This is a genomic window from Longibaculum muris (assembly GCF_004343035.1).
Taxonomy (GTDB): domain Bacteria; phylum Bacillota_I; class Bacilli_A; order Erysipelotrichales; family Coprobacillaceae; genus Longibaculum; species Longibaculum muris.
In genome coordinates this window covers 1-54,655 of the sequence record NZ_SMCQ01000020.1, presented here as the reverse complement: position 1 = coordinate 54,655, position 54,655 = coordinate 1, and the positions used below count along the sequence as shown (strand labels likewise).

The 54,655-nt window shown below is 52.2% G+C and carries 59 protein-coding genes; 57 read left to right on the top strand and 2 right to left on the bottom strand.

All coding sequences use genetic code 11. From position 1 onward, the window contains the following. The first annotated feature begins 263 nt into the window (after nucleotides 1-263). From EDD60_RS12140 to EDD60_RS12010, 27 genes are all read left to right on the top strand, one after another. On the top strand, nucleotides 264-785 hold the full coding sequence (locus EDD60_RS12140) for a DUF5720 family protein (RefSeq protein ID WP_016220415.1): 522 nt from the start codon (nucleotides 264-266) through the stop codon (nucleotides 783-785). Between the two features lie 29 nt (nucleotides 786-814). Continuing rightward, nucleotides 815-1,687: a DUF6017 domain-containing protein gene (locus EDD60_RS12135; RefSeq protein WP_016220416.1), complete on the top strand. Its 873-nt coding sequence runs from the start codon at nucleotides 815-817 to the stop codon at nucleotides 1,685-1,687. 72 nt (nucleotides 1,688-1,759) lie between these two features. Beyond that, nucleotides 1,760-2,743: a DUF3991 domain-containing protein gene (locus EDD60_RS12130; protein WP_132226460.1), complete on the top strand. Its 984-nt coding sequence runs from the start codon at nucleotides 1,760-1,762 to the stop codon at nucleotides 2,741-2,743. A gap of 18 nt (nucleotides 2,744-2,761) precedes the next feature. Further along, the gene (locus EDD60_RS12125) at nucleotides 2,762-3,046 is read left to right on the top strand and encodes a helix-turn-helix domain-containing protein (RefSeq protein ID WP_132226459.1); all 285 of its coding nucleotides are present in this window, start codon (nucleotides 2,762-2,764) and stop codon (nucleotides 3,044-3,046) included. Continuing rightward, on the top strand, nucleotides 3,047-3,838 hold the full coding sequence (locus EDD60_RS12120) for a DUF6674 family protein (RefSeq protein ID WP_132226458.1): 792 nt from the start codon (nucleotides 3,047-3,049) through the stop codon (nucleotides 3,836-3,838). It abuts the gene before it with no gap. 29 nt (nucleotides 3,839-3,867) lie between these two features. Then, complete coding sequence (locus EDD60_RS12115; RefSeq protein ID WP_016316656.1) at nucleotides 3,868-4,764, top strand: hypothetical protein; 897 nt, start codon at nucleotides 3,868-3,870, stop codon at nucleotides 4,762-4,764. A 30-nt stretch (nucleotides 4,765-4,794) separates the two neighbouring features. After that, on the top strand, nucleotides 4,795-6,819 hold the full coding sequence (locus tag EDD60_RS12110) for an LPD1 domain-containing protein (RefSeq protein ID WP_132226457.1): 2,025 nt from the start codon (nucleotides 4,795-4,797) through the stop codon (nucleotides 6,817-6,819). A 13-nt stretch (nucleotides 6,820-6,832) separates the two neighbouring features. Further along, nucleotides 6,833-7,660: a hypothetical protein gene (locus EDD60_RS12105; protein WP_132226456.1), complete on the top strand. Its 828-nt coding sequence runs from the start codon at nucleotides 6,833-6,835 to the stop codon at nucleotides 7,658-7,660. A gap of 2 nt (nucleotides 7,661-7,662) precedes the next feature. Then, nucleotides 7,663-8,760 carry a DUF3846 domain-containing protein gene (locus tag EDD60_RS12100; protein ID WP_243646676.1) on the top strand — a complete coding sequence of 366 codons (1,098 nt, stop codon included), beginning with the start codon at nucleotides 7,663-7,665 and terminating at the stop codon, nucleotides 8,758-8,760. Nucleotides 8,761-8,766: 6 nt separating this feature from the next. Beyond that, the gene (locus EDD60_RS12095; protein ID WP_132226454.1) at nucleotides 8,767-9,567 is read left to right on the top strand and encodes a hypothetical protein; all 801 of its coding nucleotides are present in this window, start codon (nucleotides 8,767-8,769) and stop codon (nucleotides 9,565-9,567) included. 53 nt (nucleotides 9,568-9,620) lie between these two features. After that, on the top strand, nucleotides 9,621-10,091 hold the full coding sequence (locus EDD60_RS12090) for a PcfB family protein (protein WP_004056082.1): 471 nt from the start codon (nucleotides 9,621-9,623) through the stop codon (nucleotides 10,089-10,091). After that, complete coding sequence (locus EDD60_RS12085) at nucleotides 10,088-11,932, top strand: VirD4-like conjugal transfer protein, CD1115 family (protein ID WP_132226453.1); 1,845 nt, start codon at nucleotides 10,088-10,090, stop codon at nucleotides 11,930-11,932. The genes EDD60_RS12090 and EDD60_RS12085 overlap by 4 nt, the downstream gene beginning before the upstream one ends. Nucleotides 11,933-12,174: 242 nt before the next feature. Continuing rightward, complete coding sequence (locus EDD60_RS12080; RefSeq protein WP_004056078.1) at nucleotides 12,175-12,312, top strand: Maff2 family mobile element protein; 138 nt, start codon at nucleotides 12,175-12,177, stop codon at nucleotides 12,310-12,312. A 133-nt stretch (nucleotides 12,313-12,445) separates the two neighbouring features. Further along, nucleotides 12,446-12,787: a Maff2 family mobile element protein gene (locus EDD60_RS16675; protein ID WP_396627789.1), complete on the top strand. Its 342-nt coding sequence runs from the start codon at nucleotides 12,446-12,448 to the stop codon at nucleotides 12,785-12,787. 6 nt (nucleotides 12,788-12,793) lie between these two features. After that, on the top strand, nucleotides 12,794-13,657 hold the full coding sequence (locus EDD60_RS12070; RefSeq protein ID WP_016289159.1) for a VirB6/TrbL-like conjugal transfer protein, CD1112 family: 864 nt from the start codon (nucleotides 12,794-12,796) through the stop codon (nucleotides 13,655-13,657). 42 nt (nucleotides 13,658-13,699) lie between these two features. Then, the gene (locus tag EDD60_RS12065) at nucleotides 13,700-14,143 is read left to right on the top strand and encodes a SpoVG family protein (protein ID WP_004083308.1); all 444 of its coding nucleotides are present in this window, start codon (nucleotides 13,700-13,702) and stop codon (nucleotides 14,141-14,143) included. Continuing rightward, a complete protein-coding gene (locus EDD60_RS12060) occupies nucleotides 14,143-14,700 on the top strand; it encodes an MT-A70 family methyltransferase (RefSeq protein WP_004083309.1) in 558 nt (185 codons plus the stop codon). The genes EDD60_RS12065 and EDD60_RS12060 overlap by 1 nt, the downstream gene beginning before the upstream one ends. A 28-nt stretch (nucleotides 14,701-14,728) precedes the next feature. Next, nucleotides 14,729-15,163 carry a PrgI family protein gene (locus tag EDD60_RS12055; protein WP_004083310.1) on the top strand — a complete coding sequence of 145 codons (435 nt, stop codon included), beginning with the start codon at nucleotides 14,729-14,731 and terminating at the stop codon, nucleotides 15,161-15,163. Between the two features lie 10 nt (nucleotides 15,164-15,173). Further along, nucleotides 15,174-17,537, top strand: coding sequence for a VirB4-like conjugal transfer ATPase, CD1110 family (locus EDD60_RS12050; protein WP_396627791.1), 2,364 nt, complete (start codon nucleotides 15,174-15,176; stop codon nucleotides 17,535-17,537). Between the two features lie 118 nt (nucleotides 17,538-17,655). Further along, nucleotides 17,656-20,526, top strand: coding sequence for a CD1108 family mobile element protein (locus EDD60_RS16670; protein ID WP_207905334.1), 2,871 nt, complete (start codon nucleotides 17,656-17,658; stop codon nucleotides 20,524-20,526). 318 nt (nucleotides 20,527-20,844) lie between these two features. Next, complete coding sequence (locus tag EDD60_RS12040) at nucleotides 20,845-21,090, top strand: DUF4315 family protein (protein ID WP_004056054.1); 246 nt, start codon at nucleotides 20,845-20,847, stop codon at nucleotides 21,088-21,090. Next, nucleotides 21,080-22,279, top strand: a complete 1,200-nt coding sequence (locus EDD60_RS12035) for a DUF4366 domain-containing protein (protein ID WP_132226450.1) — start codon at nucleotides 21,080-21,082, stop codon at nucleotides 22,277-22,279. Before EDD60_RS12040 ends, EDD60_RS12035 begins: the two co-directional genes overlap by 11 nt. Before the next feature lie 47 nt (nucleotides 22,280-22,326). Further along, a complete protein-coding gene (srtB, locus tag EDD60_RS12030; protein WP_132226449.1) occupies nucleotides 22,327-27,240 on the top strand; it encodes a class B sortase in 4,914 nt (1,637 codons plus the stop codon). Between the two features lie 66 nt (nucleotides 27,241-27,306). Then, nucleotides 27,307-27,789 (top strand): hypothetical protein, encoded by a 483-nt coding sequence (locus EDD60_RS12025; protein WP_132226448.1) that lies wholly within the window; start codon nucleotides 27,307-27,309, stop codon nucleotides 27,787-27,789. 148 nt (nucleotides 27,790-27,937) lie between these two features. Beyond that, the gene (locus tag EDD60_RS12020) at nucleotides 27,938-28,225 is read left to right on the top strand and encodes a hypothetical protein (RefSeq protein WP_004056045.1); all 288 of its coding nucleotides are present in this window, start codon (nucleotides 27,938-27,940) and stop codon (nucleotides 28,223-28,225) included. Beyond that, nucleotides 28,206-28,979 (top strand): FAD-dependent thymidylate synthase, encoded by a 774-nt coding sequence (locus EDD60_RS12015; RefSeq protein ID WP_396627790.1) that lies wholly within the window; start codon nucleotides 28,206-28,208, stop codon nucleotides 28,977-28,979. Before EDD60_RS12020 ends, EDD60_RS12015 begins: the two co-directional genes overlap by 20 nt. Further along, nucleotides 28,976-29,389: a dUTP diphosphatase gene (locus tag EDD60_RS12010; RefSeq protein ID WP_016289149.1), complete on the top strand. Its 414-nt coding sequence runs from the start codon at nucleotides 28,976-28,978 to the stop codon at nucleotides 29,387-29,389. The genes EDD60_RS12015 and EDD60_RS12010 overlap by 4 nt, the downstream gene beginning before the upstream one ends. A gap of 119 nt (nucleotides 29,390-29,508) precedes the next feature. On the opposite strand, the gene EDD60_RS12005 is transcribed toward EDD60_RS12010, so the two are convergent. Further along, nucleotides 29,509-29,829 carry a helix-turn-helix domain-containing protein gene (locus EDD60_RS12005; protein WP_243646674.1) on the bottom strand — a complete coding sequence of 107 codons (321 nt, stop codon included), beginning with the start codon at nucleotides 29,827-29,829 and terminating at the stop codon, nucleotides 29,509-29,511. 143 nt (nucleotides 29,830-29,972) lie between these two features. Here EDD60_RS12005 and EDD60_RS12000 point away from each other — a divergent pair, with 143 nt between their 5' ends. From EDD60_RS12000 to EDD60_RS11940, 13 genes are all read left to right on the top strand, one after another. Next, entirely contained in the window at nucleotides 29,973-30,482 is a 510-nt protein-coding gene (locus EDD60_RS12000; protein WP_132226446.1) for an SLOG family protein, read from the top strand. A 22-nt stretch (nucleotides 30,483-30,504) separates the two neighbouring features. Next, a complete protein-coding gene (locus EDD60_RS16605) occupies nucleotides 30,505-30,696 on the top strand; it encodes a DUF3789 domain-containing protein (RefSeq protein WP_318026106.1) in 192 nt (63 codons plus the stop codon). Beyond that, nucleotides 30,693-31,718 (top strand): DUF5688 family protein, encoded by a 1,026-nt coding sequence (locus EDD60_RS11990; RefSeq protein WP_132226444.1) that lies wholly within the window; start codon nucleotides 30,693-30,695, stop codon nucleotides 31,716-31,718. The genes EDD60_RS16605 and EDD60_RS11990 overlap by 4 nt, the downstream gene beginning before the upstream one ends. Nucleotides 31,719-31,730: 12 nt before the next feature. Next, a complete protein-coding gene (locus tag EDD60_RS11985) occupies nucleotides 31,731-33,881 on the top strand; it encodes a DNA topoisomerase 3 (protein WP_207905333.1) in 2,151 nt (716 codons plus the stop codon). Continuing rightward, entirely contained in the window at nucleotides 33,878-34,255 is a 378-nt protein-coding gene (locus EDD60_RS11980) for a cysteine-rich VLP protein (protein WP_132226442.1), read from the top strand. Before EDD60_RS11985 ends, EDD60_RS11980 begins: the two co-directional genes overlap by 4 nt. A 134-nt stretch (nucleotides 34,256-34,389) precedes the next feature. Next, on the top strand, nucleotides 34,390-34,920 hold the full coding sequence (locus EDD60_RS11975) for a hypothetical protein (RefSeq protein ID WP_132226441.1): 531 nt from the start codon (nucleotides 34,390-34,392) through the stop codon (nucleotides 34,918-34,920). Nucleotides 34,921-34,931: 11 nt separating this feature from the next. Then, nucleotides 34,932-35,570: a hypothetical protein gene (locus EDD60_RS11970; protein WP_004083346.1), complete on the top strand. Its 639-nt coding sequence runs from the start codon at nucleotides 34,932-34,934 to the stop codon at nucleotides 35,568-35,570. Nucleotides 35,571-35,581: 11 nt separating this feature from the next. Beyond that, the gene (locus EDD60_RS11965; protein ID WP_132226440.1) at nucleotides 35,582-36,523 is read left to right on the top strand and encodes a DUF4316 domain-containing protein; all 942 of its coding nucleotides are present in this window, start codon (nucleotides 35,582-35,584) and stop codon (nucleotides 36,521-36,523) included. Then, a complete protein-coding gene (locus tag EDD60_RS11960; RefSeq protein ID WP_132226439.1) occupies nucleotides 36,523-37,221 on the top strand; it encodes a hypothetical protein in 699 nt (232 codons plus the stop codon). Before EDD60_RS11965 ends, EDD60_RS11960 begins: the two co-directional genes overlap by 1 nt. After that, nucleotides 37,218-37,562, top strand: a complete 345-nt coding sequence (locus EDD60_RS11955; RefSeq protein ID WP_016219341.1) for a plasmid mobilization protein — start codon at nucleotides 37,218-37,220, stop codon at nucleotides 37,560-37,562. Before EDD60_RS11960 ends, EDD60_RS11955 begins: the two co-directional genes overlap by 4 nt. A gap of 144 nt (nucleotides 37,563-37,706) precedes the next feature. Then, complete coding sequence (locus EDD60_RS11950) at nucleotides 37,707-37,997, top strand: CD1845 family protein (protein WP_132226438.1); 291 nt, start codon at nucleotides 37,707-37,709, stop codon at nucleotides 37,995-37,997. Nucleotides 37,998-38,086: 89 nt separating this feature from the next. Then, entirely contained in the window at nucleotides 38,087-38,596 is a 510-nt protein-coding gene (locus EDD60_RS11945; protein WP_132226437.1) for a DUF3849 domain-containing protein, read from the top strand. Between the two features lie 33 nt (nucleotides 38,597-38,629). Further along, nucleotides 38,630-40,039, top strand: coding sequence for a relaxase/mobilization nuclease domain-containing protein (locus tag EDD60_RS11940; RefSeq protein ID WP_132226436.1), 1,410 nt, complete (start codon nucleotides 38,630-38,632; stop codon nucleotides 40,037-40,039). Nucleotides 40,040-40,250: 211 nt separating this feature from the next. On the opposite strand, the gene EDD60_RS11935 is transcribed toward EDD60_RS11940, so the two are convergent. Beyond that, nucleotides 40,251-40,610, bottom strand: a complete 360-nt coding sequence (locus tag EDD60_RS11935) for a helix-turn-helix domain-containing protein (RefSeq protein ID WP_132226435.1) — start codon at nucleotides 40,608-40,610, stop codon at nucleotides 40,251-40,253. Between the two features lie 205 nt (nucleotides 40,611-40,815). Here EDD60_RS11935 and EDD60_RS11930 point away from each other — a divergent pair, with 205 nt between their 5' ends. The 17 genes from EDD60_RS11930 (at nucleotide 40,816) to EDD60_RS11850 (ending at nucleotide 54,553) form a co-directional block, all read left to right on the top strand. After that, entirely contained in the window at nucleotides 40,816-41,199 is a 384-nt protein-coding gene (locus EDD60_RS11930) for a GntR family transcriptional regulator (RefSeq protein ID WP_040468957.1), read from the top strand. After that, complete coding sequence (locus tag EDD60_RS11925; protein ID WP_004056009.1) at nucleotides 41,192-42,052, top strand: ABC transporter ATP-binding protein; 861 nt, start codon at nucleotides 41,192-41,194, stop codon at nucleotides 42,050-42,052. Before EDD60_RS11930 ends, EDD60_RS11925 begins: the two co-directional genes overlap by 8 nt. Continuing rightward, nucleotides 42,045-42,692, top strand: a complete 648-nt coding sequence (locus EDD60_RS11920; RefSeq protein ID WP_004056007.1) for an ABC-2 transporter permease — start codon at nucleotides 42,045-42,047, stop codon at nucleotides 42,690-42,692. Before EDD60_RS11925 ends, EDD60_RS11920 begins: the two co-directional genes overlap by 8 nt. A 10-nt stretch (nucleotides 42,693-42,702) precedes the next feature. Then, on the top strand, nucleotides 42,703-42,825 hold the full coding sequence (locus tag EDD60_RS16600) for a hypothetical protein (RefSeq protein ID WP_004056005.1): 123 nt from the start codon (nucleotides 42,703-42,705) through the stop codon (nucleotides 42,823-42,825). Then, nucleotides 42,822-43,019 (top strand): cysteine-rich KTR domain-containing protein, encoded by a 198-nt coding sequence (locus EDD60_RS11915; protein WP_004056003.1) that lies wholly within the window; start codon nucleotides 42,822-42,824, stop codon nucleotides 43,017-43,019. Before EDD60_RS16600 ends, EDD60_RS11915 begins: the two co-directional genes overlap by 4 nt. A gap of 91 nt (nucleotides 43,020-43,110) precedes the next feature. Then, nucleotides 43,111-43,878 carry an ABC transporter ATP-binding protein gene (locus EDD60_RS11910; protein WP_132226434.1) on the top strand — a complete coding sequence of 256 codons (768 nt, stop codon included), beginning with the start codon at nucleotides 43,111-43,113 and terminating at the stop codon, nucleotides 43,876-43,878. Then, nucleotides 43,868-45,832, top strand: coding sequence for an ABC transporter permease (locus EDD60_RS11905; RefSeq protein ID WP_004055998.1), 1,965 nt, complete (start codon nucleotides 43,868-43,870; stop codon nucleotides 45,830-45,832). Before EDD60_RS11910 ends, EDD60_RS11905 begins: the two co-directional genes overlap by 11 nt. A 25-nt stretch (nucleotides 45,833-45,857) precedes the next feature. Then, the gene (locus tag EDD60_RS11900; RefSeq protein ID WP_132226433.1) at nucleotides 45,858-46,073 is read left to right on the top strand and encodes a winged helix-turn-helix domain-containing protein; all 216 of its coding nucleotides are present in this window, start codon (nucleotides 45,858-45,860) and stop codon (nucleotides 46,071-46,073) included. A gap of 34 nt (nucleotides 46,074-46,107) precedes the next feature. After that, nucleotides 46,108-46,731 (top strand): DUF3267 domain-containing protein, encoded by a 624-nt coding sequence (locus EDD60_RS11895; protein WP_004055992.1) that lies wholly within the window; start codon nucleotides 46,108-46,110, stop codon nucleotides 46,729-46,731. Nucleotides 46,732-47,000: 269 nt separating this feature from the next. After that, nucleotides 47,001-47,291, top strand: coding sequence for a pyridoxamine 5'-phosphate oxidase family protein (locus tag EDD60_RS11890; RefSeq protein ID WP_318026109.1), 291 nt, complete (start codon nucleotides 47,001-47,003; stop codon nucleotides 47,289-47,291). A gap of 114 nt (nucleotides 47,292-47,405) precedes the next feature. Continuing rightward, on the top strand, nucleotides 47,406-47,897 hold the full coding sequence (locus tag EDD60_RS11885; protein ID WP_022745526.1) for a winged helix-turn-helix domain-containing protein: 492 nt from the start codon (nucleotides 47,406-47,408) through the stop codon (nucleotides 47,895-47,897). A 155-nt stretch (nucleotides 47,898-48,052) separates the two neighbouring features. Beyond that, complete coding sequence (locus EDD60_RS16460; RefSeq protein WP_243646673.1) at nucleotides 48,053-48,784, top strand: sigma-70 family RNA polymerase sigma factor; 732 nt, start codon at nucleotides 48,053-48,055, stop codon at nucleotides 48,782-48,784. Between the two features lie 607 nt (nucleotides 48,785-49,391). Next, complete coding sequence (locus tag EDD60_RS11870) at nucleotides 49,392-49,607, top strand: DUF6870 family protein (RefSeq protein WP_132226431.1); 216 nt, start codon at nucleotides 49,392-49,394, stop codon at nucleotides 49,605-49,607. Continuing rightward, nucleotides 49,583-49,768 carry a hypothetical protein gene (locus EDD60_RS16215; RefSeq protein ID WP_132226430.1) on the top strand — a complete coding sequence of 62 codons (186 nt, stop codon included), beginning with the start codon at nucleotides 49,583-49,585 and terminating at the stop codon, nucleotides 49,766-49,768. The genes EDD60_RS11870 and EDD60_RS16215 overlap by 25 nt, the downstream gene beginning before the upstream one ends. Further along, nucleotides 49,746-51,374, top strand: a complete 1,629-nt coding sequence (locus EDD60_RS11860) for a recombinase family protein (RefSeq protein ID WP_132226429.1) — start codon at nucleotides 49,746-49,748, stop codon at nucleotides 51,372-51,374. Before EDD60_RS16215 ends, EDD60_RS11860 begins: the two co-directional genes overlap by 23 nt. Continuing rightward, a complete protein-coding gene (locus EDD60_RS11855) occupies nucleotides 51,375-53,027 on the top strand; it encodes a recombinase family protein (protein ID WP_132226428.1) in 1,653 nt (550 codons plus the stop codon). Beyond that, nucleotides 53,009-54,553, top strand: a complete 1,545-nt coding sequence (locus EDD60_RS11850) for a recombinase family protein (RefSeq protein ID WP_132226427.1) — start codon at nucleotides 53,009-53,011, stop codon at nucleotides 54,551-54,553. Before EDD60_RS11855 ends, EDD60_RS11850 begins: the two co-directional genes overlap by 19 nt. The last annotated feature ends 102 nt before the right edge of the window (nucleotides 54,554-54,655 follow it).

Sequence of the window (54,655 nt, the reverse complement as noted above, 5' to 3'; positions counted from 1 at the left end):
ATGCCGTTACGGTATAATAACGACAAACGGAAAAAGCCTTTATTTTCAAGGGGTTTGAGCGTTTGCCGTCATTTATTCAATTCCTTTTCCAAGTTGAAATCTGACGAGAAAAATATCGAAAAAAGGAGGCTGTTTCATTAACGACAAAATTTAATAGTGCCAGCGGTCCGGTGTATTGCCTGACCGCTGGTTGCCGTGGGCGTTTCACTTTTATAGGTGGGCGCCCTTTTTTTATACCCATTTTCAAAAGAAAGGAGATCCACATGGAATTAAACGAAATGGAAAAACGGCTGCTGTTTCAGGTTGAGGGAGACTATCAATACAAAGTCCTGAACGAGCTCCACATGGCTGCCCGGTACACAAAGAACCCTGAACAGCGGAAGGCAGCGGAAAGTCTGATGGCAAAGCTGCGCGTCCTGACGGATGACGAGTGCATGGACATCGTGCGGGATATCCAGAAGAATTACCTCCTGCCCTACCCGCCCCGGACGATTGGGGAAAAGATTGCGGAGGCCAGGCAGCGATCCGGCGCGGAAAAATTGAAAGGGCATGACATCATGGCCCTGGAACGCTTTGCCCCAGAGGTACGGCACATGATCATCTTCAACGTGCTGTCTTATAATTCTCCTGTCGGCGATAAGGGCGATAAGATGCGCCTGTTCCTTACGGATGCCGGCTATCAGAAATTCTTAGACAGCCAGGAACGGGGCGAAGTCAAACTGAAAAACCATGCGAAGGTCTCAGACGGGCATCTCCACTATGACCGCAGGGACCGCGTCTTGTAACAGGATAACCGGAGAAAGGAGGCTTTGAAATGGCTGTATTCCGGGTAGAAAAAACAAAGGACTTCACGATCATGTGCAACCACCATCTGCGCAATACGGAACTGTCCTTAAAGGCAAAGGGGCTCCTCTCGCTCATGCTGTCGCTGCCGGAAGATTGGGACTATACCACAAAGGGGCTCGCCCATATCTGCAAGGACGGCGTGGATTCAATCACTACCGCCCTGAAAGAGCTGGAGCGGCACGGGTACCTCACCAGGCAGCGCCTCCGCTATGAGAACGGGCAGCTCGGAGACATCGAGTATACGATCCATGAAAAGCCTGTAAATGCTGAAAAACAGGGGGATTCACCTAAACGGGAAAATCCAAGACAGGCAAATCCAGGACAGGCAAAACCTGAACAGGGGGAACCTGGACAGGGAAATCCCGCACAATTAAATACTAATCCATTAAAAACTAAAAAATCAAAAACGGATATATCAAGGACCCATCCATCAATCTATCCGTCAGGGCCGGAGGCGGCAGGCCGTTCGGATGGGATGGATCGGATAGAGCTGGCAGACGCTTACCGTGAAATCCTGAAAGAAAATATTGAGTATGGCTGTATGGTTTCCCGGTATGGGAAAGAACGCTTAGACGAGACGGTGGAGCTTATGCTTGAAGTGGTTTTATCCAAACGTCCATATATCCGTATCGCCGGGGATGATTTTCCCAGGGAGGTGGTAAAGGGCCGCTTCCTGAAAATCAATTCCGGCCACCTGGAGTATGTCTTTGACTGCATTGACAGGAACACCACGAAAGTCGGGAACATCAAGGCATACCTGCTGGCGGCGCTCTATAATGCCCCGGCAACAATGGACAGCTATTACCGCGCCGAGGTCAACCATGACCTGTACGGCTGTTAGGCGCCTTCTGGCGTCTTTTTTCATCACAGAAAGGAGGCGGGGCACGATGAAAAGAATCCCTGTGCCGGTGTCATGCCCGGCGTAACAAAGGAGCAGATTCGGGCGGCGCGTGAGGCGGACCTGTTTGCCTACCTGCAGTTCCATGAGCCTGGGGTGCTGAAACGGGACGGCCCGAATTACCGCCACAAGGAGCATGACAGCCTGGTCTATGTGACCGGGAAAAGGTACTGGTACTGGAACAGCCGGGGCCGGAGTATCAACGCCCTGGATTACCTGATCCAGATACGGGGCTACGGGCTGGTGGATGCGGTCCATACGCTGGTCGGCGGGGAAATCCAGCAGACGCCGGCCTATCGGAGCACGGCAGCGGCAGGGCGTGTGCATAAGGAACCGGAGAAGAAAGCATTTTCCCTCCCCTGGGCCAGACGGTGCGCCACTTCTGCCGTTTCTTATCTGCAACGGCGCGGGATCAGCCCGGATGTGATCAGCCGGTGTTTCCGGGACGGGCTGTTCTATGAGGCGCGGCATCATGGCGAGCCGGTCTGTGTGTTTGTGGGAAAGGATGAAGCCGGCAAAGCAAAGTTTGCCTGTATGCGGAGCATTGCCGGCAGCCTTAGGAAAGATGTCTACGGCAGCGACAAGGAATACAGCTTCTGCTATCCACCCCGGAATCCGGGCAGCCGGCATGTGGCGGTATTTGAGGCGCCCATTGACGCCCTCTCCCATGCCACGCTGCAGGAGTTAGAAGTCTGGAAATGGGACGGCTACCGGCTGTCCCTGGGCGGCACTTCCCATGTGGCGCTGATTGCATTTTTGAAACGCCACCCGGAAATCCGGCGCGTCAGCCTCTACATGGACAATGACCTTGGCGGCCTTAAAAATGCCAGGAGGATCAAGGCAATGCTCCATGAAGATCAGCGGTTCCGGCATATCCGGGTGGGCGTCAACCCGCCCCGCATGGGAAAGGACTACAACGAAATGCTGCTCCATGTTACAACGCAGATGAAAGAACATCAACAGCAATGCCGCCGGAAACAGGCGGCTGTTTCGATTTGACAAGGAGGATTTCAAGAAATGATGAACACAGAGAACACGGCTTTACAGATGATCGCCGAAGCCGCCCGGTGCCCGGACTACGGCCCTGACATGGTTAAGGCGCTGATGGAAAAACTGGATATGAACGAGAAAGGCTTTGCGCTCCTGATGAATGTCGCCCCTTCCACGGTCCGGCTCTGGACCAGCGGCGCCGCTCAGCCAAGCGGAACGGCCAGGCGGCTCATGCAGATTTACGAGACCGGTCCGGAGATTGTCGGCAAGATTGCCGGAGGGCAGCCGCCGGCAGAGGGGAGAGATTTGTAAATGGCGGAGGAAAGGACACATACGGATTCCGGCACGGGAACGCCGATTGCGGAAAATGAGCAGGTTAAGGCGCTGCTTGCGTTCTTAAAGGAAAATGATTCCCCCGCCTATGTGGACTTCGCAAAACTGATCGAATCTGTCACAGGGATGGAGAACCGCCTTTCCATAGCGGTCGGCGAGTTGGAGGCCATGCGGGAGGACCTGCAGAAAATGCAGGACCGCTCCCTGAAAGCTTCCTTACAAAAGACCTGCAAGACGCTGGAGGGCAATATTGCCTCCATGCAACAGAAATTATCAGAGCTAAAGGGAAAGATTGTTGAGGGATGCAGGCATATCCTGGAGGATTTCAAGGAACGCGGTACGATTGCATTGAACGGGCTCGCCAATTTCCTGCACCTGAAACCGGCGTTAGAGGCGGTACGTCAGGGGGCGGAAAACCACCAGCAGGCCAGTAACCGGGCAATGGAGAGGATCGATGCTTTCGTTTCCGAGTACCATGAGGCAGGAAAGCACCTAAAAAATATGTGCCTGGCGCTGATGGGAAAGGAACCGGTGCAGCAGGCAAAGGCCGGCGGGGAGATTGCCCGCTATGTCAAGGCTCCCTACCGTGCCAGCCGTGCGTGCATGGGCGCCATGAAGAAACAGGCTGAAAAGGCAATCGCCGCCCTGGAAGGGCTGGAACGGCAGGCACAGCGCCGGCCCTCCGTCCTGGAGGCCATGCGGGAGCAGGCGGCGAAGGCAGCGCCGGCAAAGCACCAGCCGGAGGCGTCCCATGACAGGGGCAGCCGGTGATAAAAACAGAACGAAGGGAGGAAATGAACTTGAAACAGGAACCACTTCCGCAGATTCACTTAGTCCGCGATACGGATTTAGGCGTATTTGCCTATGAGCTCCATATCCTGGCCGGGGATTTCCTGCGGGACAGCGAATATAACCTGCGCACGCTTGCCACGAATACCGGGGCGGATTCCATTGCCGTCATGGGGAAGAATCACATGTGGCTTTCGGACGCGCTGCTTGCCTACTGCCCTTCGGCGGAGCTTTACCGGACAGCTGCCATGACGGAATATCCCGGCGCAAGGGCCTTCCTGTTCCACACGGAGCGCAAAGAGGACGGACGGCTGTACGGGGATGTCCTGATGATGGGCCTTGACACGCTGCGGCAGGATATAGAAAGGAATACCCTCTACCCTTACGGCGTCAGCATGGAATACCGGGACGGCACGAAGGCGGAGGTAGCTATTGAAAAATGGGAGTCAATGGAGCTGTGCGAAAAGGACGCCCTGAAAACCTGGCGCTACCTCTATGCGCCGGAGCAGGTGACGGAATGGCAGTACCGCTATTCTAACCGGTTCAGCCAGTGGAAGGAGCAGGCATTTTCCTATATGCCCCAGGATTTGGAGGAACGGCTGAATGTGGAGTATATGGAGGAGGCGCAGAACCCGGACACAGATATGTACCGCATACCCCTGGGGACAGCGAAGCAGATGCTCCTTGACGGCGGTCCGGTCTACCGCCTTTTTCCCGGAGGGCCGGAAAAGCTACTGCCGATTGCGGCGGTCACGGGGCTCTGGTATGAGAATTACCGGGAGTTTGCCGTTACCCCGGAGGATTTGGGTGCGCTTGACCGGCTGGTCCGCAGGGAGACGGACCGGATCATGGGAATACGCCCGCAGCATGATAAATTACAGGAACGCCGCCCTTCCCCGGAGCGGTGATTTTTTATGACAGACTGGAGGTGATAATGATTGGCTGACAACATACAGCATGAAGATTTTGGGGAAAAGATCGGCGGCGCAAAAAAAGATTTATGGAAGGACCGGGGGCTCTATGTGAACGATCTGGACGCCATGAATGAGCGTGAAGCCGAGAAATTCGTAAAAAAAGATAATATCTGGAAGAAACCGGATTATACGGCCATGCTTGATGACGGGATTCCCCTTGGCGTGGTCTATTTTATCAAAAAGGCGAGGGACGGGCTGAATGCCTCCCCGCAGTATTACCGCAGGGACGACACGCCGGAAAAGCGCCTTGCAAGACAAAAAGAATATATCCAGACGGTACGGGAGCTGCAAAGCGCGGTCTCGGAGGTGCGCACCGTGGAGGACGCAATGAAGGCCTATGACCGTTTCTTTGTGGAAAACGGATATCTGGAACAGGTGCAGGGCTGGGGCAGCGGCATCCATTACCAGGCGACGGAAAAGGGCCGGGAGAACCCGGCCATTACAAACAAGCTGTCCAATGCCCTGATGGTTCACTCTGCCGCGCATTTTGAGCGGAACTTCACACAGAAAGCGCAGAAGGAACAGTTTGGCGTTTCCAAAGACCAGAAGGTGCCGAAGGGCTATGCGATCCATTTCAACGACGGGAAGAATACTTATTCCAAAAATAATGACTGGAAACCTGACACCTATTATGTGACGAAGGGCTATTCCATCTTGCAGACAAACTTTGAATCGCGGGAGGCCGCCCTGAAATGGGTGCAGGCGTTGGCAAAAGGGCGCAGCAAAAGCGGAAAGACGCGGTTTGTGCCTCCCCAGCTCTCCCATGTGCGGCGCACCGGGCCGGATTACAGAAACGGCATGGAGATCACCGGGCAGCACTACCTTGATACCTTCGGGTTCCGCGGCGGTGAATTTGGGAACTGGATGAACCAGAATGACCGGCAGGCTTCCCTCAACATGGGATTTGAGGCGCTGAAGGATCTGGCGTCGGCCTTGCAGATCAGTGATAAAGATATTGCCTATCAGGGAACGCTTGCCATCGCTTTCGGCGCCAGGGGAAGCGGCAACGCGGCGGCCCATTATGAACCGCTGCGGAAGGTCATCAACCTTACGAAGATGCACGGGGCCGGCTCTTTAGCCCATGAATGGTGGCACGGGTTTGACGATTACCTGGGTACAAAGATGGGCGCGAATGGGATGCTCTCGGAACAGCCCCGCCTCTATGCGCCGTTCCAGAAGCTGATTGATACCATGAAATATAAGCCGGAGACGCCGGAGCAGGCCGCGGCCCGCACCAAAGCGCAGACAGAACGAACCCGGAAAAATGCGGCAGGCTGGCTGGATTCGGCGGTGCTCGGTTCCCTAAAACGGCATGGCAATGAGGAACAGATGAAAACCTACGCGGTTCTTAAAGAGTCGTTTCTATCCGGCGAGGCCGGTTCCGTGGAGCAGATCAGCGCTTTCAAGAAGTCTGTCACCGGGCGGGTGATCCCCAAAAGTGAGCGGGAACGGCTGGAAATATTCGAGCACATGCTGTCCGGGATGCAGGCACAGGAGGCGCCGCAGATCGGGCGGGTGGAAACCGATTTTTACCGGAATTCCGTGCGCATGGGTAAGGAGTGCGAAAAGGACGGCGGCTATTGGGACAGCAACACGGAGATGACCGCCAGGGCCTTTGCCTGTTACATCAAGGATAAGCTGCCTTACAGCTCTGATTATCTGGCGGGACATGCGGATTGTGCCGTTACTTTCGCGACAGATAAAAGCGGGGAAATGGCAGTCCTGAAAGCCTTCCCGGAGGGTGCGGAACGGAAAGCCATCAATGCGGTATTTGACGAGATCGTGGCAGACCTGAAACGGGAGCAGATACTGACCCATTCGGACGAAACGCTGCCCCTTCCGGCGCAGCCGCTGGCGGAGAATGAACAGATTTCCATATTTACGTCGGACCGGCCTTCGGTCATGGCGCAGCTTGCAGCGGTGAAACCGGCAGAAAAAACTACCCCGGCACAGGCGGCACCGAAAAAGAGCCATGCGCCGGAGATTTAAGGAGGTGGAAGGATTGGAGGAAAACAAAGATTACCGGGTGCACCGCTCCGGGGACCTGTCGGAAGGCTACAAGCTGCAGGTGGAACACACGGTATCATGCGAGAACACAGATATTTCAGCGTTGATTGCACAGGGGGCAGAAACGGTACAGGCCATGCGCCAGGACAGCATTGAGGGAGAAAAGAAAGCCTATGACATCGTGGTGGCGGCAGCGAAGCAATGGGAACAGCAGGCGGCGGCCACGCAGCGGCTTGACCGGGCGCTGGCATACTTACGCACCCCGGAGGTAAAGCATACCGGGAACTGTTGGCAGCCCTTTTCCAACAACAAGGACTGGATGGAGATCAGCAACCGGGTTTATAAGATGTTCTGCCAGATCAGGGAACAGACAACATATAACAGGGAGGCAAAACAGGATGTTCCGACTGCCTGGTATGTAACATGGGACCTGTATATCAATTCACCCAGGAAAGGCTACAACATCCATCTTGCAGGGCAGGATAAGAAACGCTACACGGACAAGGCCGCCGCCGAGAGGTACCTGGACGGGAGAAAGAAAGCCTATTCCCATCTGTTCGCGGAGATTTCACCGCCTATTCCGAAAGAGCATGAAAACTGTTTTACGGTCAATGGCGTGCTTCTCCCCGGATATACAGTGGAGGGCCAGGAGCCGGTAAAAACAGACCATACCGCCGCCGATGTTTCGGAGGGCGGCATTTCTATGCCTGAAAAGCCGGAAAAACCTTCTGTGCTGGGAAAGCTGTCTGCGGCGAAGGAACGGGAAAAGGCTGCGGCAGAGCCGAAGGCGCCAATTAAAAAGAAGGAGGATATGCAGATTTGAAAGTGTTGATGATAGAGCCGGGGAAAGCGCCTTATGAGGCCGAGCTGGACGGGAGCCTTGAATCCATGCAGGAGGCAGTCGGGGGAGGCATAGAGGGCTACTACCCTTATGCGGAGCCTGTCGCGATTGTCTGCAATGATGAAGGGAAAATAAACGGGCTGCCCCTGAACCGGGCGATCTACAACCAGGACGGCGAGATGATCGAGATCATGGCAGGCACCTTTTTCATAGCCGGTCTCGGCGAGGAAAGTTTTGCCGACCTTCCCGATTATTTCATGGAGCAGTATAAGGAACAGTTCAAATACCCGGAGAAATTTGTCCGGCTGGCGGGTGAGATCGTTGCGGTGAAGCAGCCCCTCCCGCCGGAGGAAAAGCAGCAGCCGGTCCCTGCCATGGAGGAACCGGGCGGGGATGATATAAGGCTTGACGAATCCACGGACCTGGCTTTCGACCTGGATGAATTTTTCAGGAAAAACAGCGGGGCCTATGCAGGCCTGTACCCGGATTCCCATGCGGAAAAAGAGTGCATGGCGGACGGGCTGCTTTCAGGAGATACCGGGAAAATCCGCATGAGGCTGGCGGCATTTGAACATGAGGAACACATGGAGGGAGAAACGGCGCCGCTTCTGGAGCGTATTTCTTCCTATGAAAAAGAGTATGGGATCAGCGCTTATTCCATTTACCAGCTTGACTTATCGGACAATACAGACAACCTGCGTTTTATGTCCCTGGACTGGCTGGAAAGCAGGGGGCTCTCCGTGGACCGGGACAATTACCGGATGGTCTATGCCATGCAGCGGGAACCGGGCGAAACGCTGGAGGATATTTACCGGCGGTTCAATATCGACCACCCGGAAGATTTCAAGGGCCATTCCCTTTCCGTTTCTGATGTGGTAGTCCTGCATGGGAATGGCGCGGATGCCGCCTGGTACGTGGACAGTATCGGCTTTAAGGAGCTGCCGGATTTTTTCGGCGCAGGGACGCCGGAGACAAAGCGGGATGTTTCCGTGCGGGAACAGCTTGACAGTGCGAGGAAACAGGTGGCGCAGGCAGGGCCGAAAGCGCCGGATAAAAAGCCCAGGGAACCGGAAAGGAGTTGATGGCTTATGCTGATGGCAGTAGAAGGCCCGTATGCGCTGATGGTGCAGCCGGACGACATTTTAATCTCTCCCCGTGAGGTAGACGAACATTTTGGGACAATGGCCTGCTTCCATTCCCGCTATGCGCTGGGTGACAGCCACAATTACATGGATAAAGACGATTTCCTGCGGGAGATGTATTTAGATACCGTGGGGCATGATGAAGCGGGCCTGAAACGCTATGAACACATGGTAAACATTGTGAGCAGCCGGTTCCGGCACGGGCCAAAAACGGAGGAACGGGCGGTTGATGACGCCATGCTGAAGGTGATCTCCGAAAAATACATTACGCTGCCCCTCTATCTGATGGACCACAGCGGCCTTGCCATGCAGACCACAAGTTTCAATGACCCCTGGGACAGCGGTCAGGTCGGATGGATTTATGTTGCCAAAGAGGATGCTCTAAAGGAATTTGGCGGCGAAAAAATGACCGGCGCCATTCGGAAAAAAGCGGAGGACCTGATGCGCAGCGAAGTGGCCGCTTATGATTCCTACCTGCGGGGCGAGTGCTACGGATTTGAGCTTTACAAAAACGGCGAGCTGACGGATAGCTGCTGGGGCTTCATGGGCGGCCTGGAGGATGCTTGTAAGGATATGGCTGAATATCTCCCGGAGGGCTGTAAGGATATGGTGACGCATTTAGAGGAACAGAGCCACCCGGCGACCATCATTAAGACGCTTTTGAAACATGCGAAAATCCAGGCAGACCAGGCGGCAAAAGCCTTTGAGCACGCACCCCGCCAGCAGGTGATCGGGGACGCCCGGTAAGGCAGTTGTTTCCCAATTTATAATTACAGATTTTATCAGGAAGGAGGATGCTTATGCAGGAAGATTTGGAACAGCGGACCGTATCGGTCTCCATCCAGGCGGCGAAGCTGTCCGGGCGGGTGCTGCGCTCTGCCATTGCCGCCGTGCTCCAGAAGATGGAGCAGGAACGCACGACCCCGAAAGTCGGCAGGAACAGCATGAAACGGCTGACCTGTAAGGACCCAGGAGCCAACACTATTGAAGTGTCCGGCAGAATCCGCTCCTTTGAGCGGTACGCCAGGAAACACCAGGTCCGCTACCATATTGAAAAAGAGCTGGGGACTGACCCGCCTAAATGGACGGTCTATTTCAAAGCGAACCAGGCGGACGCGCTGACGGCAGCTTTTAAGGAATATACCCAGAAAGACCTTGCCCGGAGCGCCAGGCCGTCGCTGCTCTCCCAGCTTCATAAATTCAAGGAGCTGGCGCAGGCTCTTGGCCGTGACCGGGTAAAGAACAAGGAACACGGAGGGCCGGAACGATGAAGATAGACACGGATGCCTTAAAAAAGCAGGTGATCCTCCACCTGCCCTATCTTTTGTTCCTTCTGGTATTTGCGAAGCTGGGCGAGGCGGTGCGCCTTGCCCCCGGAACGGACGCCTCACAGAAATTGTTAGGATTGTCCGAAGGTTTCTCGCTGGCATTTCAAAGCATGTGGCCGGGTGCGGCACTGGACTGGCTGGCGGGATTATGCGGGGCGGCTATCGTGCGGCTGGCGGTATATGTGAAAGGAAAAAATGCAAAAAAGTACCGCAAAGATGTGGAGTACGGCTCTGCCCGTTGGGGGAACAAAACAGACATTGCCCCTTTCATGGACCCGAAACCGGAAAACAACATTATCCTGACGCAGACCGAGGGACTTATGATGTCCGGCAGGCCGAAGAACCCGGCCCATGCCCGCAATAAAAATGTGCTGGTAGTCGGCGGTTCCGGCTCCGGCAAGACGAGATTTTTTATAAAACCCAACCTCATGCAGCTCCATAGTTCGTATGTCGTCACCGATCCGAAAGGCACGGTCTTAATCGAAGTGGGAAAGCTGTTAAGCCGCGGTACTCCGAAACTGGACAAGGACGGAAAACCGGTCAGGGGAAAGAATGGGAAAACCGTGTATGAGCCTTATAAGATCAAGGTATTCAATACGATCAACTTTTCAAAAAGTATGCACTATAACCCTTTTGCCTACATCCACAATGAGAAGGACATTCTGAAACTGGTAACGGTGCTGATTGCAAACACCAAAGGGGAAGGGAAATCCGGCGACGATTTTTGGGTCAAGGCCGAGACCCTGCTGTATACGGCGCTGATCGGCTATATCTATTATGAGGCCCCGACAAACGAGCAGAATTTTTCCACCCTGGTAGAAATGATAAACGCTATGGAGGTCCGGGAGGATGACGAAAGTTTCAAAAATGCCGTTGACCTTCTCTTTGATGCGCTGGAGCAGAAAGACCCGGACCACTTCGCCCTCCGCCAGTATAAGAAATATAAATTAGCGGCGGGCAAGACAGCGAAAAGCATACTTATTAGCTGCGGCGCCAGACTGGCGCCATTCGATATTAAGGAGGTCCGGGAGATCACCATGTATGACGAGCTGGAGCTTGACCTGGTCGGGGACAGGAAAACGGCGCTGTTCTTTATCATCAGCGATACGGATGCGACGTTCAATTTCCTTGTCAGCATGGCCTATACGCAGCTGTTCAATCTGCTGTGCGAGCGTGCCGATGACAAGTATGGCGGCAGGCTGCCGGTACATGTGCGGTGCCTGATCGACGAGGCCGCCAATATCGGGCAGATTCCGAACCTGGAAAAGCTGATGGCGACGATCCGTTCCAGGGAGATTTCGGCCTGTTTGGTCCTGCAGGCGCAGAGCCAGTTAAAGGCGCTTTATAAGGACAACATGGACACCATCATCGGGAATTGTGACGCTTCCCTTTTCCTGGGAGGCAAGGAGGAAACCACGCTGAAAAGCTGGAATTCCCTGCTGGGAAAAGAGACCATCGATATGTATAACACCAGCGTCACCAAAGGCAGCCAGGAATCCCACGGACAGAATTTTCAGAAATTGGGAAAGGATTTGATGTCGATGGACGAACTGGCCGTGATGGACGGAGGGAAATGCCTCCTGCAGATCAGGGGCGTCCGGCCCTTCCTCTCCCGCAAATATGATATTACGAAACACCCGAACTATAAATACCTGTCTGATTATGCCCCTAAAAATGCTTTTGACATTGAAAAATTCCTCTCAACCAGGCTGCCCGTCAGCCCTGGGGAGCTGTACCGCAATTATGAGGTCACGGCGGAGGATTTGGAGGCGCCGGCTGTATAATGATGTAGCTGCCTGTTAAAGTCTCTGGCTTTGGCGGGCTTTTTCTTTTCACCGGAAAGGAGGTTCTATTGAGGATTCGCGCCCCTCCCTGACAACTGTATACCTTTCCAGGATGATCCTGGACTATGCCGCCCCAGTGCTTTATGCAGATTTTCTTAAAGCACTGGGGCGTTTTTTCGTTTCCGGCCAGATACGGCCATACCACAAAATCAAGATTATTCAAATTAAAGGAGGACTTTTATATGGCTTTTTTTGCAAGTGCGATTGATACTTTGAAAATTCTGGTGATTGCTCTGGGCGCCGGCCTCGGTGCATGGGGCGTCATCAACCTTCTGGAAGGTTACGGCAATGACAATCCCGGAGCCAAGTCGCAGGGGTAAGCTACGCCCTCCACGGACAAGTAATTGCCGTGCAGCGTATGGTGGAAGTCCATACGGCAACAGGCTGAATTGCTGGGAACCCCTAAAGCCGTGCGTACCAAAACATGGGGATGAAACATGCCCGGATGTGACGGTGGCGAAAGCAGAAAAAAACGCACGGATGGCGCAGGGTGCGAACCTAAACGCCGGGACAATGGGCGATCAGCAGCCAAGCCCCGAACAGGGGAAGGTTCAACGACTATCCTTTGCAGGAGTAGGGCCGAGCGGCCCGAAGCAGCCTGCCCCGCTCCATGCGGGTGAAGATATAGTCTGCGCCCATGTGAAAGCATGGGGTGTCCGCTTCTTTATGAAGTGGGGCCGCACCGGGGCAGCGACCCGGTGTGAACAAAAACGGATGAAACAGCTTATGGCTGGCGGAGGTATTGCGCTGGTGGGTGCCACGCTGATCCCGCTGCTCTCCGGCCTGTTCGGTTAATAGCCGATGGGCAGTCTGTTTGAATGGATAACAGACTGGATTAAAGAGGGCTTGATTGAAGCGATCACAGGACAATACACCAGTATCTTTGAGTCCGTCAACAGCCAGGTCTCGGATGTGGCCTCACAGGTAGGCCAGACACCGCAGGGGTGGAATGGCGGCGTGTTCAGCATGATCCAGAATCTTTCTGAAACCGTCGTCATTCCCATTGCGGGAATCATCCTGACTTTTGTTCTTGTCTATGAATTGATCCAGATGATCCTCGAAAAGAACAACATGCACGATTTTGATACGTTCAACATCTTCAAGTGGATTTTCAAAACCTTTGTTGCCACATACCTGCTCACCAACTGCTTTACCATCGTCATGGCGGTGTTTGACGTCGCCCAGCATGTGGTGAATCAAAGTTCCGGCGTGATAAACGGGAGCATGGATGTTACCGCTGCGCTGGCCGACCTGGAGACGCAGCTTGAAGCAATGGGGATGTGGGAACTGATCGGCCTGTGGCTGGAGACCAACATTATCAACCTGTGCATGTGGGTGTTGTCCATCGTGATCTTTGTCATTGTGTATGGCCGCATGATTGAAATATATCTCACGGTCAGCCTGGCACCCATACCGTTTTCCACAATGGCAAACCGTGAATGGGGGCAGATGGGGACGAATTACCTGCGTTCCCTGTTTGCTTTGGGTTTCCAGGGGTTTTTGATTATGGTCTGCGTCGCGATCTATGCGGCGCTGGTCCAGTCAATCCCTTCTTCCGGCGACATCCACGGCGCGATCTGGGGCACGGCAGGCTATACGGTCCTGCTGGCCTTTGCCCTGTTTAAGACAGGCTCGCTATCCAAAAGTATTTTTAACTCGCATTAGTGTGTAACCGACCTATTTTAACAAGAAGGAGGATTTTTTTATATGAGTAAGACCAACCATGAAACCATGCAGCCGGAGGCCCAGGCGGGCGAGGGCTTGAAGCTGGATGTAACGGTACGCCCGATTGCCCCGATGGGGAACCTTCTGGCTTTCGCCAATGTGACGATTGGGGACTGTTTCAAGATCGACGGCTTCCGTATCTGCTCCGGCGAGAACGGCCTGTACGTCAATATGCCCTCCACCCAGGATAAGCAGGGAAAATGGAGGGATGTCTGCTGGCCGGTGACGGCGGATTTCCGCAGGCAGCTTAATGACGCCCTGATCGGAGGGTACGGCCAGGCGATTGAAAACCTGCAGGCCACCCTTGAAGCGACAAAGGGAGCGGCGGAGAAGCCTTCCCTGGCCGGCGCCCTGAAAGAAAATGCCGGCAAGGTTAAGACGCCCCCGGCAAAATCCGCCCCGGCCAAGAATGAGCAGGCCCGGTAATGGCGGAGGCCGGAAAATATGGCATCGTGTACGCGGACCCGCCCTGGCGCTATGATATGAAACGCGGAAATGGGGTGGCCGAAAAGCACTACCCCACCATGAGCATGGAAGAAATATGCGCGCTGCCGGTTGCAGACCTTGCGGCCAAAGACAGTGCGCTTTTCCTATGGGCCACCTTCCCACAGCTTAATGAGGCGTTCCGGGTGATCGAAGCATGGGGGTTCAAATATAAGACGCTGGCCTTCCTCTGGCTCAAACAGAACCGGAAAGCAGATTCCTGGTTTTACGGGATGGGGTTCTGGACCCGCTCTAATGCGGAGGTATGCCTTCTGGCGACACGCGGGCGCCCGAAACGCCAGTGCGCGGGAATCCACCAGTTTGTAATCTCCCATATTGAGCAGCACAGCAAGAAGCCGGACGAGGTACGGGATAAGATTGTGAAGCTCATGGGCGACCAGCCCAGGATAGAGCTTTTTGCAAGGCAGCAGACCCCCGGCTGGGATGTGTGGGGCAATGAGGTGGAATCCACGGTCACGATGCAGGAACAAAACCAGTGAGATACAGCATGAATGGAGGTGAATTTACATGCCTTATGTACCCGTACCCAAAGACTTAACGAAAGTCAAGACCAAGCTGGCGTTCAACCTGACGAAGCGCCAGCTTATCTGTTTCAGCCTGGCCGCATTGGTCGGGCTGCCGGTATACTTCCTTACCCGCGGCGCTGTCGGTAACTCGGCGGCGGTGCTAATGATGATCGGGCTTATGATGCCCTTTTTCTTTTTCGCCATGTATGAGCGGGATGGGCAGCCGGCGGAGAAACTTCTGAAAAACAGGCTCCGCTATAAGCTCTGGCCGAAGAAACGGCCATACCGGACGGAAAATTTGTATAAATCCATGTCAGAGAAGGAGGTTATGAGGATTGCCAAAAACCAGACAGCAGGAGGCCCAGGAAAAGCGCCTGCAAAGAAACATCAGGCAGGCAAAAAAGGCCAGGGCAGACGCAAAAACAGGCGGGCGTAATGCTTCCCGCATAAAGCCGTCCAGGAAAGGCGGCTTTTTCAGTGGGCTTAAATCGGACGCCCCGCAGACGGTCCAGCAGAGCATTCCCTATAAGGAAATGTACCGGGATGGGATCTGCCGGCTGACGGATAAGCTCTACACCAAGACGGTGCAGTTTTTTGACATTAACTACCAGCTCGCACAGGCGGATGACAAGGCGCAGATTTTTGAGGGCTACTGTGATTTCCTCAATTATTTTGACGCTTCGATCCGTGTGCAGCTTACCTTTGTCAACCAGCGGGCCAACATGCAGGATTTCGCCCGCAGTATTGACATCCCCATCCGTGGCGACGAATATGACGGAATCCGCAGGGAGTATGGGGATATGCTGAAAGGTCAGCTCCAAAAAGGCAACAACGGTCTTACCAAGCGGAAATATATCACTTTTGGCATTGAGGCTGACGACCTTCGCACCGCGAAGATGCGCCTGGAGCGGATCGAGGCCGACGTGCTGGCGAATTTCAAGGCCCTGGGAGCCCAGGCAAAGCCATTAGACGGGCTGGAACGCCTGGAGCTCCTTCACAGCCAGCTCCACCCAGACGGGCAGGAAAAGTTTCATTTTACCTGGGCGGACCTGCCGAAAACCGGGCTGTCCACAAAAGATTTTATTGCGCCCTCCGGCCTGTCCTTCTCGAATGACGGAAAGACCTTCCGGGTAGCCGACCATTCCGGGGCGGCGTCCTTTTTGCAGATTTTAGCGCCGGAGCTGACGGACCGGCTGCTTGCGGAGCTGCTTGACCTGGACGATGCCGTGACAGTAAACCTGCATATCCAGTCTATCGACCAGGCCCAGGCGATCAAGAACATCAAGCGCAAGATGTCCGATTTGCAGAAAATGACCATTGAGGAACAGAAAAAAGCGGTCCGCGCCGGGTATGACATGGACATCATACCTACGGACCTTGCCACCTACGGCGAAGAAGCAAAGAATCTTTTACAGGATTTGCAGAGCCGGAATGAGCGCATGTTTCTTGTGACGGTGCTGGTGGAGAATATCGCTCACAAACGGCAGAAGCTGTTCAATGACATCCTTTCTGCTTCCGGTATTGCGCAGAAATATAACTGTGCCCTGAAACGTCTGGACTTCCAGCAGGAACAAGGCCTTATGTCCTCTCTTGCCTTAGGGTTGAACCAGATTGAGATTGTGCGTGGGCTTACGACCAGCAGCACCGCCATTTTCGTGCCGTTCACGACCTGCGAGCTGTTCCAGGAGGGCGAGGCGCTTTATTATGGCCTGAACGCTTTAAGCAACAACCTGATCATGGCGAACCGCAAGAACTTAAAGAACCCCAACGGCCTGTTCTTAGGCACGCCGGGCAGCGGCAAGTCTTTCTCGGCAAAGCGTGAGATCGTCAATGTGTTCCTTTTAACGGAGGATGACATCATCATTGCAGACCCGGAAAATGAGTACGGGCCTTTAGTACAGCAGTTCGGCTCCCAGGGGCAGGTCATTGACATTTCCCCGACTTCCACCAACTATATCAATCCGATGGACATTAACCTGGACTATTCGGATGATGAAAACCCCATCACGCTGAAAAGCGATTTTATCCTGTCCCTGTGCGACCTGGTGATCGGCGGCAAGGAGGGGCTTTCCCCGATTGAGAGGACCATCATTGACCGCTGCACAAGGCTGGTGTACCGGGATTACCTGCAGGACCCGCGCCCGGAGAATATGCCGGTCCTGGGAGACCTGTACGGGCTGCTTTTGAAACAGTCCGAGCCGGAGGCGCAGAATATCGCCACGGCGCTGGAAATCTACGTGAACGGCTCCCTGAATGTATTCAATCACAGGTCCAACATTGATATGAACAACCACCGGGTACTCTGCTTCCAGTTAAAGTCTCTGGGCAAGGCCCTGAAAGAGATCGGCCTTTTGATTATGCAGGACGCCGTGTGGAACCGTGTCACGGCCAACCGCTCCAAGCATAAGACGACCTGGTTCTATGTTGACGAATTCCATCTCCTTCTGAAAGGCCAGACCGGAAGTTTCAGCGTGGAAATCTGGAAACGGTTCAGGAAATGGGGCGGCATACCGAGCGGCCTGACGCAGAACGTGAAGGACCTGCTGGCCTCCCGTGAGATCGAGAATATCTTTGAGAACTCGGATTTTATCTACATGCTGAACCAGGCCCAGGGGGACCGGCAGATTCTGGCGAAGCAGCTGGGGATTTCCCCGCACCAGCTTTCCTATGTGACCCATTCCGGCCCCGGCGAGGGGCTTCTGTTCTTCGGGAATGTGATTATCCCCTTTGTCGATCATTTTCCGAAGGATACCCTGCTGTACAGCGTACTTACAACACGGCCTGATGAAGTGGCGGGGACGAAGGCATGAGGAAACAAAAATACCCTGAAAGCGATTGGAGGTGAGGGCAATGGCGCGTGACAGGAATTTTCAGAGGAAACAGAAAGATGCCCGGATGCCGGCGCGGGATTCCCACGGGGAGGACCGCATGGCGGCCCGGCAGGGAGAGCCGGATTATGACCTGCGCCGGGCAAGGGACGCCCCTTCTTCCGGCACTTCAAGGAACCGCAGGCAGGCGGCGCCGGTGCAGACGGAAACTTATGGATCAGATATATTTGCCGGTTGCGAAAACAGTGATACGGCAGCACAGGATTCCCCTACCCAGGTTTTTCCCGGACAGGAACCAACTGGATCAGAACCATATGTGCCAGAAACCAGGCGGGGCAGCCAAGGACAGGGCAATGCTGCTTACAGGGATTCCAGGCAGGAGGATTTCAGCCAGGGGAGCCCAGGGAGGCGCAATGCCGCTTACCAGAATTTCAAGCAGGAAGAACCCAGACAAGCAGATTTCAGCCAGGAGAGCCCAGGGAGGCGCAATGTCGCTTACCAGAATTTCAGGCAGGAAGAACCCAGGCGGGCGGATTCCAGCCAGGAGAGCCCAGGGAGGCGCAATGCCGCTTACCAGAATTTCAGGCAGGAAGAACCCAGGCAGGCGGATTCCGGCCAGGAAAATCCCGGACAGACAGCTTTTGCAGAACACGGTCCGAAAGGTACGGATTCCCGGTATGGGAAACTATTTCAGGAAGGAGCCGGGGCACAGAAAGGGGAAGAAAAATCCGGCCAGGCAGGACACTGGAACCGGACACGGCAGCATGGTAATAAATACCAACAGCGCTTTCAGGAGGCGGCAAAAGCCGGGGAACCTCAGGAGAAACCGCCGGAGGCAGCCGAAGGAGAACCAAAACGGCCTTCCAAGCTGGAATTTACCGCTGACGAACTCCCACCGGAAACAGCGGATAAGAAGCTCACGAAAGCCCGACGGAAGGCAGAACGGACAGCGGAAAAACTGGAACAGGCGGAAAACCGCCTTCCTGCCCGCCGTAAGTTGCGGATGGAAACATCTTCTGATCCCGATACGGGCAAGGCCAAAAAGCGCCTGAAATTTGAAAAGGAGGTGAAATCCCAGCGGGCCCATGTCAAGGGTCCCGTTCCGATGCGCCCGGTAAAGGCCGGCGCAAATATGGCGGTGGGTTACGCCCATAAAAAGATTTACCAGGCAGAGAATGAAAATGTCGGCATTAAAGCGGCCCACCGCACCGAGCTTGTAAGCGAATCGGGGCTGCGTATGGCATATCACAGGCATAAGACGGCGCCGTACCGCAGGGTGGCAAAATTACAGCAGAGATCAGCCAGGGCCAATGCCCGGCTTGCCTACCGGCAGACCCTGCATGACAGCCCGGAACTGAAGAAAAACCTTCTTGCCCGGATGTGGCAGAAACAAAAGATAAAACGCCAGTATGCCAAAGCAGCCAGAGAAGCGAAAAAAGCGGGAAAGCGTGCAAAGAACACCGCCGTTACCACGGAAAAGATCGCTGCCGGCGTGGTCCATGCCGTCAGGCGCCACCCGGTCATATGCGGGATCGTGCTCCTGCTCCTTCTGGTATTTTTCCTGATCGCGTCCCTGATTTCTTCCTTTTCCAACCTGGGGGCCGGAGGGCTGGGCAGCCTTGCAGCCTCTACCTATCTGGCGGACGATGCGGACATCAACAATGCGGAGCTTGCTTATACCGAGTGGGAAACGGACCTGCAGATGCAGATTAACCGTGTGGAATCGGACCGGCCCGGCTATGACGAGTACCGCTATAATATCGGCCCCATTGAGCATGATCCCTATGTCTTAATGGGGTACCTCACTTCTGCCTATCAGAATTTTACCTATGCGCAGATCGAGGGTGTCCTCCGGGAGCTGTTTAACGGGCAGTATTCCCTGTCTTTTTCAGAAGAAACGGAAACCCGCTACCGGACAGAAACCAGCGTTGACCCGGAGACCGGCGAGGAAACAGAGGAAGAAGTGCCTTATGAGTGGCACATCCTGAATGTAACGCTTACTTCTACGCCGCTTGAAAACCTGGTTGTTTCACGCATGAACCCAGACCAGAAGGAAATCTGCGAGATTCTGTTGCAGACCAAAGGCAACCGGCAGTATGTGAAAAATGTATTTGGCACGAACTGGCTGCCCTATGTCACCAGCTACTACGGCTACCGGGTACACCCGATCAGCGGGGGAAAGAACTACCATACCGGCGTTGACATCGGGATGCCCCAGGGCACGGAGATTTTAGCCGGGCATGACGGCACGGTCACGCTGGCCGGTGAAGCCGGCGGATACGGCCTGTGCGTTGCCATTGAGGGCGAGGCTTATGAGGGGCGCTCCCTTACCACCAAATACGGCCACTGTTCACAGATTTTTGTATCTGCCGGACAGGAGGTAAAGGCCGGGGATGTGATCGCGAAGGTCGGCAGCACCGGAAATTCCACCGGGCCGCACCTGCACCTGGAGGTGCTGGTTGACGGCCAGTATATGAACCCGTTGTATTTTGCCGATACCGGCGATACCAGCGAGCGGCATTTACCGGAGGCAGGCGCAGGCGGCGGAGGGAACTATTTTGACTATGACGTCCCGCCGGAGGCCCTTGCAGATGAAAAATTTGCCGCCATGCTCGCGGAGGCCGAAAAGTATTTAGGCTATCCGTATGTATGGGGAGGCGCAAGCCCTTCCACTTCCTTTGACTGTTCCGGCTATGTTTCCTGGGTAGTCAACCATTGCGGCGTGGGCTGGAACTTCGGACGGCTTACCGCAGACGGGCTTTTAGGCGTGTGCACGCCTGTATCAAGCGCGGATGCAAGGCCCGGCGACCTGATATTCTTCCAGGGCACCTACAATACCAGCGGCGCAAGCCATGTGGGAATCTATGTGGGCAACGGGATGATGATCCACTGCGGGGACCCGATCTCCTACGCAAATATCAACACAAGCTACTGGCAGCAGCATTTTTATACATTCGGGCGTCTGCCCTGACAGATTGGTGTCCAGTGACAATTAAGTTTGATAATTTTGCAATAAAGATTGATAATTTACAACTTTGTTTGATAAAAACGGCTTCACAAAGGAATTAACAATTATGATTGATAAAACTCAAAGAAAATGACAATTAAAGTTGATAAAAACGGAGATTTCGTGGCACTTAAAGGAGCATGGTTCTTATTTTGCTTCTTTGTTTTTCTGCAACATGGCTTCGTGATATTAAGTTTTGGAGTAAATTATCAAACTTAATTGTAATTATGGAGCTTATTATTATCAAACTGTTTTGCAAAAAGACAGATTGGAGGTAATAAATTGAACCCTAAGATTGAGAAACTGGAGAAAGAGATCGACAAGACAAAAACAAAGATTGCGGAGATGCAGGCCAAGCTCCGCGACCTGGAAAAGCAGAAAACGGAGCTGGAGAATACCGATTATGTGGCGATTGCCCGCAGCTTCCATCTGACACCCCAGCAGCTGGCCGAATTTCTGAAATCGCAGCAGTCCGCCCCGTCCGGGGATGGCCCGCTGCAGAAACAGGAGGATAAGAATGAGGACTAAAAAAATCTCTCTGCTACTGGCGCTTATGCTTGTCATAAGCGCCATATCTTTGCCCCTGACGGCTTATGCAGCCGGGGACAAAGATACCACGCCGCCCGAACTTACGGCTTCCCTGGACGGCGACACGCTGAAAATAGAAAGCAGCGACGATAATTCCGGCGTGGAGGCGGTCTTTGTGGACGGGAACCGTATCAATTCCCTAACCAATGGGGCGGCTTCCGTCACCTTAAAGGATTATGCCGGCACGGAAAAGCAGGTAAGCGTGTACGCCCAGGACTATGCCGGGAACCGCTCAAAGACCGTGAAGTTTGAGAATCCCTATTATGAGGAACCGGCGCCCACGGAAAAACCTGCGGCTGCAACACAGCAGAACCAGGGCGGCACGGCGGCAAAACCTGTGCAGGCCCAGGCTGCTTCCCCTGGCAGCACAAACAGCAATGCCGGGAACAGCAATTCCGGGAACGGTTCTAATACAGGTACGAATACGGGCGCCAATGGCGGCGGTAATACAGCCTCCGGCACAAACGGCGGCAGCCCCGATTCCCAGGAGGAAACGGAATCCGCTTCCGCTATCCCGGACGGCGCATTTACCCCGGAGGGCACCGGCACGGTGTTAGATACGGCCACCGGGGAAGATGGGGATAAACAGTTTTACACCATCACCTCCGAGGACGGGAATGTGTTCTATCTGATTATTGACGGAAAGCGGGACGGCAACAACGTCTACTTCCTGAACGGCGTTACCGAGGCTGACCTGATGGCGCTGGCGGAAAAGAGCGAGGACACCATGAGTGCGATCCCGGCAGAGGATGTCTGCACCTGTACGGAGAAATGCGCAGCCGGGGAAGTTGATACCGCCTGCCCGGTCTGCAAGAATGACCTGAAAGGCTGTGCCGGGAAGGAAAAACCTGCGGAAACGGAGGAACCCGCGCAGGCCGAGCAGCCAAAAAAAGACAAGGGCAGCGCCGGCACGATCATTTTTATTATCATTGCCCTGCTTGCAGCAGGAGGCGTTGGCTATTATGTGAAGATCGTCCGTCCGAAACAGCAGGCGGAGGATGACGAGGATTTCGAGGATGACGGATACGGCGAAGGCTTTGACCCGGACGAGGCTTACGGCGGGACGGAATATCTCTCCGAGGACGATTTTGAGGACAGGATCAACGATGAACAGGAGGACAGCGAGTAAAGCTGTCCTTTTATATTCCAATCAAATACAAGAAAGCGAGGATTTCTATGGTAAATATGAAAAAGCACGGCCTGAAAAGGCTCCTGGCGCTCCTGCTCTGCGCAGTATGCCTCTGCGGGGTGTTCCCTTCCCAGGCGTCCGCCGCCTCCGTGGGCCAGAAGGCAAGCTCCTGGCTCGGAGACCAGTACGTCGGTTCTGACGGGCGGCATTATTATGCGCCGGCGCCTTACACCTACCTTGTTTACAATTCTGACGGGACGATGGATGTGCGCACCAGCTCTGGCGGCAGCGCCTACCGGCATTACATGCTGACAGATTCGGGCGGGGTGAGCCACCATGTCTATTGCGTGGAAAGCGGTATTGCCTATAACACTTCCGACAATACCTATACGTCGGAAAGCGGCACCAACAGCAATTACCTGAACCTGCTCCCTTCCGAGGCAAGGCGGGGGATTACCCTCACGACAATCTACGGCTGGAAACCCGGCGCTTCCCTCCCTGTGTCCGGCATTAACGAGGACGATTATAAAATGGCGACGCAGATCATCCTCTGGGAATACCAGCAGCAGCTCCGCAGCGACCCTTACAGCCGGCATGGGAACGGCCAGGCAAATGCAGACCAGTATTTCAGCGTGATTGCCGGACGTCCTGCGGAAAAGGCCTACAACTGGATTCTTTCACAGGTCGCCTCCCATTCCACGGTCCCCTCCTTTACTTCCACGAAGAAAAGTGAAGCCCCGGAACTGGAGCTGAAATGGGACACGGAGAAAAAAGTCTATACCCTGACCGTCACGGACACCAATAACCTGAAAATCGATCTGGAGACCCTGAAAGGCAGCGGCGTTTCCGCCACAAGGAGCGGGAACAAGTACACGTTCACCAGCAAGAACATGATCATGGACCCTGTCGCCTTTGAATTCCGAAAGGATATTCCGGTTGCTAACGACATGCTGATCTGGGGGAGGCCGGGCTACCAGACCATGATGACCGGCGCCAGCGACCCGGTCTCCTTCTTTGTAAAGATCAAGACCGAGACCTACGGCACCGCAAAGATTGTCAAGACCAGCGAGGACGGCATTGTGTCCGGGATTCCTTTCCAAATCTCCGGCACGGACATCCTGGGGAACAAGGTGGATGAAACCGTCACTACCGGGGAAAACGGGCAGATCAAGGAAAAGCTGCTGCCCGGCACCTATCTGGTGAAGGAGCTGCCGGTGGACCGCTATGTGACCCCTTCCGCGCAGTATGCCACCATTGAAAGCGGCCAGACCGCCACGGTGCATTTCAGCAATATCCTGAAAAAATTCCGTGTCCATGTGGTAAAGAGTGACGCAGATACCGGCGCCGCCCAGGGCGACGCCACCCTTGCAGGGGCAGTTTACGGGATTTATAACAACGGCGAGCTGGTAGACACCTACACTACCGGGCCGGACGGCAGCTTTATGACCCGGTACTATGTCTGCGGCGATAACTGGACCGTGCGGGAGATTGAGCCGAGCACCGGCTACCTCTTAAACGATACGGTCTATGAGGTGGGCGCCTCCCCCACGCTTTATGAAGTGGAGCTGAACACCACCGAGAACCAGGTCACGGAAACGGTCATTTACGGAAACATCCAGCTTGTGAAGCATACGGACGACCTGGACCCGGATGTGTCCGGGGATGAAAATACGGACGAGCCCAATGAGGGCGTCATTGAGCGCCCGGAGGCCGGCGCAGTTTTTGAGGTCTATCTGAAAGCGGCTGGCAGCTATGACGCAGCGAAGGAAAGCGAGCGTGACCTGCTCACCACGGACGGGGACGGCTTCGCTTCCTCCAAAATGCTCCCCTACGGACATTACACGGTGCACCAGGTTTCCGGCGAGGAAGGGAAGGCATTTATCCCGGATTTTACGGTCTTTGTTTCCTCTAACGGACAGACTTACAGCTATATCCTGAATAACCGTACCATTACCGCAAGGCTGCGTGTGGAGAAATGCGACGCGGAGACCGGCAATATTATCCCGATGACGGGCACCGGCTTCCAGATCAGGGATTTGTCCACCGGGGAACTTGTCACCCAGGAAATCTACTACCCGAACCCGGAAACCCTTGATACCTTCTATGTTTCGGATGAAGGCTGGCTGATGCTGCCGGAGCCTCTGCACACCGGAGATTATGAATTGTATGAGGTGGCGGCGCCCTACGGTTATGTGCTTTCCAGTGAGCCGGTGCCGTTTACCATTGACGGCAGCGAGTCGGTTGTCACGGTCACACAGCACAATATGCCGCAGAAGGGGCAGCTTGCCATTACCAAGACCGGCGAGGTATTCGCTTCCGTCCAGGAGAACGGCGGCCTGTACCAGCCGGTGTATGAGGTCATGGGGCTTCCGGGCGCAGTCTATGACGTGATCGCGGATGAAGATATTTATACCGGCGACGGTACGCTCAGGGCGGCAAAGGATGCCGTCGTGGAGACCCTTACCACCGGGGAAGATGGAACGGCACAGAGCGGGCTTTTGTACCTGGGCCGCTACCGTCTGGAGGAACGCCAGGCGCCGGAGGGGATGGTCTTAAACACCCAGCCGGAATACGCGGAGCTTACTTATGCGGGGGAAACCGTGGAAGTGACGCAGGCCGCGGTTGGCCTCTATGACGAGCGCCAGAAGGTGGCGGTAAGCCTGTCTAAAGCGCTGGAAACGGACGGGCTGTTCGGGCTCGGCATGAACGAGGAATACAAAGACATTTCTTTCGGGCTGTATGCTTCCGCTGATCTGACGGCCCTTGACGGCAGCGTGATCCCGGCAGGCGGGCTTCTGGAGGTGGTTTCCGTTGACCCGGATGGGGCGGGCGGCTATGGCGCTTCCTTTGCCTCCGACCTGCCTTTTGGCAGCTACTATGTGAAGGAGCGCACCACAAACAGCGCCTATATCCTCCCTGATACGGAATATCCGGTTGTTTTTGAATATGCCGGCCAGGAGGCGGCGCTGGTGCAGGTTCTTGTAAACGAGGGAGAAGCTGTTTCCAATGACCTGCTGCGCGGGCGTGTGGACGGCGTGAAAGCCGGGGAAAACCCGGAGGGCGGCGAGGATGTGAAGCTGGCCGGCGCGGTCATGGGATTGTTTAAGCCCGATATCGAGGAATTTACAGGGGAAAATGCGCTGCTTACCGTTACTACTGGCGAGGATGGCAGCTTTGCCTTTGAGAATATCCCTTACGGCCACTGGATCGTAAAGGAAATTTCCTCTCCGGCGCTTTATACGGTAAGCCCCGAACAGCACCATATCTATATCGGTGTGGACGGCCAGAGCATAGAGATTAAGGTGGAAAACACCCTGATCCGGGGCAGCGTGCAGGTGATGAAAACCGAAGCGGTAGACGAGCCTTCTTCTGTGGAGAAAAAGGACAAGGATAACAACACCTTCCTGCGTTTCCTCTCCGGCGCGGTGTTCGATCTGTATGAGGACGCCAACGGCAATAAGGAATTTGATTCCGAAGATACGAAGGTTGGCACACTGAAAGAATCGGATGCGGGCTACCACACGGCGGAGGGCCTTCTGGCAAAGGGCTATTTTGTAAAAGAAAGCAAGGCGCCGGAGGGCTACCAGATTGATGAAAACGCCTACTATTTTGAAATCACCGAGGACGGCCAGGTGGCCGTTGTGGAAAACGGCGAGGCCGGGCGCGGCTTTACCAATGAGGCGTACCGCGGGAACCTGAAAATCACGAAGGATTCCAGCGACGGGCGCAAGGATGGGTTTGCTTTTGAGGTCAAGAATGCGGACGGCTCCTACTGTGAGACCTTTACCTCCCCGGAATCCGGCGTGATCGAGGTCAAAGGGCTGCGCGTTGGCATTTATACCGTAACGGAAATCTCCAACCGGGCAAGCAGGGACTATATCATTCCTGACGCTGCCACGGTGGAGATCAAGGCGGACGAAACCGCAACGGTCCAGTTCTTCAATGAAAAACCGGAGAAACCGGAAACGCCGGACAATCCGGAAACACCGTCCACCCCGGATAATCCTTCAAATCCGACTGTCCCGTCCAATCCGGGCAAAGCGGTACCGCAGACCGGGGATGATAATTTCATCTTCCTATATGGCGGGCTTCTGGCGCTGGCTGTGATCGGCGGCGGGCTGTTTGCCGTGGTCTATTTAAAAAAGGGAAAGCACAGCAGAAATACCGACAGGACAAAGGCTGCCGGCATTGCGGTGATTTCCCTCTGCGGGTTGCTGGCTCTTGGCAGCGGGTTTCTGATCGTCCGCGACCTCAGCCAGTATGCCGAGAGTGCCGGAACCTATAACGGGCTGGCAAAACATGTGGAAGTACCGGAGCAGGCTGGGGAACCGGAAGAACCGGGGGCAGAGGAAGAAACAGGCAGGGAGGATTCAAGTACGGTCCTCCCTGTTGTTGATTTTGAGGCTCTCAGGGAAAACGGGCCGGACATCATCGGATGGCTCAACCTTCCTGATACGGCCATCAACTATCCGGTAACGCAGACAGACAATAACGAGTATTACCTGCGCCATCTGTATGACGGCACCTATAACAAGGTGGGCTGCCTGTTTGCAGACTATGAGAATCAGGCGGATTTTTCAGACCGCAATACCATTATCTACGGCCACAACATGCGGGACGGCTCCATGTTCGCCGCGCTGAATGAATATGGCGGACAGAGTTATTATGACGGGCACCCGCAGATGTACCTTGTCACCCCTGACGGCGGTTATGTGATGGAGGTTTTCTCCGCATTTGAGGCGAAACCGGCGGAATCCGGCAGCGACACCTCCCCCTGGAGGCTTAGCTGGAAGGATGACGGGGCCTACACCACATGGCTTTCTGAAATGGCGGACCGGTCTGTCATTGAGACCGATGTTACGGTGACTTCCAGTGACAAGGTGCTGACCCTTTCCACCTGTACGCCCGGAAGTAAGAGCCGCTTTATTGTCATGGGAAAGCTGGCGGCTGTAAACGATTAACAAGAATATTGGAAACCAGTGCGGGGGCGCTCTGCTCCCGCACCTGCTATTTAGGAGGATTTTTCTATGGTGAATACCATTGTTTCGATACCCGGCTACGTCCATCTGTACCGCTCCCTTCTGCGGTTCTATGATATGCCGGAGAATGAGGTCCGGGAAATGCTCTATCTTCTGAATACGGCAAACCTGGACTGCTACGAGTATTACCACCCGGAACGTGATGTGGTCCAGAGCGGGCCGGTGGCCTTTAGCGGATGGCTGGAGCATGAGGATTACCGCCCTTACCGGACGGAGGTACAGCTTTATAAATCCCTGCTGTTCTTAAAGCGCAGCATTGACCGGGACCTGATCGTGACTTCACAGCGGGAGGCGCTGCAGACGCTGCGGTGTATCATTTCCAACCTGGAATACCGCTTCTACAAGGCGTATGGCATGGAGATCGAGGACAAGCGGACCGTGTACGGGGAATGTACCTACCACCTGGTCCCCAGGGAGGACGAACCCAGCGTGTGCCTGATGCACGACTGGATTTATCTGCCGAGCGCCTGAAATGCAGCGGATAAGAGCTATAATGTGTATTTTGTTCTGCTTTTAGTAAAACTGTCCCGGATTCTATACAGTATTCGGGACAATCCATTTTTCAAAGGAGGGATGCCATATCACACAGCAGGAAGTCAATGCCGTATTTAACGCGCAGGTGCGGCTCTGTGCCGACACACTGCAAAAGAAAACGAAGGAATATACCGGGGACGATACGGACCGGCTGGGGGCTTTTAAGGCGGCGGCAGCCTTGCAGCACACCACGCCGGAGCGCGCCCTTGCCGGGATGCTGGCGAAGCATATCGTTTCCCTGTATGACATGTGCTTTGACAATGATACGGATTACGGGATAAGCACATGGGAGGAAAAGATCACAGACAGCCTCAACTATCTGTTCTTACTGAAAGCCATTGTAAAGGAGGGACATACCGATCAGACGGATTGAAGTAAAAATATTAAACTGCCAGGCGGCCAGGGAGGCCGAGAAAAACATGGTCTTTGCTGCCCGGCTCACCCAGAGGGGCCACCGGATTGCCACAATGGACGATCTGATGGCCCTTTATGAAAAATCGTTCAGTGATGATACTGTGGCGGCCATCAGCGCCCTTCCCCACCCGACGGTCCAGAAATTTGCAGTGATCACCGCTGCTGTTGTAGGGGCAAGCAGGCGGTTCCTTTCACAGATCACCAGGCACCAGAACGAAGTAAAGTTTATGAGCGCGTCTTTGCAGTACAGCAATTATGCAGGCCAGGCGGATTTTGCCATACCTTATGAGATTATAACCGCCACGGCTGCGGTCCGGGAACTGTACTTAAAAAGCTGCCACGAAGGCATGGACTGTTATGAAAAGCTGTGCGCCGAGGGAATCGGCCATGATGCGGCGGGATATGCCACGCCCCAGGGGCTTCGGAATGTGCTGGTTATCAGCGCCACGCCCTATCAGTGGAAACACATCATCGGCCAGCGGGTATGCCGGCGCAATACGGACGAGACCCGGATCGTGCTCCTGAAAATCTGGCAGGAGCTTTATACTTTAAGCCCAGCGCTGTTTGCCCCTGATCTTACAGGCCCCTTCTGCCAACAGGACAAATGCCTGGAGGGGAAAATGACCTGCGGGAACATGCTGAAAGCGGATATGACGCCCGGAGACATCCTGAAAACGGACTATCCGGCGCTTTTGGAAGGAGGCGGCGCATGAAGATCAAACTGATCGACTTTGGCGTGCCGGAGGACCGCCGCCCTTTCCGTCCGCATGGGAACGATGCCGGTGCAGATGTCTACATGCCCTATGACTGTACGTTACAGCCGGGGGAGATCGCAAAGGTCCCTCTTGGGTTTGGGATTGAAGTGCCGGACGGATATGCGGGCTATGTGTTTCCACGCACCAGCATGGCAGTAAAAGGGCTGGTCTGTGAGCTGCCGCCGGTGGATTCCGGCTACCGCGGGGAGATTCACGCGATCATCAGCAATGTAAGCAGCCAGACCCAGGAGCTTTCCAAAGGCTCCCGCGTGGGCCAGCTTGTAATTACTCCGGTTGTGATCGCAGATTTTGTTACAGAGCTTGGCGAGCAGCGCGGCGCAGGCGGATTTGGAAGTACAGGAAAATAAAAAAGTGACATTCCGGGAGTGATTCTTGGCTTATCGCCGGTAGTGGGATTGGGCATATCGGGGGGATTGCAGGATAAAATAAAAGAAAGGCAGCAAAAAGCGGCCAGCACCGTGGCCGCTTATTTTCTGTTATTGAGTTCTTTCATAATCCCCAGGATATAAGAAAGTGACCTGGAATCCAGTTTTTTTGCCTCTGCAATAAATTCCTGCAAGGCTTGCGGGGCCGGGTTCCCCTCGTCAAAAAATTCCTGGGGCGTCACGCCCAGATATTCACAGATGTAAAGGAAGGACTGCATGGAGGGAAGGGACTTTTTGTTTTCAATGTTGTTAATGTAGTTATTTGCCTGTCCCAATGACAATGACATATCGCGTGCAGACACGCCTTTTTGAGTCCGCAGCTTTGCCAGTCGTTCCGGGACGAAATTTTCATACATTGCCATTACCTCCTATTCCGTAATAGATTGTACCTTACGCCCTGTCCTTATTCGCAAAATAAAAGAGGGTATTTGCGTTGAAACGCTAAAACAAATCTATTATAATTTGAGAAATAAAGAATAATAACTATCGGATGGAGGAAAAGAAGATGGAAGGAAAGACATGCTCTGTCACCGGGCACAGGAATTTACCGCAGAAAGAGATAGGCCGTGTAAAAACGGCCCTGCGGCGTGAAATCGATTCTGCCGTTGCGGACGGGTTTACCCGCTTTATGAGCGGCTTTGCGGATGGTGTGGACCAGTATTTCGCGGAGATCGTACTGGAAAAGAAAAAGACAAATCCGGTGCTGGAGCTGGTTGCGGTTATCCCTTATCAAAAGCGCCTGGACAGCCTGATGGAAAAGAGCCGGACTTATGAAATGCTGGAGGCCTGTGCGGATGTTGTTGTCATGCAGGAAAAATACCACCCCAGCGTCTATTCCCACCGGAACCGCTACATGGCCGAACATTCGGACCGGGTGATCGCCGTGTATGACGGGAGGGAAAAAGGCGGCACGGTCAGGACGATCCGGTTTGCGCACCAGATGAAGAAAGAGCTGCGGGAAATCCCGGTTGGGGAGATTATCCTGCCAGGGCAACCCGGAGCGAGAAGAAAATGAAATAACAAAAAACTGATACTTGATGATACGCTCACTTTCCGGTGGGCGTTTTTCTTTACCCAATTTTAGGAGGATTTTTATGTGGAGCATGATTACACACTTTCTTACATTCACCGGAGGAATGTCTGCCGGCATCGTGCTGATGTGTCTTTTACAGGCCGGAAAGCAGGAAGATGAATGGCCAGAAAACAGGAAACGGGAGGGAAATGAATGAACCAGGAATTTGCAGAATATATCAAAAACCATATACGGGAATATCTGCCGGCGGACTACCAGGATGCAGATATTTCCTTAAAAGAAGTCACAAAAGGGAATGACCGGACCCTTACCGGGCTCATCATCCGAAGGGATGATGAAACGGTTACGCCAACCATTTATCTGGAGCACTATGGGGAACAGTTTGGAAAAGGCCGTCCGATGGAGGATATAATGAAAGAACTCGCACAGATAAAAATGGAGAGCAGTTTGGAGCTTCCTATTGACGTGAAGGGATTGGAGGATTATGAAACAGCCAGGCCGCTGCTTGCTATCCGTCTGTGCGACCCGGAAAAGAATCAGGAATATCTGAAAGATAAACCCTGTACTGCATGTGGGGAACTGGCGGCATCTTACCGGATTCAGGTCATGGAGGGCAGCGAAGGGACAGCTTCGGCTATAATTACAAATGACATGCTGGGACTTTGGGGGATTACGCCGGAGCAGCTTCACCATGACGCAGTTACAGCAGAAAGTGCCAGGAGCCCTGTCTGCTTATATACGATGGATGATGTGATGTCAGAGATTATGTTTTCTGCTAAACCTACGAATCTGTTTAACCAACCGGAACCGATAGAAACTGGCGCTGTGCCTATGTATGTCCTGACGAACCAGAGCAGATTGGATGGCGCCGGGGTCCTGGCGCGGGATGGCGTACTGGATAAAATCGGGGATCTGGTCGGTTCCGATTTTTACGTCCTTCCATCATCCATCCATGAAGTCCTGATTGTGCCGGATAACGGGAATATGCAGGCAAAGGAACTGGAGGATATGGTAAAAGAAGTGAATGCTTCCCAAGTGGCGCCGGAGGATTTGCTCTCCGATAAGGTGCAGTATTATGACCGGACAGCGAAAACCCTGGGGCGGAAACAGGAAAAAGGGCTTTTGGAGCGGCTTTCCGCAAATAAAGCAAAGATCCGGGAAAAGGAGGCAAAGGAACCCAGAGAAAGTCAGAAAACCCGGCAGGAACCGGGCTTATAAAGGGCGGCTGCCATGCTGGCTTTTCTATTTCAAAGAAATGGAGGTTTACAGGAATTGAAGTTAGTAATTGCGGAAAAGCCCTCCGTCGCCATATCGCTGGCGGCGGTCCTGGGCGCAAATGAGAAAAAAGACGGCTACATGGAGGGCGGCGGCTATCTGGTAAGCTGGTGCGTGGGGCACCTTCTGGAGCTTGCGCAGCCGGAGGCTTACGGGGAACAGTATGCCAGATGGCGTTATGGCGATCTGCCGATCCTGCCGGAAGAATGGAAATACGGAGTGCCGAAGGATAAGAAAAAGCAGCTTGACCTTCTGTGCCGGCTGATGAAAGACAAACGGGTGGATTCTGTGGTGTGTGGTACCGACGCCGGACGTGAGGGCGAGCTGATCTTCCGCCTTGTCTATCAATATGCCGGATGCAGCAAACCAATGGAACGCCTCTGGATTTCCAGTATGGAGGATGCGGCAATCCGGGACGGCTTTGAACACCTGCGTCCTGGCAGCGACTACGATAAGCTCTATGACGCGGCGGTCTGCCGGGCCGGGGCTGACTGGCTGATCGGCATTAACGCCACCCGGCTTTTCTCCGTCCTGTATGGCACGACGCTGAATGTGGGGCGGGTAATGTCGCCAACGCTGGCGCTTTTGGTACGGCGGGAGGCGGATATTCAGGCATTTACAAGCAGACCCTTTTATGTGCCGGAAATCACCTGCGGCGGCTTTACTGCCTCCGGCGAAAAGCTGCCGGATAAGGCGGGGGCTGAAAAAATCCGTATGGAAAGTGACGGGCAGGCCGCTTCGGTGCTGTCCGTGGAAAAGCAGGCCAAGACGGTACAGCCGCCCCGCCTGTACGATCTGACAACCTTACAGCGGGAATGTAACCGCATTTATGGTTATACGGCTCAGCAGACCCTTGACTATGTGCAGTCGCTTTATGAGAAAAAACTGGCGACCTATCCCCGGACGGACAGCCAGTATCTGACGGAGGATATGCAGGCAACCGCCGCTTCCCTGGTCCTCTGGCTGCGGGGCAATACGCCCTTTGGGAAGGGATGCGCCGGGGAACCGGATATTGGCCGCGTGACGGATGGCAGCAAAGTCACCGACCATCACGCGATTATCCCTACGGTGGAGATTGCCCGGACGGATTTATCGGAGCTTCCTTCCGGGGAGCGGGATGTACTGACGCTGATCGCCGCAAGGCTCCTTTCTGCCACGGCCCAGGTCCACCGGTTTGAGGCGGTAACGGCGGTTCTGGACTGCCGGGGCCATTCCTTCACGGCAAAGGGAAAAGCCGTGCTGCAGACAGGATGGAAGGAAGTGGAACGCCTTCACCGCATGGGCCTGAAACAGTCTAAGACGGAAGAAAAAGAAAGTGAAGATGCTGCCCTGCCGCCGCTGCAGGAGGGCCAGACCTTTGAAAAGGTGTCTGCTGGCGTCCGGGAAGGCAAGACATCCCCGCCGAAGCACTATACGGAGGATTCCCTTCTGGCGGCAATGGAGACCGCCGGTACCGGGGACATGCCGGAGGACGCCGAGCGCAAGGGGTTAGGCACCCCGGCCACCCGTGCCGCCATACTGGAGAAACTGGTATCTGCCGGTTTTGTGGAGCGCAGGAAGAAACAGCTTATCCCCACGGAGAAAGGCAGAAACCTGATCCTGGTGCTGCCGGATAACATCAAATCTCCTGTCCTGACGGCGGAATGGGAATCCATGTTAAAGCAGGTGGAACGCGGCGAGCTGGCCGCAGATACTTTTATGGGGCAGATCGCGGATATGAGCCGTGCGCTGGTAAAGGAACACCATGCCCCGGAGGAACGTTTTTCGGGCCTGTTCCCGGACGCAAAAAGAAATGGGCGTGAAGCTGTCGGTACCTGCCCCCGCTGCGGTACTTCCGTGTATGAGGGCAAAAAAGGGTTCTTCTGCGATAACCGGGACTGCTCCTTTGCGCTGTGGAAAGACAATAAGTTCTTTTCCGGCAAGAAAAAAACCATAACAAAGCCTGTTGCGGCGGCCCTTCTGAAAGAGGGCCGCGTTTCCATGTCCGGGCTTTACAGCGGAAAGACCGGAAAGACATATGACGCGGTGGTGCTGCTGGATGACACGGGTGGAAAATATGTAAATTTCAGGCTGGAATTCCCGGCGAAGAAAGGCAGGGGGAAATGAGCGGGCCGCCCTCACGGGAATTAACCAGGCAGGAACGGGCGGCGGTCCGAAGGCAGGTGACGGAGCTGTGCGCCAATTATGACAGCCAGGATAAGCTCTGCCGCCCTTTGGACTGCCCCTGTTATATGCTGCATAAATGGTGGACCGGCTCTTTCTGCCGCTACTTTCGGGAGGCGGTGCTGCCGACGGACCCGGCTCTGGAATCTGCCCTTACGGGCGAGGACACTTCCCTGAAACAGAAAACCTGCCCGGTCTGCGGCAGGGCGTATCTTCCCACCACCAGCCAGGCATATTGTTCGGATTCCTGCCGCGCCTTTGCCAGACGGAAATCCGAGCGGGAACGCAAGCGCCGGATCAGGCAGAACCAGGTGTAATATGTCCGCAACTTAACCAAAAAGAGGCTTGATTTTCAAGGATTTCGGAACCCGGTTTAAGGGGCGGCTGAATAAGAATACTCCGGCGCCCTGAAGCAGCCCTAAGTTGCGGACAGACGGAAAAATCGGGAGGGATGTTTATCGAAAAAGTAAAAATACCGATTGTACCGGAAATTATGCGGATCGACACATGGACGCAGGCCATTGACATACAGCAGATTGACAACCGGCGCTTCATGTATAACCCGGACACAGGGCTGCTGGTCTTAGGCCGGCAGTATGCAGTGACAAGTCTGTTGGATTCCAGCCATGCCGGTGAGCTTGCGGCTGCCGGCATTACAAAGGGTTATGATGCATTTGTCCGGGGCTGGGTCGGTACCGGAGGGGATTACCCTGTAGGAGTGATCCATTTTGCGCCCAGCGTGGATGCAAGGAATATAGAATTATTTGACCGGGCCTTTGACACTTTGAAAATGTTTGCGGATAACGGGATCATGTACGGGACTGTGATCCGTGGATTCGGGAAGGAATGGGAACAGCCGGCCTCTGCCATTTTAACGGATATGTGGCAGCCAGCAGTAAAGCCTTCCGTCCGTAAGCAGCTAAAAAAACAGCCGGAGGCTAAAGCCACCCGGCAGAAAACCAACCATCAACAGGAACGATAGGAGGCGGTTTTATGAATATCAACACGATCACAACTGATGACCTGCGGGGCATGGAGGGCAAAGACGGCCTGATCCTGCAGGGCTGCGGCGGGGATTTGAAGGAATGGGTGGACGGGATCAATGATATGTTCACCGAGGCGGGCATTTTGAAGGACGGCAGTAAATTTGAGGACGTTTCAGCTTTCCAGTATGGGGAGCTTACCTGCCTGCTCTACCCTTTCGAGGATGTAAAGCTGGACATCGGGAAACTTGCCATCTGGCGGTTACAGACCCATGCGGATTTCGGGGGTACCTGGCTATCCGATTTTGTACCGAACCGTCTGGGCGGCTTTATCAGTGAGCCTTCGCCGGAGCCGGAGAAACCGGACTGCGCGTTGATCGGCCAGGACGGGAATGTTTTCAACCTGGTAGGGATTGCGGCCCGCACCCTCCGCAGGAATGATATGGCGGACCAGGCAAAAGAAATGTCGGACCGGGTGTTTGCTTCCGGCAGCTACCATGAGGCGCTGAACATCATCGGCGAGTATGTCAATATCACGGATTCCGAAAGGGAGCCGGAGCACAGGGCCTCGGTCCGGCAGCAGATAAAAGAAACAAAGACGGCGGAACCGGACAAAAAGCAGAAAACGCCGAAACAGCAGGAACGGTAAGGAGGGTCAGGATGGGAAAAGAAAAAGTATACGGCGTGTGGGCGGTCCGCAGCGGCTCTTCCATTTTTGGACGTGCGGAGGGCTGGTGCAAAGAGGACGGAAAGCCTCTGGAATTTGATTCTGAAAAAGCCGCCCAGGATTATGCGGACGAAGCCGGCCGCCATGCCACGGCGAATGTCCGCTACTATGTGGAGGAAAAAGAGCCGGAACCGGGCGCAATTAAAAAACGTGCGGCACAGCCGGATTTGGATGCCCGCGCCCATGAGGAAGTGGCGCCGAGAAATGACGCAGCGGAAAAGCGCAATGAGATTCCCGGCAGGCAGATCATGCCGGAGGCGGACCCATTGGTGGGAATCCGCTCTGCGGTCCACAGCAACTATGCGGGCATGGTCGCCATGCTGGGCGCAGATAACCGGGTGTACCTGGGACGTGAGGAACGCTGCCACTATCAGGATATGCAGGCATCTTATTATGACAACCAGGACGGCTCCCTGTGCTTTGTCTGCGACCAGCCGGATATGTACTATTTTCTCTATGGGGAGGGCTGGGCGCATACCCAGGCGGAAATGCTGGAGCGCGGCCTTACCCTGGGCCAGTATGAAGAATTTGCAAGGCTCCGGGACGGCGTGCTCTCACAGTTTACGCCCCATAGGGAGATCATGTTTGCCGGACAGCCCTTCCAGGCGCCGGAGAGCTATCTGCGTAATGCGGAGCTTTACGAGGAAGGACAGACCGGCAATTACAATATGCTGGACGGACGCCTCAACAACGAACCGCCGGAGCGCCCCGACCTGACGGACGGGCAGACTTACGAGGAAATCCGGGAGCTTGCCCCGGAGACGCTGCTGGAGGAAACGCCGGAGAAACCTTCCCTGATGGAACGGCTGAAGGCGGAACGTTCGGAGCATGAAGCAAAACAGGCAGCGCCGTTGATGGCAGAGAGGGAACGCTGATGGGCGCGGTAAGATTTGAGGGCGTGGATATACTGGACAGCCTGGGGCAGATCATGGAGCTGCACACGCAACACTACAAGGATGATTTTGATATGGATAAAGAGCTGATCCCAAAGCTGGCTCTATCGGGAGAACCGGAGGACCGGCGGCTTCTCTGGATGTCGAGGCCGTGCGGCACCTATACCCTGCGGGAATGGGAGGTCTATCTGGAGGGCAGCCATGCAAATAATGTGTGGAAGTTTTACCATGAACAGACAAAAGACCCGGTTCTTGCCTATGCCCTCTCGATCAAAGACGTGCAAGACGGAAAAGTGGTCGGCGATATATACCCGCTTGAATATGGGGCTCATGTGGAACGGGTAAAGTTGCTGACCTGCCCCATTGGTAAAGTGGCCGTTGTGTTTGAGGACGGAGCCAGTATCACGCTTCCTTATCAGGATCGGAGACAGCTTATGAATGAGCTGATGCCGGTACATGGGAGCCCAAAGTCGATGACCGATCTGCCAAAGGACGAGCGGGAGCTTGCCGTAATCCTGAGACGGGAACGGCTCAAACGCTCCTGCCATGCCACAAATGGCAATATAAAAGAATATATTGACGGCCTGAAAAAGAATACCTTGCGCGGAAGGCTCAAAGAGTCCCGGACAACCGCCCCCACCCATAAACCGCCTGCCCCGAAAAAGGAGCCGGAACGATGAAGGGCGGGCATAATAAAAAATCCGTCCGCACAGAGTTCGTCATGTCCGAGCAGGATGCGGAGCTGGTAAGGGAACGCATGGCGGAGCTCGGCATTACCAACCTGTCCGCATATCTGCGCAAGATGGCGGTTGACGGTTATATTATCCATCTGGATATGAGCGACATCCAGGAAATGATACGGCTCCTTCGTATCTGCTCCAATAACCTGAACCAGTATGCCAGACGCGCCAATGAGACCGGAAGTGTTTATTCTGCCGACGTGGACGATCTGCGCACCCGCCTGGACAGCCTGTGGGACGGCATGGATAAGCTGCTGCGGGGATTTGCGAACATTTCGTAAACAGGAAGAACCGCCGTTGCTTTCCGCAGGCCGGCACGGTAAAATTTTACTGGAGGGGTAAATATGCTTCTCTTTGAAATACCCTTCGGGCATACCTGGATGTCCTGAAAAATCGGACATGGGATTAGGAAAGGAGGCGCACGTATGCGTCTGATTGGCAAACTGCTGGCACTTCCCTTTGTAATAGTTACAGGGATTCTTTATTTGTTCTGCAAATTTCTTGTTGTGATTTCCGGCGCTGTGCTGGGGATTCTGTCAGGGATTGTTCTTCTGGCAGCGCTGGCGCTGTTCTTCGCTGCCGGGTTCTGGCCGGGAATGTCCTGGCTGGTGATCGCGTTCCTTATCAGCCCATACGGCCTGCCGATGGCGGCGGCCTGGCTGGTCGGCATGATCGGCGGCGTAAATGGCGCCCTGAAAGATTTTATATTTGGTTAAACAGTTTCGGCGGGGCGCATTGGCAGCCCCGCCCTTTTTCTATAATTATGGCTGTCTGTTACGGCAGCTTTTTGATTGGAGGGATTTCATTGAAAGATACAACGCCAATTTATTTTCATTCTGCCACCTATGCGCATGAGCATGGGGAACTGGATCAGTACCACGCTTCCCACAAAGCAAACATTGCGTGCAGGGAGGCAATCGAACAGGCCATTGCGGACAACTACCGGGATAACCGTTTAGGCCCGGCATGTGTGCAGCAGGTATTACAGCAGTTTGATTATGGCCGGATTTTTTATGTCCTTGCCAACACGGTCCGGCAGAAAGATTACGACGGGCGCATTTCACGGGACAACAAAGCATGGGCGCAGATGGTTCCGGTCTGTGAGGATAAGGACGGTTTCGGATATGACCGGAGTGTTTACTTTGTTGTGGACCGCTGCAATCCCGGACTTACCGACCTGTTTCTCTCCCAGGCCAGACGGGAGTGTGTGCCGGCCCAGGAGCAGAAACCGTCCGTGCGTGACAGCCTGAATAAAAATGCCGGGCAGCAGGCGCACAGTGACAGGACGAAAGCAAAAAAGGAGCCGGAGCGGTAACAGGGCCAATATTGGATTAAGGGGGTGACAGATATGGCAACCACTCGGCTCATGCCGCTGCATGTTGGGAAAGGCCGGGATATTTCCACGGCCATAGCGGACATCATTGACTATGTAAAGAATCCGCAGAAAACCGATTTTGGGAAATTCATTTATGGCCATGAGTGCGACACCCAGACCGCTGATGCGGAGTTCCTTTTATCCAAGCGCCAGTATGCGAACCTGACCGGAAGAAACCGGGGCGCGGATGATGTGATTGCCTACCATCTCCGGCAGGCGTTCAAACCCGGCGAGGTCACGCCGGAAGAAGCGAACCAGATCGGCCGGGAGCTGGCATTGAAACTGACGAAGGGAAACCATGCTTTTGTTGTCTGTACCCATGTGGATAAACACCATGTCCATAACCACATCATCATAAATTCTACCACGCTGGACTGCCAGAAAAAATTCCGCAACTTCTGGGGCTCTACATGGGCGATCCGGCGCATGAATGACAAGCTGTGCCTGGAGCATGGGCTTTCCATTGTGGAGAATCCGAAACCCAGCCGGGAGCATTACGGCACATGGATGGGAAGTCAGAAACAGCCTTCCCACCAGGAACAGCTGCGACAGGCAATCGACGCAGCCCTGGAAGAAAAGCCGAAGGACTTTGAAGAACTTTTGAAAAAGCTGGAGGCGGCTGGGATTGAAGTCAACCGGGAGCGAAAGCACCTTCGTTTTCGCCTGTCACCTGATGATAGATATACCCGGTGTGACACACTGAAAGGCGACTATACCGAGCAGGCCATCAAAGAACGGATTGCCGGCACACGGACGGCAAAGCCGCGCCGTATTTCTCCCCAAAGGCCGGTTTCCAAAGTCGGGCTTCTGGTGGATATTGAGGCGGCAATCCGTTCCGGCAAAGGTCCGGGATATGAACGCTGGGCGAAGGTGTTCAACTTAAAACAGCTCTCCCAGGCGGTGATCTGGCTCAAAGAGCATGGCGATATGAACTATGAGGATTTGCAGAAAAAATCAGATATTGCTACTGCTAATTTTAATGCGCTGTCGGTACAGATCAAGGAGCTGGAATCGCAGATGGCCGCCAACGGGGAGCTGCAGAAACAGATCGTCAATTATGCCAAAACACGGACAGTCTATGTGGAATACCGGAAAGCCGGGTACAGCAAAAAATTCCGTGCGGCGCATGAGACGGAAATCCTGCTGCACCAGGCGGCGAAGAAACACTTTGACGGATTGGGGATCACAAAGCTGCCCTCCGTTAAATCTCTGCGGGAAGAATACGCCGGGCTCCTGGAACAGAAACGGAAAGCCTATTCTTCTTACAAGCAGGCCAGGGCTGATATGAAGGAGCTCCATAATGTCCGGGCGAATGTGGAGCATTTGCTGGATATTCCTACCGGGCGGGAACCGCAGAGGGACACGCAGAAGTCACGGCAATAAGTTTCTTCCTGATTTTGTTTTTCAGCGTTCCAACGGAACGCGCAGCCATCACCGCAGGTGATGATCTCAGGGGTTTGGGGATATGTCACCAACAAGCATTTTGGCAGGAATACCGGAAAGGGATTCCTGCCAAAATACGCAATCTTACGGAAGATTGCATTGCTTGCCATTTAGCGACACCCCCGAAAATGGCGCAAAAAAACAGAGGCTCTTACTCTTGAACCTCCGTTTCTCTGGCTTTCTTGAGCCCTTCGGCTGTAGCCTCCATGACAACAAGCTCTTTTTCGTTCATGGAGTCTAAAAGTACATCAATGTGTTTCCGGCAACTGTTCCCGCCACGGTTGCCCTCCGTATAGAAAAACTGGTCTACGGATATATCGAACAGTGTGACGAGCTTAAAAAACAGGTTGAAGCTGGGGTGTTGGCCTTTGTTCTCAATATTCATAATGGTGCGGTCTGTCTTGCCGACCAGCTCCGCCACATAGGCTTGCGTCCAGCCCTTTTCCTCTCTGGCCTGTTTCAGTGCCAGACAGAGCCCATGAAAGTCAAACCTTCTTTCATCTTGGTTCATTCTCATATCACCCTATATCATTGTACATTTCGGGTTGAATTATGAGAATGTAATGCAATTTGATGTTATGGGCTATTTTATTTCATCGTTTGTGCGTATAGCGCAAAGAATATAAGTTTATATGGCTCTTGCTATTCAGAGACTTATGTGTTATACTGTTATACATAAAACCATAACAGTTGAAACGGGAGGGGGTGAGGAAGGATTGAAGCTAATTATTTCAAATGTATCGGGTGTACCCATTTACGAGCAAATTAAACGGCAGGTCAAAGCCGCTATCTTGTCGGGAGAACTAAAAGAGGAAGAAGCCTTGCCTTCTCTCCGAACTCTGGCAAAGGACTTAAAAATCAGTGTTCTGACAGTTACAAGGGCCTATACGGAACTGGAACAGGAAGGGTTTGTCAAGAATGTTCAGGGCCGCGGTTGTTTTGTACTTGGTAGCGGTTCCGAACTTATGAAGGAACAACTAATTTGCAAAGTGGAAAATGGCTTAACAGAAGCTATAAAAGCAGCAAAAATTGCTAACCTATCTAATGAGGAACTACATCATCTTTTAGATATTTTATTGGAGGCGAATACAGATGACTAATTATTTGGAAGTAAAAAATCTGTCAAAATCTTTCGACAGTTTTCAGCTTCACAACATTACTTTTACGCTCCCCAAAGGATATATCATGGGGCTGATCGGGCCGAACGGTTCCGGCAAAACAACTACAATTAAACTCATTCTGAATATGCTCAAACGCAACGGCGGAGAAATCAAAATCATGGGGTTGGACAATATCGCTGACGAACAGAAGGCAAAAGCAGAACTTGGCGTTGTGTTTGATACCAACTATTTCAGTGATGATTGGAAAGTTTCTGAGGTAGAAAAATCCATCTCTGTTTTCTATCCCAACTGGAACTCGGAGCGTTTTAGTGAAATGCTACGGAAATTTCATATCGCTCCGACCAAAAAGGTCAAAGAACTTTCAAAGGGGATGCAGATGAAGTTGATGCTGGCTTGTGCGTTCTCCTATGACGCAAAGCTGCTGATTTTGGATGAACCTACCAGCGGCCTTGATCCAGTTTCCAGAGATGAATTGCTTCAGATCCTCTCGGAATACATTGAGGACGGAGAACACAGCGTTTTATTTTCCACCCATATTACTGGCGATTTGGAACGAGCTGCTGATTATATCACATACATCAGCTATGGGGAACTTTTTTTCACCGGCAGCAAGGATGAATTTGTTGATATGTTCCGCATTGTTAAGGGTGGTATAGATGAACTTTCCGCTGATCTACAAGCGAAGGCGGTTGGCGTTCGTACTTTCCCGACTGGCTTTGAAGCTCTGGTAAAAACCGAGGAAATTGGCTCATTTACAGCATTGGACATTGAACCGGCTACCATTGACGAAATCGTTGTGTTTACAAGCAAGAAAGGTGAGGATTATGAGTAATATATTGAAAGCTACAAGACTGGATTTTTCCCTTGTAAAACCGTATGTCAAAGTGATTGGGTTTACTATGCTTCTCCCCATCGCTTTTGCAGCAATCAACCGCTCTATATTGACAGGAGTTTCTTTCGCCATGTGCTTTATCGCCATGACAACCGGCTATACCTTCTCCGTCACAGAAAAAAATAGCATGGAACGCCTGTATGGTATTTTGCCTGTAAAGAAAAGTGAAATGGTAATGGGACGGTATCTTTTTGTTATTGTGCTTGGAGTTATCGCTTTGGTGGTGTCCCTTATCACACAGCCGATTGTATTACAGGCATTGGGAGAAACCGTTGAACCGTTTGGCATTATCAGCGCGGCCATTGGCGGCCTGTTCTTGTTTGCCCTTTACACGGTATTTCAAATTCCCGGATATTACAAATTTGGCTCTATCAAAGGCCGGGTGTTTATGTATATTCCGGTTGCAGGATTTTTAGTGACTTTGTTTCTTCTTCCTAAACTGCCTGCTGATAACCCCATTATCAACGCGATTGCCAGTTCACCTGTGCTGCTTCTCACTCTTGCGATTGCGCTGGTGGTTGTTATGTATGCTGTGTCGATCTGGTTCTCTGTCCAGATTATGAAAAATAAAGAAATGTGAGGTGGATAGTATGGATTTCACGATTTTAGCAGTAGTGCTTCTGATTGGTGTCGGCGTTCCTGTTCGGAATAAACTTATTCGTAAATATCGAGAGGAAAAAAAGAAACAGGATAAAAACCGGGATGAAAAATGATGGGTGTGGAGAAAACAGAGTTTATCCGTTGCCCGATCTGTGGGAATAAAACGCGCGACAAAGTTAGAGAAGATACTATTCTGAAAAATTTTCCTCTCTTTTGTCCAAAATGTAAAAGCGAATGTCTAATTGATGTTGAACAATTCCATATATTCGTTATCAAAGCGCCAGACGCACAGCCGCAGAGCCGATAACACACAAGGTCTAATTCCTTGTGGTTATCAGCTCTTTTGAATGGGGGTGCCGCTATCAAGCTATTAAAAATGATGAAGGAGGTCTGCCTATATGAGTGAAGTTTTGAAACTGGAACATATCCAAAAATATTACGGCAGTAAAGGTAATGTCACAAAAGCAATTCAGGATATTAGCTTTTCTGTTCAGGAAGGGGAATTTGTGGGGATTATGGGGGCATCCGGTTCTGGCAAGACCACTCTGCTCAACTGCATTTCCACCATTGATATGGTTAGCGCAGGGCATATCTATCTGAATGGAACCGATGTGACTGAAATCACTGAAAAGCAGATTGCCCAGTTTCGCCGGGAGAACCTTGGATTTGTGTTTCAGGACTTTAACCTGCTGGATACTCTGACCATTAGCGAGAATATTGCTTTGGCATTGACAATCAATAGGGTTCCCGCAGGTGATATTGATGGTAGGGTACGAGAAATGGCCGGAAATCTGAACATCACGGATATTCTTGACAAATATCCCTATCAGGTGTCTGGCGGTCAGAAGCAACGATGTGCTTGCGCCAGGGCAATCATCAATCAACCCAAACTGATTTTGGCAGATGAACCTACGGGCGCTCTGGACAGCCATTCATCCCAAATGCTACTTTCTGCTATCCAAAGCATCAATGAAACGCTTGGAGCGACAATTTTAATGGTAACACACGATGCTTTTTCCGCAAGTTACGCAAACCGTATTCTTTTTTTGCGTGACGGTACAATTTTTACGGAGATTTTCAAAGGCAACAATTCCCGCAGGACTTTCTTTGAAAAAATTCTGGATGTCCTCACCATGACGGGAGGGGGCGTGAGTGATGTATGCTAAACTTGCATTTCGGAATATTCGCAGGAGCCTTCGGGATTATATCATCTACTTTGTGACGCTTACGCTGACTGCGGCATTGATGTATTCTTTCTTGGCGCTGGGACTTTCCCCGGACATTCTTGCCATGACAGAAAATATGTCAATGCTTACCACTGGCATTTTGATACTGTCGGTACTAATTGCCTTTATGTCCTCGTTTGTCATTGGATATGCTGTTCGCTTCATGCTGGGCCAGCGCAAAAAGGAATTTGCTGCCTATGAGCTGATGGGCATGGAAGTGAAAACTATTCGCAATCTGTTTTTGGTGGAAAACGGCATAATTGGCGGGGGTGCTTTTTTGCTGGGCGCTTTGGTCGGAACCGGCTTATCCGGGTTATTGAACCAGGTTATCCAGAATATTTTCGAGGTTCCGCACACTTATCGAGTTTTGTTTTCTTTCCGCGCATGGGGAATGACACTTTTCTTTTTCACCCTGATGTATGGATTTGGAATGTTTCGTGCAGCAAGTGTTATCCGGCGGCAAAAAGTGATTGATTTGCTTTACGATAACCAAAAAAATGAGGAAATCGGTTTTCAATCTTTGCTTCGGAGTGTTCTAACTGGCTTACTCTCGATTGCCGTTATGGTAGCAGGTGTAATTCTGCTGGAAAAAGGACTTCACATCCAGACTAATGAAGCATTGTTGTATTGTGGCGGGGCCTGTCTGCTAATTCTTGTAGCTGTTTATGAGTTACACCGAAAAATCCCGGTTTTGCTGTACCTGCTTGCCAAACGAAACCCTCAACGAAAATATCGAGAGGAAAATCTGTTTTTCTTGGGGCAGATTGGCAGTCGTATTCAATCTTCCGGGCGTACTATGGCTGTTGTGACAATCTTGTTGACGATTTCTCTTACAACGATGTTTATAGGATTGACAATGGGCGCAGGCTATAAGGCCAATATGGAGGCGTATTATCCCTATGACGCCGGTGTAGCCATTGACGCGCCCTTGACAAAAAATAGTATGGATACTGTTCGTTCCTTTGTGGAGAAACGCTGCAAGGTGGAGGACAGTGCAACCTATTACTTATATACAGTTCCCGGTAAATCCATTGAAGCCTTATCTTTGTCAGACTATAATCACCTGCGAGATATTTTAGGTTTTTCGTCTGTTTCCATAAGCAATAACGAATTTTTAGTTCACTGTGATACATGGAATTATGTGGATGACATTCAGCAGAGATTGGAACAACAATCTAAAATCACATTGAATGGTCAGACCTTGACCGCAGCGGAAACGCCGATCCTGACTGAACCAATGGAGCAGTATCAAATGGCAGGAACAAATGGATATGTGCTTGTCCTGCCGGATAAAGTAGCTTCACAGCTACCCGGGGAGAAAATTCGCTTGGTGATGAAACTGGCGGATGGTGGATACCCGGAACTTAGAAGCGAACTAAGACAGTTTTTGAACAGTGGAGAATGGTTGCCAGACATCCAACCCGGACAGGAACTACCGGAGAAAATGACAATGGGGATAACAGTAAAAGCGTGGGGTGTTGCCAATTCACTGACCGGATTTACAACTCTCTCCTTCTGCGGGCTGTATTTGAGTATTATTTTTATCATTCTTTCCTGCTCGGTTCTGGCTTTTGAACAGCTTTCTTCTATAGACAAAAACCGGAAAAATTATGCGGTGATTGATCGGCTGGGCGTATCAAGTCAGAAACAGGTTGCCTTGATACGCAAGGAACTTTCCACTGTGTTTTTTATCCCCTTGCTATTCCCCATCATACTTACCGTTTTCCTGATTGCAGGAACACAGCTCCTTTTCGGGAAATCGTTTTTGCAGGAAGGACTTGTGTTGTTCTATGGCATGGTGACAATTCTGTTATTCTGTGCTATTTACCTAACCTATTTTGGAGCAACAATGTTCCTGTTCAAAAAGGTAATTCTTCGGCCCAAAATAAGATAGAGATTGTTGAAAGGAACGTTATTGTATGAGCTGGGATATTGATGTTAGCGAAAAATTGTATCAACGCCTTGCAAATGAGATTTTCTTTCGCATTTTACACGGCAAATATAGAACAGGAGATAAAATGCCTTCTTACACCGAGCTGGCAAAAGAAGCTGGAAGTAGCCCGGAAACTGTTAGGAAAGCATTTCGAGAACTACAACATTTGATATTTTACATTATGGTGCTATTGCCGAACTAAAAAAGCGTTAAATTCAAATTTGGAGGAATTATCTATGGCTGACGATAAAAGAAAATTAACAGAAAAAGAACTGAAACGTAAAGATTGCTTTGAAAAAATAAGCTCTGAAATGCAACAAAAAGGATATAAAATGAAGAATGTGGTTATCAATACACAAAAAGCAAAGTATTTTGCTCTTTTAGTCATGTTTCCGTTTATGGCTTTAACATTTTGGCTCTACAATAATGTGAATGGTTTTAATTTAGATGGTATTTCCTGGGGATATGCTGTGGCGTTGCCTCTGCTTATTCTATGCCTGATTATCGTGCATGAGCTAATACATGGAATTACTTGGGCGATTTTTGCAAAAAATCATTTTCATGCGATTGATTTCGGAATCGTTTGGAGTACTTTATCTCCATATTGCACTTGCTTCGAACCGTTGAAAAAGTGGCAATATCTGTTAGGAACTGCTATGCCTACATTGGTTTTAGGAGGTGGGGGTGCAGCGGCTGCGGTGATGACAAATCAGTTACTGCTGTTTTTTGCGGCAGAATACATGATTTTATCAGGTGGCGGAGATTTTCAACTTATACTGAGAAGTATATTAACTGATAAGCGAGAAAGTTTGTATTGCGCCCATCCTTACGAATGTGGTTTTGTTGTTTTTGAGAAATAGGAACGAATACTATAAATCGGTGTTTATAGGGGAGAACAAAACATTATCACAGAGCCAGACGCATAGACGCAGAGCCGATGAATAGGTGCGCAATCACAGTTTGGCATACTGAAAAATCACAGTTTAGGAGGAAATTTATTATGATGAGAAATCCAGAAGAAACTATCGGAAAAATTATTGATAAGGCAAGTACAAGTTTTATCGCCTATGTAGATGATAACGGTTATCCAATTACAAAGGCAATGCTAAAACCTAGATAAAGAAACGGAATTAAGACAATTTGGTTTTCGACGAATACGTCTTCAAATAAAGTAAAGTATTTCAAGAAGAACAGCAAAGCAAGCGTTTATTTTATTGATAAACGCTTCTTCCGCGGTATTAGTCTGATTGGAACAATGGAAGTGCTGGAAACCGCAGAGGCAAAAGAGCGAATTTGGCAAGATGGCGATACTGCGTATTATAAAGAAGGAGTGACTGACCCTGACTATTGCGTATTAAAATTTACAGCGACTAAGGGAAGATATTATTGTAATTTCAAATCAGAGGATTTTGAGGTATAAATATTCCAGAGCTGATACGGAGAATTATGTATTTTATTGAAGATTCAAAATAATGGTAAAAATCTTGAAATAAAGTTGATTTGAAGGAGGTGGTGACATGGGAAATTAGCCGTATTGGATATATCTGAATCCGGCAGACAAATTGGAGAAAAATTGTTTGCTTTGCTTGATACAGAGCAGCAGAAAGATTTATTGCAGTATATTCTTAATAGAGAAAATCTGAGTGATTTTCCCGATATTTTCCTATGTACTGTTTCTAAATGTCACGGTTTCCAGAATGGTTCAGTTCAACCATTATTGGAAATCCGGGAAGGTGATCTGTATTTTTGCCTGGAAGAAAGAACGGTGTGTGTCGGCAGTCAGGAGATAGAATTAACAGCTAAAGAATTCGATGCACTCCACTTACTGATTGTCAACAAGAAACGGGTATTGACCTTTGAGACCATAGCTTACCATGTTTGGGGCGAAGAATATATTGACGTTACTCCAAAAACAATCCATAATCTGTTGAGCCGCCTTCGCCAGAAACTTCAAATTGCACCTGAAGCACCTGAATATGTTATCAGTGTGCGAGGCGTCGGTTATAAATTTGATGCTGGAATATGACAGATAAATTTATGGCATTTTTAGGACATTACCGGGAAAGGCTGGCGATAAAAAGCGAATATGCCCCTGTATAATATCCCCCATGTAACAGGTTGGGGGATATATCAAAGTATAGTGACAAATCCATTTATACTCCCCCAGATATGGGGGCAGACATGCACATTAGAAAAGTCCTATATTTTCACAGGAAACGACAAAAAAATAGCCAAATATATTTTAGTGCCGCAGTTCAAAAAGCTGCGGCACTTTTTGTATCGACATATTTTTATTTTTTCTCCCAGCAATCAGCAAAATGTTCCATTAAGCGCGCGCCTGTAACAAAACGGGTACGCGCTCTTTTCTTATCTACAAAACAGACAAACTTTCCTGCTGCCTCTGTTGCAGGTGATAGTCCGGGGTGTCGCTCCCCACCCTCTGATTTCGATTTTGCCTATCAACTAAAAAAATCGAAATCGGAGGAATTACACATGAAAGAAATCAATCTGCGGGACTATTACCCGTTCTATACGAAAGATAATATTGTTGAAGTGCCGGACGAGGTGGCCGACCTGCTCCGGGAATATAAATTAAGCGAGGCAGCCCATTTCCTGCGTACATACCGGCATAAGGCATATTTTTCTCTGGACTATGACAAGAATGTTGAACGTGATGCCCTTGTGGTCGTGCTTGCGCCGGAAGATATTCTGATCCATGAGGAAGAACATGGGCGGCTGTACCGGGCCATTACCCTGTTGCCTGAAAAGCAGCGGAACCGGATATGCTCGCACTATCTGTTGGGAATGAGCCTTTCCGAAATTGCCAAAAGCGAACACTCGGCGGTAAGCTCCGTGCATGAAGGAATCCAGCGCGGACTCCGACGCCTGAAAAAAATTCTGGAAGAAATTTAATCCTGCCCCCGAAAATAACCCTCAAAAATGAAATGAATAATAGAGGGACATATTTATCCGGCAGGACAAGCCTGGCGGGTGTGGCCGTACAGCACATGCTCCGGCCCGCCCCAACTGAAAAACTGTCATAACTGCCACGCCCCTCGCTTGCTCCTTGACAACCGAATACACGCTGTTACAGGTACTTCATTCTGTGTTCCGAGCGGCAGATGGGGCGGCGCGGTGACAGGCAGCCTAAGGAGGTGATGAATCCAGGCTGTCCGAGCGGTAAACGCTACCCACGAAACCGGCTGTGGCAGGCCGGGCGCGACAACGACGCAGATCACAATGGTACTTCTTCACGGCTCGCTAAAGACTTGGGGAGAGTTCCTGCGGCGTTTGCTTGCTCTGGCAAAGCGGCGGCGTATGCGGGGCTATGATGCGGTGACGCTATCCGCAGCCTGTAACAGCCCCGCCCTGGAAAGCCAGGGCTTGCCGGGGGAGCGTGGCAAATACGGCAGCTGATCGAAATCAGATACAATGGGCCGGGTCTGTGACTGTAAGAGCGCAGGCCCGACTTATTCATGTGGTTTCGATAGCCAGAAATTTTCAGGAAGGAGTTGGTATTATGGAGAATACGGTTGTTACCGGCAGAACCGACGCACTGGTGGACATCCGGGAGGTTGCCGTTGATAAGGAGCTTTCCCGTGAGGAACGGATTGCCGAATTTGTTCAGCAGATCAAAGACCCTTACCGCTTCAAATGCGGGCGGTTCACCGTACAGGCCAGCTTTGCCGCAGGCGGCGCTACCCTGGAGGAATGTATCAAGGGAATCTTACGGTGAGCCGGATTATTTTAGGAAAAGGGCTGACTTTCCCGCAGGGGCGTGGTACAATAAGAACTGGAAAAGGAATTGAATACGGCACAGCCACACTTCTTGGATTGCGGGGATTTTTCTGCGCAATGAAAGGAGTGTTTTTTTATGCAGGTTTACAAAGCCATTAAGTACATCCGTCTTTCTTATACCGATGATAAGACGGTGGAAAGCGACAGCGTCGCCAACCAGCGGCGGCTGATTGATGATTATATTGCCCGGCACCCGGAGATTGAAGTCGTGGCAGAAAAGATTGACGACGGTTACAGCGGGGTCCTCTTTGACCGCCCGGCATTTCAGGAAATGATGCGGATGATCGAGCAGGGCGAGGCCAACTGTGTGATCGTCAAAGACCTCTCCCGCCTGGGTCGTGAATACATAGAGACCGGCCGCTATATGCGCCGGGTATTTCCGGCCTACGGCGTCCGCTTTATCGCCATCAATGATAACGTGGACACGGAGAATGACGCTGCCGATGACCTTACCGTATCGGTAAAAAACATTATGAACGAGGCATACAGCCGGGACATTTCCGTCAAGACCCGGAGCGCCTTGGAAGTGAAGCGGCGCAGCGGGGATTTTGTAGGAGCCTTTACCATCTACGGCTATATCAAAGCTGGCGACAAACACAAGAGCCTGGAGGTTGACGGGTACGCTGCCAATGTAGTGCGGGATATTTTCAGAAAGCGGCTGGAGGGGTTCAGCGCTTCCCATATTGCGGACGAACTGAACCGCATGGGCATTCTCTCACCGCTGGCTTATAAGCGCAACCATGGGATGCCCCACGCCAAAGGCGGCTATACGGACCGTAAAGATTGTAAATGGTCTGCCACAACGATCATCCGCATTTTGCAGGATGAAACCTATACCGGAACGCTGGTACAGGGAAAACAGACCACGCCCCACTTCAAGCTGAAAGAGCGTGAGGACAGACCTTCCTCTGAATGGGTCCGTGTAGAGGGTACCCATGAGGCGATCATCCAGAAACATGATTTTGACCTGGTACAGCGCCTCCGCAGGATTGATACCAGAACCTCCCCAAAATCGGATAAAGTCTACCTGTTCTCCGGCATTTTGATCTGCGGCTGCTGCGGCTGCCGTATGACGCGCAAGACCAACCGCTATAAGGATAAGGAATACCACTACTATTATTGTCCTACCGGCAAAAAGAACGGGTGTAAATCTTCCGTCATGCTGAAAGAGTCCGACCTGATCGAGTGTGTGCAAGGTAGCCTGAAAGGGCATATTGAAAATGTGGCTTCCCTTGATGCGCTGCTGTCCAGTATCAGCCAGGAGCGGATCAACCGGGAACTGGCCCTGGAATACGCCGGGCAGATCAAAGCAAATGAGAAACGTATGGCGCAGGTTGAGGGTTTCAAGGCAAAACTCTATGAAAACCTGGTGAGCGGGATTCTCACCAAAGAAGAATTCCTCTCCTATAAGCGGAAATACAATGCGGATATTGAACTGCTGCAGAAAGCGGTTGCCGAGTGGAACGAAAAGCTGACGGACGTACTGGAGAACCGCAGCGAGCGGAACCGCTGGATCAACCACTTTATGCAATTCTCCACGATGGAGGAAATTGACCGGAGGGCGGTCATGCAGCTTATCCGCAGCATACGGGTAATGGGGAAAGACGAGCTGCACATTGAATTTAATTACCAGGATGAATACCAAAAGGCGGTCTCCCTGGCGGAACAGATTGCCGTACAGGGCAAAGAAAGGAAGGTGGGCTAAATGGCAAGAAAGAGCAGGAAACAGACGGCGGCTCCCATGCCGGCGCCGTCCTTATATGTGTATGTGGCGCTCTATATCCGTCTTTCTGTGGAGGATAATAAAAAGCGGGGCTGCTCCGTAGAAAACCAAAAGCTGGTGCTGAATGATTTCCTTGCGGACAAACCGGATTTCGTTGTCTATGATACCTATATCGACAATGGAGCGACGGGTACAAACTTCCACCGCCCCGGTTTCCAACAGATGCTTTCCGATATTGAGGCGGGCCATATTGACTGTGTGATTGTCAAGGACCTCTCCCGGTTGGGGCGGAATTCCATTGATACCGGTTATTATATCGAACAGTATTTCCATACCCACAACGTCCGTTTTATTGCGGTCACGGACCAGTTTGACACGGCAGACCCCGGCAGCCTCCACAGCGGCATTATGCTTCCCCTGAAAAATATGATAAACGAGGCTTACGCGCTGGACATTGGCAGGAAGATCAAGGCCCAGGCAAGGCAGGCCATGAAAGACGGCGATTATATCGGCGCACGGGCGCCATACGGATACCGCAAAGACCCGGACAACTGCCATAAACTGCTGATTGATGAAGATACCGCCCCTGTTGTGAGGCAGATTTTTGAGTGGGCGCATGAGCATGTGGCGCTGAACCGTATCGTCCGCAACTTGAATGAAATGGGGATCACAGCGCCCAGCCACTATAAAAAATCCACCGGAGAGATCACCAGCCCCAGCCTGATCGGGAGCGGGAAATGGCAGACACGCACCGTAATGAAGATTCTGGAAAGCGAGGTCTACACCGGCGATCTGGTGCAGGGAAAAACAAAGATTGTGGACCATCAGCAGGTTAAGGCAGGGGAGGACAACCTGATTATTGCCAAATGCACCCATGAGCCGATCATCAGTTATGAGCTCTTTACAGCGGTGCAGGAATATCGGAAACAAATCTGCGAGGAAAGCCGGGCGATCCCAAAGCGGCCCTACACCCCAAACATTTTCAAGGGGAAGGTATTCTGTGCTGACTGCGGCAGGAGCCTCCACCGGCAGCGTGCCGAGCGAAAGAAAGGGCCGGACGTGTACTGGTTCCACTGCCTCACCAACAGCCGTGTGGCAAAGGATAGCTGTAAAGGCGTGATGATGCAGGAAACGGAGCTTATCGCCACGGTCACAGCTATTCTGGAAAAAGAGCTGTCTGTTGCCCTGGGAATGTCCCTCCCCCTCTTTCAGTTGGAGGCAAAACAGAAAAAGGACAAAGACAGGCTGAAAACCCAGATGTCGGCCAGGCGGCAGGAAACCGAAAAGAAACGCCGGCTAATCCGCGGCCTGTATGAGAACTTCGTCCAGGGTATCTTAACAAATGAGGAATACTTTGAACTGAAAACAGCTTATGAGGAATCCATCGGCACACTGTCCGGCGAGATTGAGGCGCTGGAAAAGGATATGGACGCCCTGGACAGCCGGCTTGTGCGCTACCGGTCAATGGAAAAGGATGCAAAGTCACTGGCGCAGGACCACGCGCTTACGGCAGAACTGATTGACCGGCTGATTGAGCGGATCGAAATCGACCATGAGCGGAATATCCATGTAACTTTCCGTTTCAAGAGTGAATTCCAGGGAAAGGCGGTGGACCCATGCACAAAAAATATGTAATCGCCCTTTATATCCGCCTGTCCGTGGAGGACTTTAAGACCGAGAGTTTGAGTATTCCCAACCAAAAGCTGATCCTCCGGGAAAAGGCTATGTCGCTGCCGGAATGGGATGACGGCGAGGTCCTGGAATTTGTTGATAACGGCCATACGGGTACAAATTTTGAGCGCCCTGCGGTACAGGAGCTTTTGACGATGGTCCAGGCCGGGAAGATCGACTGTATCATCGTAAAAGACCTCTCCCGGTTTGGGCGCAACAGCATTGAGACCGGCTATTTCATTGAGCGGGTGTTCCCGCTCTACCATACCAGGTTTATCTCAGTCAGTGATGATTTTGACACCGCCAATTTCAAAGGAGATACCGGAGGGATTGACGTTGCCTTTAAGTATCTTATCAGCGAATGTTACAGCCGGGATATGTCTATGAAAACGAAAAGCGCCAAATATGCAAAAATGCGCCGGGGCGAGTACCAGAGCGTTATCTGTCCCTATGGCTACCGCAAGAGCGCGGACGGGCGCATGGAGCCGGACGAGGACGTTGCAGGGATTGTACGGCAGATATTTGAATGGGCGGCTGACGGCAATACGGCTGCCGAGATCACGCGGAAACTGTATGCCATGAATATCCATACACCTGGGGAATACCGGAGGGATAAAGGGAAAGACCATTATAATGTGTCCAGGACACACGGCGTCTGGAGTAGCTCAACGGTCCTGCGGATGCTGGAGGACCAGCGGTATATCGGCACTTATGTGATCGGCAAGCGTAAGGTACAGGAAATCGGCAGCCGCCGCATGAAGCTAAAGGATGAAAGCGAATGGTTCAAAATACCGGACCACCACCCGGCAATCGTAAGCATGGAGCTGTTTGAGAAAGCCAACTCTTCGATCAGGCGTTTCTCCCTTCCGAATAAAAAACGGCGCGACTACCTTCTCCGCGGGAAAGTATTCTGCGGATGCTGCGACCATGCTATGTCACTTAGAAATGGAACGTGGTTTTACTGCCGTCACTCCGAAGTGGCAGAAACCCTCCCCTGCCATGGGGTGCGAGTGAAAATGGCTGATCTGGAGCAGGCGGTCCTTGAAACAATCCGGGCACAGATGTGTCCGGCGCTGGGGATTGACAGCAGCAAGGATAAGCTGAATTTGCAGACGATCCAGCAGGCCGAGCACGAAGAAAAGATGCGCTCTATTCAGGACAGCAAACGGCAGCTTTATGAACAGTATGCACTTGGAGAGGTTGACCTGGAAACCTACCAGGAGCGCAAGGCGGTATATGATGCGGATCTGGTGCAGGCAAGGAATGTCCATGCCGCCATTACCGCACAGACCAGGCAGATACAGAGCGATTATGAAGCAAAGCTGAAACAGCGTGAGATCGTTCAGGAAGTAGGCAGCGCCGACACACTGACGCAAGCCCTGATTGACAGGCTTATCAGTAAGGTCTATATCTTTCCGGGAGACCGGATCGAGATTGAATATGTGACACAGGATTTCTTAGGGATAAGCGAACCGGGAAAGGAGGTGTGAGCCATGAGTACCGTATTAAGCAGCTACGGGCAGCTATGCGGCTGCCCGGAAATCCTCAAAAAAAGTTGTAATTTTTTTTGTCGTGGGCTTGACATACGGGTG

What these genes read in the sequence shown, in the direction of transcription:
- EDD60_RS12140 (WP_016220415.1), top strand. Translation starts at nt 264, where the DNA reads ATGGAATTAAACGAAATGGAAAAACGGCTGCTGTTTCAGGTTGAGGGA.
- EDD60_RS12135 (WP_016220416.1), top strand. Translation starts at nt 815, where the DNA reads ATGGCTGTATTCCGGGTAGAAAAAACAAAGGACTTCACGATCATGTGC.
- EDD60_RS12130 (WP_132226460.1), top strand. Translation starts at nt 1,760, where the DNA reads ATGCCCGGCGTAACAAAGGAGCAGATTCGGGCGGCGCGTGAGGCGGAC.
- EDD60_RS12125 (WP_132226459.1), top strand. Translation starts at nt 2,762, where the DNA reads ATGATGAACACAGAGAACACGGCTTTACAGATGATCGCCGAAGCCGCC.
- EDD60_RS12120 (WP_132226458.1), top strand. Translation starts at nt 3,047, where the DNA reads ATGGCGGAGGAAAGGACACATACGGATTCCGGCACGGGAACGCCGATT.
- EDD60_RS12095 (WP_132226454.1), top strand. Translation starts at nt 8,767, where the DNA reads ATGCTGATGGCAGTAGAAGGCCCGTATGCGCTGATGGTGCAGCCGGAC.
- EDD60_RS12090 (WP_004056082.1), top strand. Translation starts at nt 9,621, where the DNA reads ATGCAGGAAGATTTGGAACAGCGGACCGTATCGGTCTCCATCCAGGCG.
- EDD60_RS12085 (WP_132226453.1), top strand. Translation starts at nt 10,088, where the DNA reads ATGAAGATAGACACGGATGCCTTAAAAAAGCAGGTGATCCTCCACCTG.
- EDD60_RS12080 (WP_004056078.1), top strand. Translation starts at nt 12,175, where the DNA reads ATGGCTTTTTTTGCAAGTGCGATTGATACTTTGAAAATTCTGGTGATT.
- EDD60_RS12070 (WP_016289159.1), top strand. Translation starts at nt 12,794, where the DNA reads ATGGGCAGTCTGTTTGAATGGATAACAGACTGGATTAAAGAGGGCTTG.
- EDD60_RS12065 (WP_004083308.1), top strand. Translation starts at nt 13,700, where the DNA reads ATGAGTAAGACCAACCATGAAACCATGCAGCCGGAGGCCCAGGCGGGC.
- EDD60_RS12060 (WP_004083309.1), top strand. Translation starts at nt 14,143, where the DNA reads ATGGCGGAGGCCGGAAAATATGGCATCGTGTACGCGGACCCGCCCTGG.
- EDD60_RS12055 (WP_004083310.1), top strand. Translation starts at nt 14,729, where the DNA reads ATGCCTTATGTACCCGTACCCAAAGACTTAACGAAAGTCAAGACCAAG.
- EDD60_RS16670 (WP_207905334.1), top strand. Translation starts at nt 17,656, where the DNA reads ATGGCGGCCCGGCAGGGAGAGCCGGATTATGACCTGCGCCGGGCAAGG.
- EDD60_RS12035 (WP_132226450.1), top strand. Translation starts at nt 21,080, where the DNA reads ATGAGGACTAAAAAAATCTCTCTGCTACTGGCGCTTATGCTTGTCATA.
- srtB (WP_132226449.1), top strand. Translation starts at nt 22,327, where the DNA reads ATGGTAAATATGAAAAAGCACGGCCTGAAAAGGCTCCTGGCGCTCCTG.
- EDD60_RS12025 (WP_132226448.1), top strand. Translation starts at nt 27,307, where the DNA reads ATGGTGAATACCATTGTTTCGATACCCGGCTACGTCCATCTGTACCGC.
- EDD60_RS12010 (WP_016289149.1), top strand. Translation starts at nt 28,976, where the DNA reads ATGAAGATCAAACTGATCGACTTTGGCGTGCCGGAGGACCGCCGCCCT.
- EDD60_RS12005 (WP_243646674.1), bottom strand. Translation starts at nt 29,829, where the DNA reads ATGGCAATGTATGAAAATTTCGTCCCGGAACGACTGGCAAAGCTGCGG.
- EDD60_RS12000 (WP_132226446.1), top strand. Translation starts at nt 29,973, where the DNA reads ATGGAAGGAAAGACATGCTCTGTCACCGGGCACAGGAATTTACCGCAG.
- EDD60_RS16605 (WP_318026106.1), top strand. Translation starts at nt 30,505, where the DNA reads ATGATACGCTCACTTTCCGGTGGGCGTTTTTCTTTACCCAATTTTAGG.
- EDD60_RS11990 (WP_132226444.1), top strand. Translation starts at nt 30,693, where the DNA reads ATGAACCAGGAATTTGCAGAATATATCAAAAACCATATACGGGAATAT.
- EDD60_RS11985 (WP_207905333.1), top strand. Translation starts at nt 31,731, where the DNA reads ATGCTGGCTTTTCTATTTCAAAGAAATGGAGGTTTACAGGAATTGAAG.
- EDD60_RS11980 (WP_132226442.1), top strand. Translation starts at nt 33,878, where the DNA reads ATGAGCGGGCCGCCCTCACGGGAATTAACCAGGCAGGAACGGGCGGCG.
- EDD60_RS11975 (WP_132226441.1), top strand. Translation starts at nt 34,390, where the DNA reads ATGTTTATCGAAAAAGTAAAAATACCGATTGTACCGGAAATTATGCGG.
- EDD60_RS11970 (WP_004083346.1), top strand. Translation starts at nt 34,932, where the DNA reads ATGAATATCAACACGATCACAACTGATGACCTGCGGGGCATGGAGGGC.
- EDD60_RS11965 (WP_132226440.1), top strand. Translation starts at nt 35,582, where the DNA reads ATGGGAAAAGAAAAAGTATACGGCGTGTGGGCGGTCCGCAGCGGCTCT.
- EDD60_RS11960 (WP_132226439.1), top strand. Translation starts at nt 36,523, where the DNA reads ATGGGCGCGGTAAGATTTGAGGGCGTGGATATACTGGACAGCCTGGGG.
- EDD60_RS11955 (WP_016219341.1), top strand. Translation starts at nt 37,218, where the DNA reads ATGAAGGGCGGGCATAATAAAAAATCCGTCCGCACAGAGTTCGTCATG.
- EDD60_RS11950 (WP_132226438.1), top strand. Translation starts at nt 37,707, where the DNA reads ATGCGTCTGATTGGCAAACTGCTGGCACTTCCCTTTGTAATAGTTACA.
- EDD60_RS11940 (WP_132226436.1), top strand. Translation starts at nt 38,630, where the DNA reads ATGGCAACCACTCGGCTCATGCCGCTGCATGTTGGGAAAGGCCGGGAT.
- EDD60_RS11935 (WP_132226435.1), bottom strand. Translation starts at nt 40,610, where the DNA reads ATGAACCAAGATGAAAGAAGGTTTGACTTTCATGGGCTCTGTCTGGCA.
- EDD60_RS11925 (WP_004056009.1), top strand. Translation starts at nt 41,192, where the DNA reads ATGACTAATTATTTGGAAGTAAAAAATCTGTCAAAATCTTTCGACAGT.
- EDD60_RS11920 (WP_004056007.1), top strand. Translation starts at nt 42,045, where the DNA reads ATGAGTAATATATTGAAAGCTACAAGACTGGATTTTTCCCTTGTAAAA.
- EDD60_RS16600 (WP_004056005.1), top strand. Translation starts at nt 42,703, where the DNA reads ATGGATTTCACGATTTTAGCAGTAGTGCTTCTGATTGGTGTCGGCGTT.
- EDD60_RS11915 (WP_004056003.1), top strand. Translation starts at nt 42,822, where the DNA reads ATGATGGGTGTGGAGAAAACAGAGTTTATCCGTTGCCCGATCTGTGGG.
- EDD60_RS11910 (WP_132226434.1), top strand. Translation starts at nt 43,111, where the DNA reads ATGAGTGAAGTTTTGAAACTGGAACATATCCAAAAATATTACGGCAGT.
- EDD60_RS11905 (WP_004055998.1), top strand. Translation starts at nt 43,868, where the DNA reads ATGTATGCTAAACTTGCATTTCGGAATATTCGCAGGAGCCTTCGGGAT.
- EDD60_RS11900 (WP_132226433.1), top strand. Translation starts at nt 45,858, where the DNA reads ATGAGCTGGGATATTGATGTTAGCGAAAAATTGTATCAACGCCTTGCA.
- EDD60_RS11895 (WP_004055992.1), top strand. Translation starts at nt 46,108, where the DNA reads ATGGCTGACGATAAAAGAAAATTAACAGAAAAAGAACTGAAACGTAAA.
- EDD60_RS16460 (WP_243646673.1), top strand. Translation starts at nt 48,053, where the DNA reads ATGCACATTAGAAAAGTCCTATATTTTCACAGGAAACGACAAAAAAAT.
- EDD60_RS11870 (WP_132226431.1), top strand. Translation starts at nt 49,392, where the DNA reads ATGGAGAATACGGTTGTTACCGGCAGAACCGACGCACTGGTGGACATC.
- EDD60_RS16215 (WP_132226430.1), top strand. Translation starts at nt 49,583, where the DNA reads ATGTATCAAGGGAATCTTACGGTGAGCCGGATTATTTTAGGAAAAGGG.
- EDD60_RS11860 (WP_132226429.1), top strand. Translation starts at nt 49,746, where the DNA reads ATGCAGGTTTACAAAGCCATTAAGTACATCCGTCTTTCTTATACCGAT.
- EDD60_RS11855 (WP_132226428.1), top strand. Translation starts at nt 51,375, where the DNA reads ATGGCAAGAAAGAGCAGGAAACAGACGGCGGCTCCCATGCCGGCGCCG.
- EDD60_RS11850 (WP_132226427.1), top strand. Translation starts at nt 53,009, where the DNA reads ATGCACAAAAAATATGTAATCGCCCTTTATATCCGCCTGTCCGTGGAG.